Origin of the sequence: Cellulomonas uda, from assembly GCF_006538705.1 — a bacterium.
Classification (GTDB): domain Bacteria; phylum Actinomycetota; class Actinomycetes; order Actinomycetales; family Cellulomonadaceae; genus Cellulomonas; species Cellulomonas uda.
In genome coordinates this window covers 1-57,671 of sequence record NZ_BJLP01000007.1, presented here as the reverse complement: position 1 = coordinate 57,671, position 57,671 = coordinate 1, and the positions used below count along the sequence as shown (strand labels likewise).

Annotated in this window: 46 protein-coding genes and 1 pseudogene (1 of these 47 running past the window's edge); 20 read left to right on the top strand and 27 right to left on the bottom strand. The window is 75.0% G+C overall.

Features of this window, described 5'->3' with window-relative positions; translation table 11 throughout:
• A protein-coding gene (locus CUD01_RS03425; protein ID WP_141318717.1) for an MMPL family transporter crosses the window boundary here: on the bottom strand, nucleotides 1–2,244 show its 5' portion. 321 nt of this gene lie to the left of the window's left edge; the window shows 2,244 of its 2,565 coding nt (coding positions 1–2,244); its start codon is at nucleotides 2,242–2,244; the stop codon falls past the left edge of the window.
• Nucleotides 2,245–2,410: 166 nt separating this feature from the next.
• On the opposite strand from CUD01_RS03425, the gene CUD01_RS03420 reads away from it, so the two are divergent.
• From CUD01_RS03420 to CUD01_RS03410, 3 genes are all read left to right on the top strand, one after another.
• Nucleotides 2,411–3,127, top strand: a complete 717-nt coding sequence (locus CUD01_RS03420) for a TetR/AcrR family transcriptional regulator (RefSeq protein WP_166771958.1) — start codon at nucleotides 2,411–2,413, stop codon at nucleotides 3,125–3,127.
• Nucleotides 3,128–3,450: 323 nt separating this feature from the next.
• Nucleotides 3,451–4,998 (top strand): 3' terminal RNA ribose 2'-O-methyltransferase Hen1, encoded by a 1,548-nt coding sequence (locus CUD01_RS03415; RefSeq protein WP_141318713.1) that lies wholly within the window; start codon nucleotides 3,451–3,453, stop codon nucleotides 4,996–4,998.
• Nucleotides 4,998–7,601: a polynucleotide kinase-phosphatase gene (locus tag CUD01_RS03410; protein ID WP_141318711.1), complete on the top strand. Its 2,604-nt coding sequence runs from the start codon at nucleotides 4,998–5,000 to the stop codon at nucleotides 7,599–7,601. The genes CUD01_RS03415 and CUD01_RS03410 overlap by 1 nt, the downstream gene beginning before the upstream one ends.
• A 34-nt stretch (nucleotides 7,602–7,635) precedes the next feature.
• On the opposite strand, the gene CUD01_RS03405 is transcribed toward CUD01_RS03410, so the two are convergent.
• Nucleotides 7,636–8,607 (bottom strand): LacI family DNA-binding transcriptional regulator, encoded by a 972-nt coding sequence (locus CUD01_RS03405; RefSeq protein ID WP_244937638.1) that lies wholly within the window; start codon nucleotides 8,605–8,607, stop codon nucleotides 7,636–7,638.
• 200 nt (nucleotides 8,608–8,807) lie between these two features.
• Between CUD01_RS03405 and manD the strand changes: the two genes are divergently transcribed.
• Together manD and CUD01_RS03395 are read left to right on the top strand one after the other, a co-directional pair.
• Nucleotides 8,808–10,091: a D-mannonate dehydratase ManD gene (gene manD / locus CUD01_RS03400; protein ID WP_371860750.1), complete on the top strand. Its 1,284-nt coding sequence runs from the start codon at nucleotides 8,808–8,810 to the stop codon at nucleotides 10,089–10,091.
• Nucleotides 10,092–10,096: 5 nt separating this feature from the next.
• Entirely contained in the window at nucleotides 10,097–12,205 is a 2,109-nt protein-coding gene (locus CUD01_RS03395; RefSeq protein WP_174773812.1) for an alpha-glucuronidase, read from the top strand.
• A gap of 45 nt (nucleotides 12,206–12,250) precedes the next feature.
• Here CUD01_RS03395 and CUD01_RS03390 read toward each other — a convergent pair whose 3' ends face one another.
• The 6 genes from CUD01_RS03390 to CUD01_RS03365 all read right to left on the bottom strand — a co-directional run bounded on the left by CUD01_RS03390 (nucleotide 12,251) and on the right by CUD01_RS03365 (nucleotide 18,946).
• A complete protein-coding gene (locus CUD01_RS03390; protein WP_208404922.1) occupies nucleotides 12,251–12,961 on the bottom strand; it encodes a DUF624 domain-containing protein in 711 nt (236 codons plus the stop codon).
• A gap of 72 nt (nucleotides 12,962–13,033) precedes the next feature.
• The gene (locus tag CUD01_RS03385) at nucleotides 13,034–14,713 is read right to left on the bottom strand and encodes an ABC transporter substrate-binding protein (protein ID WP_141318707.1); all 1,680 of its coding nucleotides are present in this window, start codon (nucleotides 14,711–14,713) and stop codon (nucleotides 13,034–13,036) included.
• Nucleotides 14,714–14,820: 107 nt separating this feature from the next.
• Nucleotides 14,821–15,711, bottom strand: coding sequence for a carbohydrate ABC transporter permease (locus CUD01_RS03380; protein ID WP_232514770.1), 891 nt, complete (start codon nucleotides 15,709–15,711; stop codon nucleotides 14,821–14,823).
• 47 nt (nucleotides 15,712–15,758) lie between these two features.
• Nucleotides 15,759–16,763: an ABC transporter permease gene (locus tag CUD01_RS03375; protein WP_141318705.1), complete on the bottom strand. Its 1,005-nt coding sequence runs from the start codon at nucleotides 16,761–16,763 to the stop codon at nucleotides 15,759–15,761.
• A 159-nt stretch (nucleotides 16,764–16,922) separates the two neighbouring features.
• Nucleotides 16,923–18,362 (bottom strand): glucuronate isomerase, encoded by a 1,440-nt coding sequence (uxaC, locus tag CUD01_RS03370; RefSeq protein ID WP_244937637.1) that lies wholly within the window; start codon nucleotides 18,360–18,362, stop codon nucleotides 16,923–16,925.
• Nucleotides 18,363–18,499: 137 nt separating this feature from the next.
• A complete protein-coding gene (locus tag CUD01_RS03365) occupies nucleotides 18,500–18,946 on the bottom strand; it encodes a MarR family transcriptional regulator (protein WP_094180587.1) in 447 nt (148 codons plus the stop codon).
• A gap of 63 nt (nucleotides 18,947–19,009) precedes the next feature.
• On the opposite strand from CUD01_RS03365, the gene CUD01_RS03360 reads away from it, so the two are divergent.
• Nucleotides 19,010–19,237: a hypothetical protein gene (locus tag CUD01_RS03360; RefSeq protein ID WP_094180588.1), complete on the top strand. Its 228-nt coding sequence runs from the start codon at nucleotides 19,010–19,012 to the stop codon at nucleotides 19,235–19,237.
• A 65-nt stretch (nucleotides 19,238–19,302) separates the two neighbouring features.
• Nucleotides 19,303–19,491: a CsbD family protein gene (locus tag CUD01_RS03355; protein WP_141318701.1), complete on the top strand. Its 189-nt coding sequence runs from the start codon at nucleotides 19,303–19,305 to the stop codon at nucleotides 19,489–19,491.
• A gap of 111 nt (nucleotides 19,492–19,602) precedes the next feature.
• Here the strand turns inward: CUD01_RS03355 and CUD01_RS03350 are convergent, their stop codons facing one another.
• Both CUD01_RS03350 and CUD01_RS03345 read right to left on the bottom strand, forming a co-directional pair.
• Entirely contained in the window at nucleotides 19,603–20,418 is an 816-nt protein-coding gene (locus tag CUD01_RS03350) for an alpha/beta fold hydrolase (RefSeq protein WP_141318700.1), read from the bottom strand.
• Nucleotides 20,419–20,560: 142 nt separating this feature from the next.
• Entirely contained in the window at nucleotides 20,561–21,394 is an 834-nt protein-coding gene (locus CUD01_RS03345) for a hypothetical protein (RefSeq protein WP_141318698.1), read from the bottom strand.
• 148 nt (nucleotides 21,395–21,542) lie between these two features.
• Here CUD01_RS03345 and CUD01_RS03340 point away from each other — a divergent pair, with 148 nt between their 5' ends.
• Together CUD01_RS03340 and CUD01_RS03335 are read left to right on the top strand one after the other, a co-directional pair.
• Nucleotides 21,543–22,082 carry a type 1 glutamine amidotransferase domain-containing protein gene (locus tag CUD01_RS03340; RefSeq protein ID WP_141318696.1) on the top strand — a complete coding sequence of 180 codons (540 nt, stop codon included), beginning with the start codon at nucleotides 21,543–21,545 and terminating at the stop codon, nucleotides 22,080–22,082.
• A gap of 54 nt (nucleotides 22,083–22,136) precedes the next feature.
• Entirely contained in the window at nucleotides 22,137–22,541 is a 405-nt protein-coding gene (locus CUD01_RS03335) for a Fur family transcriptional regulator (RefSeq protein ID WP_280525798.1), read from the top strand.
• 25 nt (nucleotides 22,542–22,566) lie between these two features.
• On the opposite strand, the gene CUD01_RS03330 is transcribed toward CUD01_RS03335, so the two are convergent.
• The 4 genes from CUD01_RS03330 to CUD01_RS03315 all read right to left on the bottom strand — a co-directional run bounded on the left by CUD01_RS03330 (nucleotide 22,567) and on the right by CUD01_RS03315 (nucleotide 28,433).
• Nucleotides 22,567–23,502 carry a metal ABC transporter permease gene (locus CUD01_RS03330; protein WP_243860727.1) on the bottom strand — a complete coding sequence of 312 codons (936 nt, stop codon included), beginning with the start codon at nucleotides 23,500–23,502 and terminating at the stop codon, nucleotides 22,567–22,569.
• Nucleotides 23,499–24,296: a metal ABC transporter ATP-binding protein gene (locus CUD01_RS03325; RefSeq protein WP_094180593.1), complete on the bottom strand. Its 798-nt coding sequence runs from the start codon at nucleotides 24,294–24,296 to the stop codon at nucleotides 23,499–23,501. The genes CUD01_RS03330 and CUD01_RS03325 overlap by 4 nt, the downstream gene beginning before the upstream one ends.
• Nucleotides 24,293–25,246 (bottom strand): metal ABC transporter solute-binding protein, Zn/Mn family, encoded by a 954-nt coding sequence (locus CUD01_RS03320; protein ID WP_141318694.1) that lies wholly within the window; start codon nucleotides 25,244–25,246, stop codon nucleotides 24,293–24,295. Before CUD01_RS03320 ends, CUD01_RS03325 begins: the two co-directional genes overlap by 4 nt.
• Nucleotides 25,247–25,400: 154 nt before the next feature.
• Nucleotides 25,401–28,433: a UPF0182 family membrane protein gene (locus CUD01_RS03315; protein WP_141318692.1), complete on the bottom strand. Its 3,033-nt coding sequence runs from the start codon at nucleotides 28,431–28,433 to the stop codon at nucleotides 25,401–25,403.
• Nucleotides 28,434–28,566: 133 nt separating this feature from the next.
• Here CUD01_RS03315 and CUD01_RS03310 point away from each other — a divergent pair, with 133 nt between their 5' ends.
• Entirely contained in the window at nucleotides 28,567–29,154 is a 588-nt protein-coding gene (locus tag CUD01_RS03310; protein WP_141318690.1) for a PPA1309 family protein, read from the top strand.
• Nucleotides 29,155–29,188: 34 nt separating this feature from the next.
• Here CUD01_RS03310 and CUD01_RS03305 read toward each other — a convergent pair whose 3' ends face one another.
• The gene (locus CUD01_RS03305) at nucleotides 29,189–30,337 is read right to left on the bottom strand and encodes a YlbL family protein (RefSeq protein ID WP_244937636.1); all 1,149 of its coding nucleotides are present in this window, start codon (nucleotides 30,335–30,337) and stop codon (nucleotides 29,189–29,191) included.
• A gap of 43 nt (nucleotides 30,338–30,380) precedes the next feature.
• Nucleotides 30,381–31,412: a Rossmann-fold NAD(P)-binding domain-containing protein gene (locus tag CUD01_RS03300; protein WP_141318688.1), complete on the bottom strand. Its 1,032-nt coding sequence runs from the start codon at nucleotides 31,410–31,412 to the stop codon at nucleotides 30,381–30,383.
• 141 nt (nucleotides 31,413–31,553) lie between these two features.
• Between CUD01_RS03300 and CUD01_RS03295 the strand changes: the two genes are divergently transcribed.
• Nucleotides 31,554–33,008 carry a zinc-dependent metalloprotease gene (locus CUD01_RS03295; RefSeq protein ID WP_371860749.1) on the top strand — a complete coding sequence of 485 codons (1,455 nt, stop codon included), beginning with the start codon at nucleotides 31,554–31,556 and terminating at the stop codon, nucleotides 33,006–33,008.
• Nucleotides 33,009–33,216: 208 nt separating this feature from the next.
• Here CUD01_RS03295 and CUD01_RS03290 read toward each other — a convergent pair.
• Nucleotides 33,217–33,736 (bottom strand): annotated as a pseudogene (locus CUD01_RS03290) (YgjP-like metallopeptidase domain-containing protein); the annotation flags it as partial.
• Nucleotides 33,737–34,007: 271 nt separating this feature from the next.
• Between CUD01_RS03290 and CUD01_RS03285 the strand changes: the two are divergent.
• Both CUD01_RS03285 and CUD01_RS03280 read left to right on the top strand, forming a co-directional pair.
• On the top strand, nucleotides 34,008–34,166 hold the full coding sequence (locus CUD01_RS03285; protein ID WP_094180598.1) for a DUF5679 domain-containing protein: 159 nt from the start codon (nucleotides 34,008–34,010) through the stop codon (nucleotides 34,164–34,166).
• A gap of 120 nt (nucleotides 34,167–34,286) precedes the next feature.
• Nucleotides 34,287–35,603 carry a ThiF family adenylyltransferase gene (locus CUD01_RS03280; RefSeq protein WP_141318686.1) on the top strand — a complete coding sequence of 439 codons (1,317 nt, stop codon included), beginning with the start codon at nucleotides 34,287–34,289 and terminating at the stop codon, nucleotides 35,601–35,603.
• Here CUD01_RS03280 and CUD01_RS03275 read toward each other — a convergent pair.
• Nucleotides 35,536–35,868: a WhiB family transcriptional regulator gene (locus tag CUD01_RS03275; protein ID WP_141318684.1), complete on the bottom strand. Its 333-nt coding sequence runs from the start codon at nucleotides 35,866–35,868 to the stop codon at nucleotides 35,536–35,538. The two genes, CUD01_RS03280 and CUD01_RS03275, sit on opposite strands and share 68 nt — an antisense overlap.
• A 547-nt stretch (nucleotides 35,869–36,415) precedes the next feature.
• Nucleotides 36,416–38,434, bottom strand: a complete 2,019-nt coding sequence (locus CUD01_RS03270; RefSeq protein ID WP_141318682.1) for an ATP-dependent helicase — start codon at nucleotides 38,432–38,434, stop codon at nucleotides 36,416–36,418.
• Nucleotides 38,435–38,569: 135 nt separating this feature from the next.
• Here CUD01_RS03270 and CUD01_RS03265 point away from each other — a divergent pair, with 135 nt between their 5' ends.
• Nucleotides 38,570–38,830 (top strand): mycoredoxin, encoded by a 261-nt coding sequence (locus tag CUD01_RS03265; RefSeq protein ID WP_141318680.1) that lies wholly within the window; start codon nucleotides 38,570–38,572, stop codon nucleotides 38,828–38,830.
• 60 nt (nucleotides 38,831–38,890) lie between these two features.
• On the top strand, nucleotides 38,891–39,553 hold the full coding sequence (locus CUD01_RS03260) for a Type 1 glutamine amidotransferase-like domain-containing protein (RefSeq protein WP_141318678.1): 663 nt from the start codon (nucleotides 38,891–38,893) through the stop codon (nucleotides 39,551–39,553).
• A 48-nt stretch (nucleotides 39,554–39,601) separates the two neighbouring features.
• On the opposite strand, the gene nudC is transcribed toward CUD01_RS03260, so the two are convergent.
• Nucleotides 39,602–40,627, bottom strand: a complete 1,026-nt coding sequence (gene nudC, locus CUD01_RS03255; protein WP_141318676.1) for an NAD(+) diphosphatase — start codon at nucleotides 40,625–40,627, stop codon at nucleotides 39,602–39,604.
• 161 nt (nucleotides 40,628–40,788) lie between these two features.
• On the opposite strand from nudC, the gene CUD01_RS03250 reads away from it, so the two are divergent.
• The gene (locus CUD01_RS03250; protein ID WP_141318674.1) at nucleotides 40,789–41,772 is read left to right on the top strand and encodes a phosphotransferase; all 984 of its coding nucleotides are present in this window, start codon (nucleotides 40,789–40,791) and stop codon (nucleotides 41,770–41,772) included.
• A 31-nt stretch (nucleotides 41,773–41,803) separates the two neighbouring features.
• On the opposite strand, the gene CUD01_RS03245 is transcribed toward CUD01_RS03250, so the two are convergent.
• The 3 genes from CUD01_RS03245 to CUD01_RS03235 all read right to left on the bottom strand — a co-directional run bounded on the left by CUD01_RS03245 (nucleotide 41,804) and on the right by CUD01_RS03235 (nucleotide 49,434).
• Nucleotides 41,804–45,220 (bottom strand): ATP-dependent helicase, encoded by a 3,417-nt coding sequence (locus CUD01_RS03245; protein WP_141318672.1) that lies wholly within the window; start codon nucleotides 45,218–45,220, stop codon nucleotides 41,804–41,806.
• Nucleotides 45,217–48,459 (bottom strand): PD-(D/E)XK nuclease family protein, encoded by a 3,243-nt coding sequence (locus CUD01_RS03240; RefSeq protein ID WP_141318670.1) that lies wholly within the window; start codon nucleotides 48,457–48,459, stop codon nucleotides 45,217–45,219. Before CUD01_RS03240 ends, CUD01_RS03245 begins: the two co-directional genes overlap by 4 nt.
• A gap of 81 nt (nucleotides 48,460–48,540) precedes the next feature.
• Nucleotides 48,541–49,434: a DUF3152 domain-containing protein gene (locus tag CUD01_RS03235; RefSeq protein ID WP_244937633.1), complete on the bottom strand. Its 894-nt coding sequence runs from the start codon at nucleotides 49,432–49,434 to the stop codon at nucleotides 48,541–48,543.
• 126 nt (nucleotides 49,435–49,560) lie between these two features.
• Between CUD01_RS03235 and CUD01_RS03230 the strand changes: the two genes are divergently transcribed.
• Entirely contained in the window at nucleotides 49,561–50,235 is a 675-nt protein-coding gene (locus CUD01_RS03230; RefSeq protein WP_141318668.1) for a TetR/AcrR family transcriptional regulator, read from the top strand.
• A gap of 183 nt (nucleotides 50,236–50,418) precedes the next feature.
• On the top strand, nucleotides 50,419–50,643 hold the full coding sequence (locus tag CUD01_RS03225) for a DUF3107 domain-containing protein (protein ID WP_094180608.1): 225 nt from the start codon (nucleotides 50,419–50,421) through the stop codon (nucleotides 50,641–50,643).
• Nucleotides 50,644–50,764: 121 nt separating this feature from the next.
• Here CUD01_RS03225 and CUD01_RS03220 read toward each other — a convergent pair whose 3' ends face one another.
• Nucleotides 50,765–51,526, bottom strand: a complete 762-nt coding sequence (locus CUD01_RS03220; protein WP_141318666.1) for a ferritin-like fold-containing protein — start codon at nucleotides 51,524–51,526, stop codon at nucleotides 50,765–50,767.
• 300 nt (nucleotides 51,527–51,826) lie between these two features.
• Here CUD01_RS03220 and CUD01_RS03215 point away from each other — a divergent pair, with 300 nt between their 5' ends.
• Nucleotides 51,827–53,608 carry a DEAD/DEAH box helicase gene (locus tag CUD01_RS03215; protein ID WP_371860747.1) on the top strand — a complete coding sequence of 594 codons (1,782 nt, stop codon included), beginning with the start codon at nucleotides 51,827–51,829 and terminating at the stop codon, nucleotides 53,606–53,608.
• Between the two features lie 107 nt (nucleotides 53,609–53,715).
• On the opposite strand, the gene CUD01_RS03210 is transcribed toward CUD01_RS03215, so the two are convergent.
• Complete coding sequence (locus CUD01_RS03210; protein ID WP_094180610.1) at nucleotides 53,716–54,342, bottom strand: MarC family protein; 627 nt, start codon at nucleotides 54,340–54,342, stop codon at nucleotides 53,716–53,718.
• A 93-nt stretch (nucleotides 54,343–54,435) separates the two neighbouring features.
• On the bottom strand, nucleotides 54,436–55,275 hold the full coding sequence (locus CUD01_RS03205) for a PHP domain-containing protein (RefSeq protein WP_141318664.1): 840 nt from the start codon (nucleotides 55,273–55,275) through the stop codon (nucleotides 54,436–54,438).
• 75 nt (nucleotides 55,276–55,350) lie between these two features.
• Here CUD01_RS03205 and CUD01_RS03200 point away from each other — a divergent pair, with 75 nt between their 5' ends.
• The gene (locus CUD01_RS03200; protein WP_141318662.1) at nucleotides 55,351–56,940 is read left to right on the top strand and encodes an aminopeptidase P family protein; all 1,590 of its coding nucleotides are present in this window, start codon (nucleotides 55,351–55,353) and stop codon (nucleotides 56,938–56,940) included.
• 4 nt (nucleotides 56,941–56,944) lie between these two features.
• Here the strand turns inward: CUD01_RS03200 and CUD01_RS03195 are convergent, their stop codons facing one another.
• Nucleotides 56,945–57,583, bottom strand: a complete 639-nt coding sequence (locus CUD01_RS03195) for a general stress protein (protein WP_243860725.1) — start codon at nucleotides 57,581–57,583, stop codon at nucleotides 56,945–56,947.
• Between the last annotated feature and the right edge of the window lie 88 nt (nucleotides 57,584–57,671).

The following is a 57,671-nucleotide window of genomic DNA, read 5'->3' as shown; positions in this document are numbered from 1 at the left end:
GGCCCGGCCCGCGTGCAGGCCCTCCATGACCGCGCGCCGCGCGGGGACGCCGTGCGCGTACGCCTCGCGCATGCCCGAGGTGAGGAACAGCTGGTAGTCCATCGCGAGGCCGAACAGGATGCCGACCAGCAGGGTGGGCAGGAAGCTCAGCACCGGGCCGGGGTTGGACACGCCGAACAGGTCCGCCGCCCAGCCCCACTGGTAGACGGCGGTGACGCCGCCCATCGCGGCGAACAGCGACAGCACGAACCCGCCGGTCGCGACGACCGGGACGAGGAACGAGCGGAACACCGCGACGAGGATGAAGATCGACAGCCCGATGACCACCGCGAGGTACACGGGCAGCGCGTCGGCGAGCTTCTCGGAGATGTCGATGTTCGCGCTCGCGCTCCCGGCGACCTGGAACGTGCCGGTGCCGCCGTCCACCTCGAGCGCCCGCAGCGTGTGCACGAGCTCCTCGGTGGACTCGCTGTCCGGCCCCTCGGCAGGGACGACCTGGAAGACCAGGACCGTGCGCGCCTCGTTGGTGCCGACCGGCGCGACGGCGACCACGTCGTCGTCGGCCATGAGCTGCGCGCCCAGGCGCGCCTGGACGGACGTGAGCTCGTCCTGCGTGACGGCCTCGGGCAGGTCGGCGACGACGACGAGCGGGCCGTTGACGCCCGCGCCGAACGCGTCGGAGACCGCGGCGTACGCCTGGTACTGCGTCGACTCCGTGGGCTCGTTCGCGCCGGTCGGCAGGCCCAGGCGCATGGACAGCGCCGGCAGGGCCACGACGACGAGCACGCCCACCCCCGCGATGATCGACAGCCACGCCCGGCCGTTGCGCATGGGCTGCGCGACCTCGTGCGCGTCCGGCCGCACCTCGTCGCGGTGCTTCGCGGGCAGGATCCGGCGGCCGAGCAGCCCCAGCATCGCGGGCGTGAGGGTGACCGCGACGAGCACCGCGACGAGGATGCTCGCGGCCGCCACGGCGCCCATGAGGCCCAGGAAGTCGATGCCCGTGAGGTTGAGGCCCAGCAGCGCGATCAGCACCGTGGTGCCGGCGAACACGACCGCGTTGCCCGACGTGCCGTTCGCCAGCCCGATCGACTCGCGCACGTCCATCCCGAGCCGCAGCTGTCGCCGGTGCCGGTTGAGGATGAACAGCGTGTAGTCGATGCCGACCGCGAGGCCCAGCATCGCGCCCAGGACGGGCGTCACCGAGGTCATCTCGACCACGCCGGAGAACGCCATCGCCCCCGCGGCGGCGACGCCCACGCCCACGAGCGCGTTGAGCAGCGGCAGGCCTGCGGCGACGAGCGTGCCGAGCATGACGACGAGCACGATGCCCGCGACGAGCACACCGATCGCCTCGGCGGCGCCGCCGAGCTGGATCGAGCCCTGCGCGATCTCGGTCGAGAAGTCCGCGGTGACGCCGTCGGGCACGCCTGCCGTCACGGTGTCGACCACGGCCTGCTTGGTCTCGTCCGGGACCTCGTGCTGGGGCAGGGCGAACACGACCGTGCCGACCGCGGTGGAGCCGTCGCTCGAGACGAGGCGGATCTCGGACGCCATGTCGAGCAGCGCCTTCGCGTCGGTGAGCTGCGGCGCGCGGGCCTCGAGCTCCGCGCGCCCCGCGTCGAGCTCGGTCTGCTTGTCGTCGAGCGCCTTCTGCTGGGCGTCGAGCTGGGCGCGCTGCGCGTCCAGCTCGGCCTGCGCGGCCTGCGTCTGGGCGTTGTCGCCGACCTGCGCGACCGTCGCGTCGAGCTCGGCCTGTGCGCTCTCGAGCTGTGCGCGTCCCGCGTCGAGCTGCGCCTGGCCGTCGGCGAGCTGCTGCTGGCCCGCGTCGAGCTCCGCCTTGCCGGCGGTGAGCTGCTGCTCCCCCTCGCTGACCTGCCGGGCCTGCTCGGCGCGCTGCGCCTCGGTGGCGAACGGGTCGGCGACCTGCACGACGCCGTCGACGTCGGCGACCTTCGCGAGCTCGGCGCTGATGGCCTGCTGCTGCTCGTCGGTCAGGGCCGAGCCGTCGTCGGTGCTCCACACGACGCGCCCGGTCCCGCCGCTCGCGGACGGCAGCTCGCGCGCGAGCCGGTCGGTGACCTCGGCGGTCGGGGTGCCCGGGATCGAGATGGCCTCCGTCAGCGTGCCGCCGAACGTGAGGAACGCGCCGACCGCGAGCGCGAGGGCCGTGGCCCACGCGCCGACGACGAGCCAGGCGCGACGCGCCGCGAACATGCCGATCCGGTAGAGCAGCTCAGCCATGAGGGGGGTGTCCTCCCGCCGGCGCCGCCGGCTGGTCGTCGCGTGCGGCGGGTGCGCCGGCACGTCATTCCAGATCCGCATCGTAGGCACACAAGTTGATTCGGGTCATCCGCTTGCCCGGTGTGAAGTTGATCTCATGTATCCGCTTGCGGGTTACCCTGAGCGGATGGACAGGACTCCGGCGCGGACCCCCACCCCCGCGCACGGCACGACGCACGCAACGGCGCACCCGGCGCCGCTGCGCCGGGACGCGGAGCGCAACCGCGAGCGGATCATCCGCGCCGCGTGCGAGCTGTACGCGGAGCACGGCCTCGGCGTCGGCTTCAACGAGGTCGCGCACCGCGCGGGCGTCGGCGTCGGCACCGTGTACCGCCGGTTCGCAGACCGCCGCGAGCTCCTCGAGGCCGCCCTCGCCGCGCCGCTCCACGAGCTCTACGCGGTGGCGCGCGAGGCCGCCGCGACGCCACGCGCATGGGACGGGCTCGTGCTGCTCGTCGGCCGCGTGACCGACCTGCTGGTCGACAACATCGGCCTGCGCGACGCCGCCCTGGGCGGGTACGAGGACCTCGTCCCCGAGGTCACGGGCGGCATCGAGGAGCTCACGCGCGACCTGTTCCGCCGGGCACGCGAGCAGGGCGACCTGCGCGACGGAGCCACGGAGCAGGACGTGGTCGTCGTCCTCTGGATGGTCACCGAACTCGCCAAGCACGCCGTCGACACCCGCCCCGACGCCTACCGCCGCTACACCACCGCCCTGCTCGACGGACTGCGCGCCTCACCGGGCCGTCCCCCGCTGCCCGACCCGCTCCTCGAGCAGGATGTCGCCGCGATCTCCCGCCGCTGGGCCGACTCGTCGGCCCGCTCCCGCGCCCGCCCCGCCTGACGGCCGCACGCGCCACCTCCACGAGGCATCGGGTCCCGGCTGCCGCGCACCACAAGGTCTACAAGGGCGGCAAGGTCGAAGGCACGGTCAGCCGGCCGACCCTGCCGAGTGGCGAGCGCATCGACGACCACTCGGGCACGACCCGCGTTGCTGGACGGCCTACGGGTGAGGGGCGGCGCCGGGTGCCGGACGCACTGCCCGAGGCGGAGGTCGCGGAGATCTCGCGACTCCGGGCGGACGCCTCGGCCCGTTCCCGGACCGCCTGAGGCCGCGCCGGGGAAACCGACCGACGGGCGGGGTCGCGACCTGCGAGGATGCCCCGCGTGCTGCTGACCCTGACGACCACCCGGCCGGACGACGCCACACCGGCGTCCGACCTCGGCTACCTGCTGCACAAGCACCCCGCGCGCGTGCAGACGTTCGACAGCGGCACCGTGCACGTGCTCTACCCGGAGGCGGACGACGAGCGCTGCACGGTCGCCGTGCTGCTCGAGGTCGACCCCGTCGCGCTCGTGCGCGGCACCGGCAGGCGCGAGCCGTTCGTCCTCGCGCAGTACGTCAACGACCGGCCGTACACCGCGTCGTCGCAGCTCGTCGTCGCGATGGGACGCGTGTTCCGTTCGGCACTCACGGGCCGCTGCGACGCCCGCCCCGACCTCGTCGACCGGCGCTGGCCGCTCGAGGTGCACGTACCTGTCGTCGGCTGCACGGGCGGGCCCGAGGCCGCGCAGCGACTGCTCGCGCCCCTCGGCTGGGAGGTCGAGGCGACGCCGCTGCCGCTCGACCCGCAGGTGCCCGCCTGGGGCGACTCGCGGTACGTGGACCTGCGGTTGCGGGGCACGCACCGTGTCGCGGACGCGCTCAGCCACCTGTACGTCCTGCTGCCCGCGCTCGACGGGACCAAGCACTACTGGGTCGACGAGGGTGAGGTCGACAAGCTCCTGCGCGCGGGTGGCGACTGGCTCGCGGTGCACCCGGCCCGCGACGAGATCGCGCGCCGCTACCTGGCGCGCAGCCGGGCGCTCGCGACCTTCGCGCTGGACCGCCTTGCCGAGGTCGAGGGCGTCGCGCCGTTCGAGGCCACGGACGACGACGCGGCGTCCCCCTCCGGAGGGGCGGCGGCGCCCGAGCCTTCGGCGGACGTGCCGCTCGTGCGCCAGCGGCACGAGGCCGTGCTCGCCGCGCTGCGGGCGTCCGACGCGCGCACCGTCGTCGACCTCGGTTGCGGCGAGGGCGCCTTCGTCGGGCGGCTGCTCGACGAGGGGTATGCGCGCGTCGTCGGCACCGACGTGTCGGTGCGTGCGCTGACCACCGCCGCACGCCGCCTGCACCTCGACACGATGCCGGAGCGCGTGCGCGCCCGGGTCGATCTCGTGCAGTCGTCGGTCACGTACACCGATGCGCGCATCGCCGGGTTCGACGCGGCGGTGCTCATGGAGGTCGTCGAGCACCTCGACCCGCCGCGCCTCGCGGCCATGGAGCGTGTGGTGCTCGGCGTCGCTCGCCCGCGCACGCTCGTCGTGACCACGCCGAACGCCGAGCACAACGTGCGCTACCCGGCACTCGCCGCGGGCGGGGTGCGCCACGACGACCACCGGTTCGAGTGGACGCGCGCGCAGTTCCGCACATGGGCGCAGCGGTCGGCGGGCGCGCACGGGTACACGGTGTCGTTCGCACCCGTGGGTCCGGACGACCCGGACGTCGGGCCACCGACGCAGCTCGCGGTGTTCCGCCGCCAGGCCCAGCCGACCACCGGCGCAGGGCCGGAGGTCAGGAGTGACGGCACGACGAGCGACCCGACGACCCGCGCGACGAACGACGCGACGACCAGGACGACGAGCAACCCGACGAGCACGGAAGGAGACCGGTGATGGCCACACTCGACCTCCCCGCGCTCTCGCTCGTCGTGCTCGTCGGCGCCTCGGGCTCCGGCAAGTCGACCTTCGCCGCCCGGCTGTTCGGTCCGTTCGAGACGATCTCGTCGGACTGGTGCCGCGGTGTCGTCTCGAACGACCCCGAGGACCAGTCCGCGACGGACGCCGCGTTCGACCTGCTGCACCACGCGGCAGGCCTGCGCCTGGCCGCGGGCTTGCTCACGGTCGTCGACGCGACGAACGTCCAGCCGCACGCGCGCCGCGAGCTCGTCGCGCTCGCCCGCGAGCATGACGTGCTCCCCGTCGCGATCGTGCTCGACCCTCCGCAGGAGGTGTGCGTCGCACGCAACGCGGCCCGCACCGACCGGTCCGTCCCGTCGCGCGTCGTCACACGTCAGCGCGACCAGCTCCGCCGGTCGCTGCGCGGGCTGGGCCGCGAGGGCTTCCGCACCGTGCACGTGCTGCACGGGGTCGAGGAGATCGACGCCGCGACGATCGAGCGCCGCCCCCTGCGCAGCGACCGCCGCGACGAGGCCGGGCCGTTCGACGTGATCGGCGACGTGCACGGCTGCCGCGGCGAGCTCGAGACGCTCCTGGGGCGCCTCGGCTACGTGATCGTCCGCGACGACGCGGGGCGGCCGGTGGACGCCCGGCACCCCGAGGGTCGGCGTGCGCTGTTCGTCGGCGACCTGGTCGACCGCGGCCCGGACTCCGCCGGCGTCCTGCGGCTCGTCATGGGCATGGTCGGCGCAGGCCACGCGCTCGCCGTCCCGGGCAACCACGAGGCCAAGCTCGTCCGCGCGCTCGACGGCCGCCCCGTGCAGACCGCGCACGGGCTGGCGGGAACGCTCGCGCAGCTCGCCGCCGAGCCGGAGGAGTTCCGCCGGGAGGTGCGGGACTTCTGCGACGGGCTCGTCGCGCACCTCGTCCTCGACGAGGGCCGGCTCGTGGTCGCGCACGCCGGGCTCAAGGAGGAGTACCACAACCGGGCGTCGGGCCGGGTGCGCGCGTTCGCCCTGTACGGCGACACCACCGGGGAGAGCGACGAGGACGGCCTGCCGGTGCGCCTGCCGTGGGCCGACGACTACCGCGGCAAGGCGATGGTGCTGTACGGCCACACTCCGTCGGCGGACGCCGTGTGGGTCAACAACACGATGTGCCTCGACACCGGTTGCGTGTTCGGCGGGCGGCTCAGCGCTCTGCGCTACCCGGAGAAGGAGGTCGTGCAGGTCTCGGCCGAGCAGGTGTGGTGCGAGCCGCCGCGGCCGTTCCTCGTGTCCGGCCCCGCGGCGTCCGCGACGCGCGACCCGGACGTGCTCGACGTGACCGACGTGCTCGGCAAGCGCGTCGTCGAGACGACGCTCGCGGGTCGTGTGACCGTCGCGGAGGAGAACGCCGCGGGTGCGCTCGAGGTGATGAGCCGGTTCGCCACCGACCCACGCCACCTGCTGTACCTGCCGCCGACGATGTCGCCGTGCGCCACCGCGCCCGAGGGGGCCGACCTGCTGGAGCACCCGGCACAGGCGTTCGCGCAGTACGCGTCCGACGGCGTGGACCGCGTGGTCTGCGAGGAGAAGCACATGGGCTCGCGTGCCGTGGTGCTCGTGTGCCGGACGCGCGAGGTCGCCGCCGCACGCTTCGCCCTGCCGGCGGGCAGCACCGGCGTGGTCCACACCCGCACCGGCCGCCCGTTCTTCGACGACGCGCGCACCGAGGAGCTGCTCGCGGTCGTCCGGGACGCCGCCGACGCGGCGGACGTGTGGGCGTCCGTGGGCGCGTCTCTGCCCGGCGACGGCACTGGAGCACCCGTGGACTGGCTGCTGCTCGACGCCGAGCTGCTCCCCTGGTCGCTCAATTCCGGCGACCTGCTGCGCGAGCAGTACGCGGCGGTGGGCGCCGCGGCGCGCGCGTCCACCCGCGCGACGCTCGACACCCTGACCACCGCCGCCGCGCGCGGGCTCGACGTGGGCGACCTGCTGGAGAGCACGGCGCGGCGCGCGGCCGACGCCGACGCGTTCACCGCCGCGTACCGCCCGTACGTCTGGGCAACCGACGGGCTGCGCGGCGTGCGGCTCGCACCGTTCCAGCTCCTGGCGGCGGGTCGAGCGTCCGGCGGTGCGACGTTCGAGCAGCGCGACCACCTGTGGCACCTCGGGGTCGCAGACGCGCTCGTCGCCGCCGACCCCCACGACGTGCTGCTCACGACCCGCCGCCTCGTGGTCGACCCCGCGGACCCCGCCTCCGTCGAGGCCGGCACGCGGTGGTGGACCGACCTCACGGCGGCCGGCGGCGAGGGGATGGTCGTCAAGCCGCTCGCCAACCTCGTGCGCGGCCCGCGCGGCACCGTCCAGCCGGGCATCAAGGTCCGCGGCCGCGAGTACCTGCGGATCATCTACGGCCCGGAGTACACGACGCGCGCGAACCTGGAGCGCCTGCGCTCGCGCAACCTGGGCCGCAAGCGTGCCCTTGCGCTACGTGAGTACGCGCTCGGGATCGAGGCACTGCACCGCGTCGTCGCGGACGAGCCGCTCTGGCGCGTCCACGAGGCGGTCTTCGCGGTCCTCGCGCTCGAGTCCGAACCGGTCGACCCTCGCCTCTGAGGCGCCGACGCCCGCGTCGGCCCGGCCAGGACGGTCAGGACGGCGCGGGGCCCGAGGACTCGCGGACGACGAGGTGCGTGGGCAGCTCGACGGGCGCGCCGACACGGGGGTGCACCGGGTCGAGGGACGCGAGCAGGAGCTCGGCGGCGTGGTGACCCGCCTTCTCGAGCGGGGCGCGGACGGTGGTGAGCGAGGGGCGCACGAGGTCCGCGCCGAACACGTCGTCGCAGCCCACGACGCTCATCTCGTCGGGCACCCGCACGCCACGGTGCTCGAGCCGTTCGAGCATGCCGAACGCGAGCAGGTCGTTGAACGCCAGCACACCGGTCGCGCCGGACTGCACGACGGCGTCGGCGGCGGCGGGGCCGGCCTCGCGCTGCGGCGCGTAGGGCCCGAGGCCGGTCAGCTCGACGCCGAGCCGCCGCGCCGCCTCGGCGAGCGCGGTCCGCCGTCGCCCGTCGGACCACGAGGTGCGCGGCCCGCCCGCGTACGCGACGCGCCGGTGCCCCAGCGAGGCGAGGTGCTCGAGCGCCTGGACCGCGCCGCTGGGGGTGTCGATGACGACGCTCGGGCTGTCCAGCGCGGGGAACGTGCGGTTGAGCGTGACGAGGGGGACGTCGCCCGACCAGCGCACGAGGCTGTCGTCATCGAGGCGCGAGGCGGCGAGGATGACGCCGTCGACGGACCGGCGCAGTGACCGCAGCGCGCGCTCCTCGGCCTCGACGGACTCCTCGGTGTCGACGAGCACATGCGCATAGCCGCCCTCGCGCAGCCGCGACTGCGTCCCGCGGATGACGCCGAAGAAGAACGGGTTGGTGATGTCGGGGACGACGAGCGCCACGGTCCAGGTCCGCCCGGAGCTGAGCGCGCGGCCGGCCGCGGACGCGGAGTAGCCGAGCTCGCGCGCGGCGTCGAGGACGCGCTGCGCGGTCGCCTCGCTCACGCGCCCGGGCTTGGTGAGCGCGCGCGAGGCGGTCGACACGGCCACGCCGCTGCGCTCCGCCACGTCGCGGAGCGTCGCTGCTCGTTCTGCCACCTCGTGGGCCTCCGGACGACGGGGACGGGGTCTGCCGCGGCTCATCCTCGCAGCCGCGCGCCCTCTCGGGCAACTGTGCGCAAACGGTTGCCAAAAGGTGAAACGGCTGGCTATGGTCGCGGGGTCACGACACGTGCGGCACCGGCGCCGCCGACCGAGGAGACCCCGACGTGAGCACCACCCCGCTCGCCGAGCCCATCGCCTTCCCCGAGCCCGCCGAGCGCGACGTCATCGCCCGCGCCGAGGTGCTGGTCACCAGCCCCGACCGCAACTTCGTCACGCTGCGCGTCACGACGGCCGACGGGGTCGTCGGCCTCGGCGACGCGACGCTCAACGGCCGCGAGCTCGCGGTCGCCAGCTACCTCGGCGACCACGTGGTCCCCCTGCTGGTCGGGCGCGACGCGCAGCGCATCGAGGACACGTGGCAGTTCCTCTACCGCTCGGCGTACTGGCGCCGCGGGCCCGTGACGATGGCCGCGATCGCGGCGGTCGACACCGCACTGTGGGACATCAAGGCGCGTCGCGCCGGCATGCCGCTGTACCAGCTGCTCGGCGGCGCGAGCCGCGCAGGCCTGCTCGCGTACGGACACGCGTCGGGCCGTGACGTGCCCGCGCTGCTCGACTCGGTGCGCCGCCACCTCGACGAGGGGTTCCGCGCGATCCGCGTGCAGACCTCGGTGCCCGGCGTGCGCACGGTGTACGGCGTCGCGAGCCAGCCCACCACCACCGGGACGCGCTACGACTACGAACCCGCGCAGCGCGCGGTCGTCCCCGCCGAGGAGGACTGGGACACGCGCGCGTACCTGCGCCACATCCCGGGCGTGTTCGAGGCGGTGCGCGGCGAGTTCGGCCCCGCCCTCCCGCTGCTGCACGACGGGCACCACCGCATGCGCCCCGTCGAGGCGGCGCGGCTCGGCAAGGCCCTCGAGCCCTACGACCTGTTCTGGCTCGAGGACTGCACACCCGCCGAGAACCAGGAGGCGCTGCGTCTGGTGCGGCAGCACACCACCACGCCGCTCGCGATCGGCGAGGTGTTCAACACCGCGTGGGACTACCAGACGCTCCTGCGCGAGCAGCTCATCGACTACGTGCGCGGCTCGGTCACGCACACGGGCGGCGTGACCGCGCTGCGCAAGATCGCCGACCAGGCCGCGATGTACCAGGTCCGCACGGGCTTCCACGGGCCCACGGACATCTCCCCCGTCGGCATGGCCGCCGCCCTGCACCTCGGCCTGGCGATCCACAACTTCGGCATCCAGGAGCTCATGCCGCACTCCCCGCGCACGCGCGAGGTGTTCCGCACGTCGTACACGTTCACGGGCGGCTACCTGCACCCGGGCGACGAGCCCGGCTTGGGTGTCGGGTACGACGACGAGGCCGCCGCGGCGCACCCCTACGAGCCCGCCTACCTGCCGTTCACGCGCCTGCACGACGGCACCATCCACGACTGGTGAGGCCGGTGACGAAACGTCCGACGAGCCCGACGGGCCGGCCCTGGCACGCGGCCTGGCTGCCCGACGAGGCGCTCCGCCCGGCCGGGCGGCGGCGCGTGCGGTTGCTGGCCGACGGTGACGACCCCGTCCTGACCACCCTGCGCGACGAGCTCGTGCGGGCCACCGGGCTCCACGGCGGCGCCGTGGTGCACGACGAGCGCGCCCACCTGACCCTCGCGCTCGCGTCCGACGCGCGCGTCCTGCCCGCGCTGAGCGGCGCGGCAGGACGCGCGCTGGACCTCGTGCGACGGCCGGGCGTCGACGGCGAGCTCGGCCGCCAGGGCTTCGTCGTCGGACGGGACGGCGAGGCCCTCGTCGTCGTCGCCGCGACCCCGGTCGGGCTGCTGGCCGGGTGGCACCACGTCCTGCGCACCGGCGAGCCGCTGTTCGACGAGCAGGTGTTCGACGGGGTTTCCGGGCTCGTCGAGCACCTGCCCGCCGTCGCGATCCGCAAGCTCGACCACTGGGACAACATCGCCGCGGACTCCCCCATGGGCCCGGTCGAGCGCGGGTACGCCGGTGCGTCGCTGTGGTTCGCCGACGGTCGGCTGCGTGACGACCTCACGCGTGTGCACGACTACGCACGCCTGCTCGCGCACGTCGGCGTCAACGCGGTGTGCGTCAACAACGTCAACGTGCACGAGCGCGAGTCGGCGCTGCTGACGTCCGGGCTGGACCAGGTGGCACGGCTGGCCGAGGTGTTCCGCGCGCAGGGCATCCGCACGTACCTCGCGGTGGACTTCGCCGCGCCGATCACCTCGGGTGCGCTCACGACGAGCGACCCGCTGGACGACGACGTGCGCGCCTGGTGGGCGGACGCCGCGGCCGGGGTGCACGCGGCGGTCCCGGACTTCGGCGGGTTCGTCGTCAAGGCGGACTCCGAGGGACGGCCCGGGCCGTTCGCGTACGGCCGCTCGCACGCCGACGGCGCGAACCTGCTGGCGCGCGCGCTGGCCCCGTACGGCGGCACGGTGTTCTGGCGCGCGTTCGTGTACGACCACCGCCAGGACTGGCGGGACCGGAGCACCGACCGCGCCCGCGCCGCGTACGACCACTTCACCCCGCTCGACGGGCAGTTCGACGAGAACGTCGTCGTGCAGGTCAAGCTCGGGCCGGTCGACTTCCAGGTGCGCGAGCCCCTGTCCCCGCTCATCGCCGCGATGCCGCGCACCCGCCTGGCGATGGAGCTGCAGGTCACCCAGGAGTACACCGGCCAGCAGCGGCACGCGTGCTACCTCGCCCCGCTGTGGCGCGAGGCGCTCGACTTCCGGCCGTGGGGTCCGCTCGACCCCGCGCGGCCGGGCCGGACCGTCGCCGACGTCGTGCGCGGGGACGGGACGCTCGCCGGCGCGCTCGCCGCGGTGGCCAACGTCGGCGACGACCCGTTCTGGACCGGGCACCCCCTCGCGCAGGCCAACCTCTACGCGTACGGCCGGCTCGCGTGGGACCCGACCCTCGCCCCGTCGGCGCTGCTCGACGAGTGGCTCGCGCTGACGTTCCCCGGCTGCGACGAGCGCGTGCGCGCGACCGTGCACGCGGTCCTCGACGACTCGTGGCGCGTCTACGAGAGCTACACCGCGCCGCTCGGAGTCGGCTTCATGGTCAAGCCGAACGGCCACTACGGTCCCGACGTCGACGGCTACGAGTACTCCCCGTGGGGCACGTACCACTTCGCCGACCGTGACGGCATCGGCGTCGACCGCACGCGGGCCACCGGCACCGGCTTCACCGGCCAGTACCCGGCGCCCTGGTGCGACGTCTACGAGTCGCTCGACACGTGCCCCGACGAGCTCCTGCTGTTCTTCCACCACGTGCCCTACACGCACGTGCTGCACTCGGGCTCGACGGTGGTCCAGCACGTCTACGACACCCACGTCGCGGGCGCGCAGGCCACCGAGCGCATGCGCGAGACGTGGCGCGAGGTGCGGGGGCTGGTCCCCGACGCCGTGTACGCCCGCGTCGCGGAGCGGCTCGACGAGCAGGTCCGCTCCGCCGCCGAGTGGCGCGACCAGGTCAACACCTACTTCTGGCGCAAGTCCGGCATCCCCGACCCCGCCGGCCGCGTCATCCCCTGACCCGTCCCCGCCCCGGCCCGGTCCGCAGTCGGCGGAGGGGCGGGCTCAGTCGGTCGGGGACGTGAAGCGGGCGGTGACGTCGGCGACGACCGGCGTGGCGGTGCGGACCAGGGACGCCACGGCGAGGGTCGCGAGCGCCAGGACGAGGCGGTCCGTGGTGACCGTCGCCAGCGTCGCGCCCAGGACGACGAGCGTCAGGTTGCCGAGCGCGGCGACGGGGCGCGCCGCGAGGTAGTACGCCGCCAGCCGCACCACGTCCCGGGTCCGGAACGCGAACAGCGACGACAGCACGAGCGCGTTGCCCGCCCACACGAGCAGCGCGACGGCCACCACCAGCGACGCGACCGCCCAGCCCTGCCCGACGACGGCACCGGCGTGCAGGACGTCGACCGCCAACAGCGCGAGCACGACGAGCATGGGCACCCACCACGCGAGCACGTCCCGCCACGACAGGCGGTAGCCGCGCCAGAACCACGACGCGGGCGTGAGGTCACGCTGGTCGGGGGGCGAGACGAGGTAGGCGCGCCAGGCGTACGTCGCGGCGCCGAGCGCGGGTCCGAGCGGGACGAGGCACAGCGCGACGAGCGGCGCGTTGGAGACGCTGCGGTCGAGCAGCGCGAGGGCCAGGAGCCCGGGCAGGGACGTGAGCACGATCAGCAGCTCGATGACGAGCGCCCAGTACACCGCCGCCGACCAGCGCGACAGCGGTCCACGGCCGATCTCGGAGGCCGGGGTGCTGCGGTCCGCCACGGTCACGGTCCCTCCTCCTGACGCGCGGTGGCGGCCGGTGGCGGCCCGGGCACGCACCCGGACCGCCACCGGAGGCCGTCAGCCCTGCGCGCGCTCGAGCGCGGTGTTGAACGTGGCGACGTACTGGTCCATGTTCAGCGCCTTGAGCTCGCCGACGAACGCGTCCCACTCGGACAGGGGCCGCTTGCCGAGGATGAACGCGGCCGTGCCCTGCGTGACCGCGTCGTTGAGCGACGTCTGCCACAGGTTGACCTGCTCCTGCTCCATCTCCTCGAGCGGCGCGGCGGGTGCGAGCGGCAGCTCGGTCTTCGTCGACATCTCCTCGACGAACTCCTTGACCTCGTCGGAGGACGTGGACGCGACGAGCTCGTCGGACGACCCGTTGGTCAGCATGAACACGCCGTTGCTGAAGCCGAAGTCGGCGTTGAGCAGCTTCGGCGCACCCGGGTTCAGGCCGTTCCAGTCGACGTCGTCGGCGAGCGTGCGGGTGTCGCCGTCCTTGGTGTACGTGGTGCCCTCGACCCCCCACTTGGCGAACTCGATGCCCTCGTCGGAGTAGTACAGCCAGTCGACGAACTGCAGCAGCGCGAGGAAGTTCGGGTTCTCGGCCGCCTTGGCCGACAGCATGAAGCCCGGACCGGTGCGGCTGCCCGCCGAGACGTTGTCGCCCGCGGGGCCGGACGGCACGCGCAGCAGCCGCAGCGTCGCGTCGGTGCCGGCGTCCGTGAAGGACGTGCGGTACGTGGTGATCTCCTGCGTGTTCCCGGAGATGGTCAGCGACTCGCCGGACGTGAACTTCTGGATCGCGGTGTCGTCGTCCTGCGTGATCGACTCGGGGTCGAGCAGACCGTCCGCGACGAGGCCCGCGAAGTACTCGACGAGCTGCTTGTAGCCCTCGGTCGCGGGCGCGTACTGGTACTTGCCCGACTCCTCGTCGTACCAGAGCCCGTTGCCGAAGCCCCACCCGGCGACCGTGCCGAAGTTCGGCGAGGCGATCTGCAGCGTCGCGCCGAGCGGGACGTTGTTGGTGGTCGACCAGCGGTCGGACATGGGCCACGCGTCGGGGTTCTTCTGCTTCAGGGTCGCGAGGTCGGCCTTGAAGTCGTCCCAGGTCTCGGGCGCCTCGGTGATGCCCGCGGCGTCCCACTGGTCCTGGCGCGTGACGATCGAGTACTGCGGCTGCGGCGACTCGAACAGGCCCGGGAGCATGTAGTACTTGCCGTCCACCTGGCGCAGGTTGTCGATCGCCTGCTCCAGGCCCCAGTCGGCGACCTTCTGCTGGAAGTTCGGCATGTACTGCACGTAGTCGCTGATGGGCAGGAGCGCACCGCCCGCGACGAACTGCGTCTCCTGGCCCGGGTAGGTCACCGGGATCAGGTCCGGCGCGTCGCCGGCCGAGATGATGAGCGACTTCTTCGCGTCCCAGTCGGACAGCGGGGCGCTCGTGATGTCGAACGACACCTTGGTGTTGGCCTTGAGCTCGGAGAAGAAGAGCCAGTCCTTCTTGAGCGGGTAGTTCGGGTGGTCCCGGTACAGCAGCGAGAACGTCACGGGTTCGGTCGCGACGAACGGCGTGCCGGCGGCGAAGTCGGCCATGGCGCCGACGCTGTGCTCCTCGTCGATCGTGACGCCGCTCGCGGTCTCGTCGCCTCCCGTCGCCTGTGGCTCCGGGTCGTCCGACGAGCACGCCGCGGTGAGCGTCAGCACGAGCGCGGCCGCGGAACCGAACGCGACTACGCTCTTCTTCGTCGATCTCATGACCTTCTCCTTCTCCGGTGGAACTTCGTCGTCCTGCTCGGTGCTGGGAATGCGAACGGGGTCGATAGGGCGCACGCCGGGTTCACGGCCCGGCGTGCGCCCGCTCGTCATTGCTTGACCGCGCCGAGCATCACGCCCGACACGAAGTACCTCTGGATGAACGGGTAGAGGCACACGATCGGCAGGACCGTGAGCAGCATCGTCACGGACTGCACGTTGGAGGCGATCTGGGTCGTGTTGTCGAGGCTCCCGCCGGCCACCGTGGTCCCCGACGTCACGCCCGCCATGAGGTTGCGCAGGTACACCGTCACCGGGTAGTTGTGCGGGTCCGTCATGTACAGGTAGGCGGAGAACCAGCTGTTCCAGAACGCCACGGCGTAGAACAGCACCATCGTGGCGAGCACGGCCTTGGACAGCGGGATCACGATCCGGAAGAAGATGCCGTACGTCGACATGCCGTCGATCGCGGCGGCCTCCTCGAGCTCGTCGGGGAAGTTCTCGAAGAACGACTTCATGACGAGCAGGTTGAACACGCTGATCGCGTTCGGCAGCACGATCGCCCAGATGGTGTCCTTGAACCCGAGCGTGTTGATGAGCACGTAGTTCGGCACCAGGCCGCCGTTGAAGAACATCGTGAGCACCGCGACGCCGATGAAGAACGTGCGGCCCTTGAGGTGCTTCTTCGACAACGCGTACGCGTACGTGGTGGTGAGGGCCATCGCGATCGCGGTGCCGACGACCGTGTACACGACCGTGTTCTTGTAGTTGACCCAGAACATGTCGTCCGACATCACGACCTGGAACGTCGTGAGGTTGAACCCGCGCGGCACCAGGTTGACCTGGCCCGAGTTGATGTAGCCCTCGGAGCTGAACGCCTGCGCCACGATGTTGACGAACGGGTACAGCACGAGCGCGCACATCACGAGCAGCAGCGCCGCGTTCGCGACGCGGAACGCGGTGTAGCCCGCCCCGTCGCGCGGGCGTACCCCGCGCGGCACCCGCGCGCGCGGCCGGCCGAGGTCGACCTTCCTCGTCGTCACGTCGCTCACCACAGCGAGGCCCCCACCGTGCGCTTGGAGATCGCGTTGGCCGACAGGATCAGCGTCAGGCCGATCAGCGCCTCGAACAGCCCGATCGCGGTCGCGTAGGAGACGCTGTTCGAGACGATGCCGACGCGGTACAGGTAGGTCGAGATGACGTCGGCCGTCGAGTAGATCACCGGGTTCTGCAGCAGCAGGACCTTCTCGAAGCCGACCGCCATGAACGAGCCGATGTTGAGGATGAGCAGCACGATCATCGTCGGCCGGATGCCGGGCAGCGTGATGTGCCACGTCTGGCGCCACCGGTTGGCACCGTCGATCCGCGCGGCCTCGTAGAGCTGCTCGTCGATCGTCGTGAGCGCCGCGAGGTAGAGGATCGTCCCCCACCCGACGGTCTGCCACACCTCGGAGGTCAGGTAGATGGGGCGGAACCAGTCGGGGTCCTGGAAGAACGCGACAGCCGTCCCGCCGAGCGACGTGATGACCTGGTTGACCGTGCCCTTGGCGGCCGTGAGCTGGAAGACCATGCCGGCGACGATGACGACCGACATGAAGTGCGGGAGGTAGCTGATCGTCTGCACGGCGCGCTTGAACCGCCGCGAGCGCAGCTCGTTGAGCATGAGCGCGAGGACGACCGGCAGCGGGAAGACCACGACGAGCGTGAGGCCGCCGAGGACCACCGTGTTCCAGAACGCGGACCAGAACGCGGGGTCCTGGATGAACATCCGCACGTAGTACAGGCCGACCCACTCGTCGCCGAAGATGCTCGAGCCGGGCCGGAAGCGGCGGAACGCCACGACGTTGCCGAGGATCGGCAGGTACCGGAACACCGCGAAGAAGACCAGCGGGAGCACGAGGAACGAGTACAGCCGCCAGTCGCGGGCGAGCGCCTGGCGCCACGTGCGACGCGGTGGTCGGTCGAGGCGCGGGGGCCGCGAGCGTGCGCCCGGCCACCTCTGCGGCGCGCGCGGCTCCACGACGCTCGTCGCGCCTGCGGTGTCGCTGACCATGGGGCGAAGCTCCTCTCACCTCGTCGTGAGCCGGCAGGTCCTGATGTCGCCGTCCGGTGTGCCGCCGATGTCCCGTGACCGTGCGGGGCAAATCGGATGGCTAACGGTTGCCACGCATGTTGCCACAGGGGGTGCGGCGTGTACACCCTGCGAACCGCGTCAGATGGGTCGCTGGTACGACGCGAGCGGCAACCGGTACGCGAGGTCGACCGCCGTCTCGTGCGCCTCGTCCAGGTCCAGCCGGTGCTCCGCGACGAGCCGCGCGAGGAACCCCGCGTCCACCCGGCGCGCCAGGTCGTGCCGCGCCGGGATCGAGCAGAACGCGCGCGTGTCGTCCACGAAGCCCGTCGTGTTGTAGAAGCCCGCGGTGTCCGTCACGGCCTCGCGGAACCGCCGCATCGAGTCGGGGGTGTCGAGGAACCACCACGGCGCTCCGAGCCGCATCGCCGGGTACACGCCCGCGAGCGGTGCGAGCTCACGCGAGTAGGCGTCCTCGTCGACCGTGAACACGACCAGCCGGAACCGGGGATGGTGCCCGAACGCCTCGAGCAGCGGGCGCAGCCCGTGCACGAAGTCGGTCGCCACCGGGATGTCGTAGCCCACGTCCGGTCCGCGCAGCGCGTCGACCTGCGTGTCGTACCCCCGCAGGACCCCGGGATGCAGCTGCATGACGAGGCCGTCCTCGCACGACGTCCGCGCCATCTCGAACAGCAGGTGCCCCGCGAGCGCGTCGGCCTGCGGCGCGTCGAGCGCGCGCCCGGCCTCGGCGGCACGCAGCGCGGCGACGACGAGCGCGTCGGCCTCGTGGTCGTCGAGGCGCTCCGCCCGCAGCGTCCGCATGCCGTGGTCGGTCGCGAGCGCACCGCGCTCGACGAAGTGGCCGCGGCGGACCGCGAGCGCTTCGACGAGCGTGCGCGCGTCGCGCACGCGCACCCCGGTGAGCTCGTCGAGCCGCGCGACGCGCTGCCCCCACCCGGGCGCCGCGGCGTCGAGCAGCGCGTCCGGCCGGAACGTCGGCACGACCCGGCCCGGCAGCCCCGCGTGCTCGAGCGCGGCGTGCGCGTCGAGCGGGGCGGTCGCGTCGTCGGTCGTGGCGAGCAGCTCGAGCTGGAACCGCTCGAACAGGGCACGCGGCCGGGTCTGCGGCTTGGCCAGCGCCTCGGCCATCTGGTCGTAGGTCTCGTCGGCAGTCTGCGCCGACGGGCGCACCGTCACGCCGAGCACGTCCACGAGCTCGTGCTCGAGCCAGAACCGCGTCGGCGTGCCGCGCAGCACGTGCCAGCGCGAGGCGACCTGCCGCCAGATCTCGCGCGGGTCACGCTCGACGGCGCCGCCGTCACGGCGCGGGACACCGAGCGCGTCGAGGCTCACGCCCTGCGAGACGAGCAGTCGCAGCAGGTAGTGGTCGGGCACGACGAGGAGCTCGGCGGGGTCGCGGAACGGCTCGTCGGCCAGGAGCAGGTCCACGTCGACGTGGCCGTGCATCGAGACGAGCGGCAGGTCCTGGGTGCCGGCGAGCAGCTCGCGCGCGATGGCCCGGACGGTGGGCTCGGCCGGCAGCGCCCGGTCGGGGTCGAGGGTCAGGGCGGGGCGCGTCACCGCGGTTCCTTCCGGTCGCGGCCGGACCTCGTCGTCCGACTCTCTGCTGCAAACGTTTGCCATGCGAGTTTGTCACTTTCGCCGACATCGGCGCAACCAGGCACGTCACGCGACGGACGCACGCTCGGACGGCGCGCTCAGACCGCCCGCTCGCACGCGTCGAGCATGCGCAGCGCGGCGTCCCGCACCCGCGCGGCCTCGTCGACGTCGATCCCCAGCCGGTCGAGCATCGCGGCGGGCACGCCGACGGCCTGCGCGCGCATCGCGGCACCCGCGTCGGTGAGCTCGATGAGCAGCGCGCGCTCGTCCCGCTCGTCCGTCCGGCGCGCGACGAGCCCACGGTCCTCGAGCCGGCGCACGAGCGGCGACGCGGTGGCCGGCTCGAGGTGCAGACGCCCGGCGAGCCCCGCGAGCGACATCGGCCCGTGCTGCCACAGCGCGAGCATCGCGAGGTACTGCGGGTGCGTCAGGCCGAGCGGCTCGAGCAGCGTGCGGTAGGTCCCGACGAGCGCACGGGCGGCGGCGGACAGCGCGAGGCACACCTGCGCCTCGAGCGCGAGAGGGTCGTCGGTCACGCGCGTCATCCTAGGTCGATCGTGAGGGCACTTATAGTGAGGGCACTTATCACCGTCGCCAGGAGGCACCGCATGTCCCGCTCGCCGCGCACCGGTCGCGCGTTGACCGACTGGCTCGCGCGTCACCTCCTCGGCCCCGCGCAGGTCGGCGACAGCCGCGAGCCCGCACGCCCGACGACCGAGCAGGAGCACGCCCGCGAGCAGGAGCTGCGCAGCACCCTCGTGCGGGTGCAGGACGCCAACGGACGCACCTACCTCGTCGAGCGGTCCGCCACCGAGCCCGACGAGCGCGACGTCTGACGCTCGCCGCGCGCCCCACGCGGCGAGCGGTTACGTTCGAGACAACCACGAGGAAGGACGACGCGATGGGTCTCGACGACAAGATCAAGCACCAGGGCGAAGAGCTCGCGGGCAAGGCCAAGGAGGGCCTCGGCAAGGCCACGGGCGACGAGGACACCGAGCGTGAGGGCCGCGCCGAGCAGGCCGAGGCCGGCGTCAAGCAGGCCGGTGACCACCTGAAGGACGCCGCGAAGGACGTCAAGGACGCCTTCTGACGGCAGCCGAGCAGGCCTGGGCGCTCCCAGCGGGCGACCAGGACGCGACGAGGGCGGGACCACGCGGTCCCGCCCTCGTCGCGTCTCAGGCGAACGCGGCAGCCCCGCTCGTCACCCGTGGGCGAGCTCGGCGCGCAGGAGCGCTGCGGTGGCCTCGGCGGCGATCTCGTGCCCCGCACCGCCCGGGACCTCGACGTACCGGGCGGCCGCCAGCTCGCCCGCGAGCGCCGCGCCCGCCGCGCGCAGCGTCGGCCACGTCTGCGCACCGCAGACCACGAGGGTCGGGACCGCGAGCGCACGCATCGCGGGGGTCGGGACGTTCGGGGCGGCCGTGATCGTCGCGTCGTACACGCACGTCTGCGCGAGCTCCTCGAGGGCATGCCAGCCCGGTGACCGTCGCGCCTGCTCGACCATCGCCGACGGCAGGCCGATGACCTCGCGCTGCATGGTGGCGACGGCGTCGCCCAGGTGTCCCTCCGCGACGAGACCGGCGAGCCGGCGCGGCACGTCCGGCGCCGCGGCGGGCAGGCCCGCGAGCGAGAACGGCGCCTCGTACAGCACGAGAGCCGAGACGGGCAGGCCGGCCGCCGCCGCGTGCAGCGCGAGGTTCGCGCCCGACGAGAAGCCCAGCACCGCAGCGCGGCCGCCCTCGGCCGCGACCACCGCCTCGAGGTCCTCCACCTCGCGGTCGACCGTGTAGGAGAACGCCTCGTGCGGGACGATCGCGTCGCCGCTGTCCCCCCGGCCCCGCCGGTCCACGAGCACGGTCGTGAACACGTCCCCGAGGAGCTCGGCCAGCGGGCGGAACACCTCACGCGTGGTGAACGCGCCCCCGACCATCACGAGCGGCGGGCCGCCGCCCGAACGCTCGTACGCGATCGTCGTCCCGTCGCCCGACCGAGCCGTGCAGAGCTCACCCGCGGTCATGAGCCTTCCCTCCGCCCCCGGGACGCCGATGTCCCGGTCCCTGCGTCCACCGTAGGACGCACGCGACGGGACGACGAGGTCCCTGCACCCGGTTGTGGACGACGAGGCGTCAGCTCCGAGCCGACACCGGATCGGCGCCGGGTCAGTCCTGGAGCGCGGTGTCGAGCCCGAGCAGTCGCCGCCACGCGCGGTGGTGCTCCACGCACACGCAGCCCGGCGCGTCGAACGCCGACGCCACGAGCGCCGCCTCACGCTCGAGCACCGCCGCACCCTCGTCGACGAACGTGAACTGCGCTCCCCCGGCGACCTCGGGCGTGTCCGTCTCCACCCCCACGCTCCACGCGACGCCCGCCGCCTGTGCCGCGGCGACGGCCGGCCGCGCGAGCGCGACGATCCCGTCGGCGCCCTCCGCGTGGTCCGCGAACGCGACGACCACCACGCGCTCGACCCGCCGCAGGACCGCGTCGAGCAGCGTGCCCGGCTCGTCCGGAGCGGGCACGGTCGTGAGCCACCACGGCGCGTCCGCCCCGAGCGGGACGTCCACGGCCGCGCGCGTCGCGTCGAGCACGGCGAGCCACGCCCGCGCGCCCGGGGCCGGGTCCGTCCGCCACGCGGGCAGGGTCCACGGCTCGACGTCGAGCTGCACCGCGTCGAGCGCGCCGCCCGCCGAGCGCAGCGCGGCGTCGGCCCACGTCGCGGCGAGCGCGGGTTGGTCGAGCCAGCCCGGGTCGCCGCCGAGCGCACCCACGGCGACCCCCGCGGCGCGCAGCGCGCGCGCCGCGTCGCCGAACCACTCCCCGACGGGCCCCTCGTCGGCCGCCCACGGGGCCGCGAGGTGCACGCGCCCCAGCCCGCGCGTGGCCGCGAACGCCGCGAGCGGGGCCGGTGCGGCCGGCGTGTACCCACGCCCACGCGCGTCGTCCTGCTGCGGCACCGGGTTGTCCCACGCCCACATCGACCCCACCGCGCTCGTCATGGCGCCACCGTGGCACGGGGCGCGACGTCGCGCGCGGCGGGCGCACACCGCGCGCGACGGGTGCATGTGGCGCGCGGCGTCGCCTCTCGACGTGCCGACCCGGACGGGGCGTGCCTAGCCTGACCGGACCGACCACGAGGAGGACCCCATGTCGCTCGACGACCGCACCGTCGCCTTCCTGCTCACCGACGGCTTCGAGGACAGCGAGCTCACCCACCCGTGGGCGGCCCTGACGGACGCCGGAGCGCGCGCGTCGCTCGTGTCGCCCACGGACGTCACGGTCGTCGGGAAGAACGGGTACGAGCAGAACGTCGACCTCCCGGTCGCCACCGCCGACGCCGCCGACTTCGACGCGCTCGTGCTGCCGGGCGGCGTGGTCAACGCGGACGACCTGCGGATGTCGCAGGACGCCGTCCGGTTCGTGCGCGAGTTCGTCGACGCGGGCAAGCCCGTGGGCGTGATCTGCCACGGCGCGTGGGTCCTCGTCGAGGCGGACGCGGTCCGCGGGCGGCGCATGACGAGCTACCCGTCGCTGCGCACCGACCTGACGAACGCGGGCGCGCAGTGGGTGGACGAGCAGGTCGTCGTGGACGGGCCGCTCGTGTCCAGCCGGACGCCCGACGACCTGCCGGCGTTCGGCGAGGCGCTCGTCGAGGCGGTCGGCGCGGGTGGCACGTCGCGGGGCTGACGCCGTCCGGCACGGCCGCGCCACGTAGACTCGGGCGACCCCCGGGAGGTGCACGTGATCGGTCAGCGCACGACGCGCCAGCGACGCGCGATCGGCCAGCTCATGGACGAGCTCGCAGACTTCCGCAGCGCGCAGCAGATCCACCAGCTCCTCGCGCAGCGGGGCGAGGACATCGGCCTGGCGACGGTGTACCGCACGCTCGGGGCGATGGCCGCGAGCGGCGAGTTCGACGTGCTGCGCACCGCGACCGGCGAGACGCTGTACCGCCGGTGCGAGCGGCAGGGGCACCACCACCACCTCGTGTGCCGCAGCTGCGGGCGCACCGTCGAGGTGCAGGCCGCCGCGTTCGAGACGCTCGTCGCCTCGCTGTCCGACGAGACGGGCTTCGTGGACGTGTCGCACACGCTCGAGCTGTTCGGCACGTGCGCGACGTGCGCCGAGGAGCTCGCGACCTCCTGACGGGGCCGACGAGGGACGCGGCCGTTCAGGCCGCGACGGCCTGCGTCCTGCGCGCCCAGCCGCGCCGCGTGCGCGCGCGTCCGACGAGCCGGCACACGACGTAGATGACGAACGAGATCGTCGTGACGTACGGGCTGATCGGCACCGAGCCGCCGAGCGCGAGCAGGATCCCGCCGACCGCGCTGGTCATCGCGAACCCGACCGACAGCAGGGGCACCACCACGGGCGACGCCGACACGCGCGTCGCGGCCGCGGCGGGCGTGATCAGCAGGGACAGCACGAGCAGCGCGCCGACCACCTGCACCGCGAGCGCGACCGCCAGCCCGAGCAGGAGCATGAACGCCAGACCCAGGGCGCGCGTCGGCACACCGCGCGCGGCCGCCACGTCCGGGTCCACGCTGGCGAACGTCAGCGGGCGCCACATCGCGAGCAGGCCCGCGACGACGAGCGCGGCGACCACCAGGAACACCGACAGCCGGGTCGAGTCCACCGCCACGACCTGCCCCGTGAGCAGCCCGAACTTGTTCGCGGCACGGCCCGGGTAGAGCGCGAGGAAGAGCACGCCGAGGCCCAGCCCGAACGGCATGAGCACGCCGATGATCGAGTTCCGGTCGCGCGCACGCGTGCCCAGCAGACCGATCACGACCGCCGCGACGACCGAGCCGAGCACCGCGCCGAGCATGACGTCGATCGACAGCAGCAGCGCCGCGGCCGCGCCCGCGAACGACAGCTCGCTGATCCCGTGCACCGCGAACGCGAGGTCGCGCTGCATGACGAACACCCCGACGAGACCGCCGACGAGCCCGAGCACCGCGGCCGCGATCAACGAGTTGTGCACCAGGCCGAGCAGCGCGCCGTAGTCGCTGAAGTCGAACACCCGCCGCCACCAGTCGTCGGCGACCTCCGCCCGCACCCCGGCGGCCGCAGCGCTCGTCAGGGCGCTCGTCGCGAGCACGCTCATGCCTCGGCCTCCTCGACGTGGTGGTGCTCGTCGTCGCCGCCGACGATGACGACGCGCCCGTGCGAGCGCAGGACGTCGACGGGCGTGCCGTACAGCGCGGTGAGCCGGCTCGAGGTGAGGACCTCGTCGGGCGCGCCGATCGCGTGCCCGGCGGGTCCCAGGTACAGGACGCGGTCCGTGTACGGGAGCACGGGGTTGATCTCGTGGGTCACGAACACCACGGCCGTGCCCCGCTCGCGGCGCATGGCGTCGATCAGCGCGGTGACCTCGTGCTGGTGGCGCAGGTCCAGCGACAGGAGCGGCTCGTCGCACAGCAGCAGCCCGGGCTCCGTGCCGAGCGCCTGCGCGATGCGCACGCGTTGCTGCTCACCGCCCGAGAGCATGCCGAGCGGGACGTCCGCGTACGACGTCGCCCCGACCGCCGCGAGCAGCTCGTCCACCCGCGCACGCGTGCGGCGCCCGCCGACACCCCACCGGTCGCCGTCGAGGCCGAGCCGCACCAGGTCCCGCGCACGCACGGGCGTCGCCGGGTCGATCAGCCGCTGCTGCGGGATGTACCCGACCGCGCGGCTCCCGCGGCGCGGCGGGCGACCCAGGATGCTCAGGCGCCCACCGTCGAGCGGCGCGAGCCCCAGGATCGCGCGCAGCAGGCTCGTCTTGCCCGACCCGTTGGGGCCCAGCACGGTGAGGAACTCCCCCGGTCGCACGACGAGGTCGAGGTCCGACCACACGACGCGCGGCCCGTAGGCCAGCCGCGCCCCCGCGAGCTCGAGCGGCGCCGCCGGTGCGCTCACGCGAGCGCCTGGGCGAACGCGTCCAGGTTCCCCGCCATCCACGACACGTAGTCCTCGCCCTCCGGCAGCGTCTCGGTCACGTCCACGACGGGGAGCCCCGCGGCCTGCGCCGCCTCGAGCACCTGGTCCGTCTGCGGACCCGTCGTCTGCTCGTTGTACACGAGGAACGCCACCTGGGGCGACGACACGAGGTCGAGCATCTCGCTCATCGCGGCCGGCGGGACGTCGGTCTCCTCCTCGACCGCCGCCGAGAACGGCGGGGGCGTGCGGTCCACGAGCCCCGCCGCCTCGACGAGGAACAGCGGGACCGGCTCGGTCGCGAGCACCTCGGCACCGCCGTGCTCCTCGGCGAGCCGCGCGGCCCGCTGCTCGAGCTCGGCGAGCCGCCCGACGAAGGCGTCCGCGTTGGCCCGCAGCTGCGCCGCGTGCTCGGGTGCGAGCGCCGCTAGCTCGTCCGCGACGTCCAGGGCGACCGCCTCGACCGTCGGCGGGTCGTACCAGACGTGCTCGTTGCCCTCGCCGTGCGCGTGGCCGTCCTCGGCGTGCGTGTCCTCGGCGTGCGTGTCCTCGGCCGCGTGGGAGTCGACCGCGACGACGACCGGCGGCGCCTGGTCGAGCGCCTCCAGCAGCTGCGACGCGAAGTCGTCGTAGCCGCCGCCGTTGACGATGACCAGGTCGGCGCGCGACATCGCGAGCTCGACGCGCGCGTTCGCCTCGAACGAGTGCGGGTCGACGGACGGGTCGTCGACGACCGACGTGACCTCGACGAGGTCGCCGCCGACCTGACGCACGACGTCGCCCCAGACGTTGGTCGACGCGACGACCGACAGCGTGGCCTCGTCGGACCCGGCGCCGGGCCCGTCGTCCGACGAGCAGGCGGCGAGAGCGAGGGTGAGGACGAGGGCGCCCGCCCCCCGGCGGGCGAGCGAGGTGGCGGCGCGGGCACGCATCGAGGACCCCTTTCACGGTGCCGCACCGTGCGGCCAGCGATAACGATAGCAGTTCCCAATAAGGATCTGGACCGCGGCGCCCCGGTTCCTCGGAGACCGACGAGGGGGCCCGCGCCCACCCGGGCACGGACCCCCTCGTTCGTCGGGTCGGCCGTCAGCTGCCGGCCGTGGCCGTCGGCGCCGGCGTCGCCGACTGCGTCGGCGTCACCGCGGTGCCGCCCTCGAGCCTCGCCTCGGCGTCGAGCGCGTCCGCGATCGCCTGGTCGAGCGCGTCCTGCGACTCGCCGTACGCCGCGAAGTCGCCCTCGGCGAGAGCCGCCTGACCCTCCTGGATCGCGACCCGCGCCCGCTCGAGCGCGTCCGCCAGGTCCGCGCGCGCCTCGGCGTCGGCGTCGCCGGGCTCCTGCGGCGTGGTCGGCTCCTCGGGCGTCTCACCACCCGTCCCCGGGTTCTCGCCGGCCGGCGGGGCGCCGGGGTCGGTCTCGACCCCCGAGTCCCCGTCGAACACGTCGTTGAGCGCGCCGTCGAGCGTCTCGGAGATCGCCACCTCGTCGCCGAACGCGACGATCACGCGCTGCAGCAGCGGGAACGTCGTCCCCTTCTCGGCCTGGAGGTACACCGGCTGGACGTAGAGCATCCCGTCGCCCACCGGGAGCGCGAGCAGGTTGGCGCGCACGATGTTCGCGCCGCCACGACCCAGCAGCGTGAACTCCTCGGCGACCTTCGAGTCGGTCGTCATGTTGTTGTTCACCTGGCCGGGGCCCGGCACCGAGCCGTCCCGCGGCAGCTCCAGCAGCCGGATCTTGCCGTACCCGGGCGCCTTCGTGCCGTCCTGCGACCCCGCGTCCGCGTCGACCGCGATGTACCCGCGCATCACGTTGCGGGCCTGCTGACCGAACGGGATGAACGTGGACGTGAGCGAGAAGCTCGCGCTCTTCTCCTCGGGCATCCGCAGCGTCATGTAGTACGGCGGCTGCGCGACGTTGCCCGCGGTGTTCGGGTCGTCCGGGACGGCCCAGAAGTCCGTGCCGGTGAAGAACTGCTTCGGGTCGCTCACGTGGTAGCGGGCGAGCAGCTCACGCTGCACCTTGAACAGGTCCTCGGGGTAGCGCAGGTGCGCCATGAGCTCGCCCTCGATCTCGCTGAGCGGCTGCAGCGAGGTCGGGAAGATCTCCTGCCACGCCCGCAGGATCGGGTCCTCGTCGTCCCACGCGTACAGCGTCACCGTGCCGTCGTACGCGTCGACCGTCGCCTTGACCGAGTTGCGGATGTAGTTCGCGGTCTTCGGCTGCAGCGCCTGGACGGTCTGCGACGACTGCGTGAGCGAGTCGACCGTCGCGTCGTCGAGCGTGACCTGCGCGGCGTACGGGTACTGGCTGCTCGTCGTGTAGCCGTCGACGATCCACACCACACGCCCGTCGACCACGGCCGGGTACACGCGCCCGTCGAGCGTCAGGTACGGCGCGACCTTCTCGACCCGGTCACGCGGGCTGCGGTCGTACAGGATCTGCGACTGCTCGTTCACGCGGTCCGAGAACAGGATCTGCTCCGAGCCGAACTTCACGGCGTACAGCAGCTTGTTCCACGCGTTGCCGACGCTCGGCCCCGCCGAGACGTCCTGCGTCGGGAAGCGCGTGTTGACCGAGCCGCCGCCGTCGTTCGTCGGACGGTCGAGCTCCCAGTCCGAACCCTCGGGGCCGCCGACGATCGAGTACTGCGGCGAGCCCGGGCTGAAGTAGATGCGCGGCTCGTACTCGCCCAGCACGCCCTTCGACGGGATGCCGCTCTCGAGGAACGACGGGGCGCCGCGTGCCGCGGTCCGGTTGCCCGCCGCGGCGACCACGCCGTAGCCGTGCGTGTAGACCGTGACGTCGTTGGTCCAGTTGCGCTGCGACGCCTCGAGACCGCTGAGGTTGAGCTCGCGCGCGGCGATCACGGTGTCCTGGCTCTCGCCGTCGATCTCGTACCGGTCGACCGAGAGCGTGTCGGGGAAGCTGTAGAACGTCGTGACCTGCTGCAGCTGCTTGAACGACGGGCTGACGACCTGCGGGTCGAGCAGACGGATCGACGCCGCGGTCTCCGCGTCGTCGCGCAGCGCCTGCGGCTCCGCCGTGACCTTGGCGTCGTACTCCTTCACGTCGACGTCCTCGATGCCGTACGCGTCGCGCGTCGCCTCGATGTTGCGCTTGATGTACTCCGCCTCGGCGTCCTGCTGGTTCGGCTGCACCTGGAAGCGCTGCACGACGGCCGGGTAGATGCCGCCGACGGCGATCGCCGCGACCACCATCAGCCCCACGCCGATCAGCGGCATGCGCCAGTTGCCGCGCACCGCCGTCACGACGAACGTGACCGCGACGAACACCGCGATGCCCGCGAGGATCGCCTTGGACGGGATCACCGCGTGCACGTCCGTGTACGCGGCGCCGTCGAACTTCTCCGCGGTCTTGGTGAGGATCGAGTAGCGGTCCAGCCAGTAGTTGGCGGCGACGAGCAGCATGAGCACCGCGGCGATCACCGACAGCTGGATGCGCGCGGCCCGCGTGGTGCGCGGCATGTCGTTGCTGCCGCCGATGCGTAGGCCGCCGTACAGGTACTGGGTCGCGAGCGCCGCGACGCCCGAGAGCACCGTGACCGCGATGAGGAACGACACGACGAACCGGATGCCGGGCAGCACGAACAGGTAGAAGCCCAGGTCGATGCCGTACTGGGGGTCGGCCGTCCCGACGTGCTGCGCGTGCATCCAGAGCTGGACCGTGTCCCAGCGCTGCGACACGGCGGCACCGGCGAACAGTCCGAGCAGCGCGGGGGCCACGATCATGACGAGCCGGCGCAGCGGCTCGATGGCCTCGCGGTACTGGTCGAGGCTCGCCTGCTCGGGCGTCGACGGCGCGTACACGGGCCGGGAGCGGTACGCGTACCGCATCGTCAGCCCCACCGCGACGGCCATCGCCAGGAAGCCGACGACGAACAGCACGGCGCGCGTGCCCCACTCGGTGCGCAGCACCTCGATGAACCCGAGCTGGTCGAACCACAGCCACTCGGTCCACACCTGGGCGAGGATCAGGACGAGCACGACGATCGCGCCGAGCACGATCAGCGTCGGGACGAGCGCACCGCGCCGCCTCTCGCTCGGACGGCCGGCTGGTCGGCCGGCGCTCGGGTTGCGGGGTGTGCTGGCGAAGCTCACGTCGGTGCGGTCCTCGTCGTCTCGGTGTCGTGTACTCGCCCAGCCCAACGCGGGCGGACGGGCCCAGGTTCCCACACGCCCGGTCCGAGGTGTCAGGTCCCGCCGCGGCGGCGCACGGTGCGACGATGGCCCGGTGAACCCCAGCACGACGCCGCCCGCCGCCACGCCCGCCGCCACGCCCGCCTCAGACGCCGCGACGCGCGCGCTCGCCGACGCCGTGCGCGAGATCGAGCACCACGTCGCCGCCGCCGGCTGGGACGCCCCCGTGCGGGTGTTCGCCCTGGTCCGCACGCAGGCGGCGCTCGCCGCGGAGCCCTCGCTCGCCGCACAGCTCACGCCGCAGACGCTCGCCGCCGCGCAGGCCGAGCCGTGGCACCTGACGTCGATCGAGCAGGAGGGCCTGCCCGACGCACCGGACCTCGAGACGCTCCTCGCGGGGCTGTCGTGGCCGCAGACGGTCGACGGCGTCGCCGTGACCGCCGAGCGCGTCGTGCTGCCGCCCGCCGCCGAGGCGCAGATGCCCGCCGACCCCGACGAGGCGCTCGCGTGGCTGCTCGCCCACCCCGACCGCGAGGACGTGCGCCTCGCCGTGGGTGTGCTGCGCGAGGGCCCGACGTGGTGCGCCGTGCGGCAGCGCGCGCACGACAGCGACGACCAGGTGGGCCAGGGTGCCGACGTGGTCCCGGGTCTGCTGGAGGCGCTGCGCGCGACGCTCGCCTGAGCCTCGCCCCGCCGCCGGTCCCGCGTCCGCCCCGTCAGGACCCCTCGGGCTCCCCCGTGCACGTGGGCAGCGCGTCACCCTCGCCCTTGCCGATCGCGACGAGGTCCGTGTACGCCTCGTGCAGCGTCGCGACGCGCACCACGCGCAGCCCGTCGGGCACGTGCCCGACGACCTCTGCGCAGTTCGCCTCGGGCGCGAGGAACCACCGGGCACCGTCACGGTGCGCACCCGCGAGCTTCTGGCGGATGCCGCCGATCGCGCCGACCCGACCGACCACGTCGATCGTCCCCGTGCCCGCGACCACCTGGCCGTTCGCCTCGTCCTGCGGCGTGAGCAGGTCGATGATCCCGAGCGCGAACATGGTCCCCGCGCTCGGGCCGCCGATCCGGCCCGCGTCGATGGTCACGTCGACCGGCATGTCGAAGTCCGGGTCGATGTACACGCCCAACTGCGCGCGACCGTCGTCGCCCGCGGTGGTCTCGACCGTGAGGTCGACCTCCTCGCCCTGGCGGCGCACCGTGACCGTGACGTCCGCACCCGGCTTCACCGCGGCCATCGTCGTGACGAGGCTCTGGTAGTCCGGCAGCGGCGTGCCGTCGATCGCGGTGATGATGTCGCCGTCCTCGAACACGCCGTCCGCACCGGTGTCCTCGACGGTGTCCGCGACGACGAGCGTCGCGGGCACCGGGCGGCCGAGTTCGGAGAGCGCCGCCACGGCCGCGTTCTCCTGCGAGGACACCATCTGCGCGGTGTTCTCGCGGTCGATGTCCTCCTGCGACTCGTCCGCGTCGGGGAACTGGATCTCGCGCGGCTGCACGACCGACCACGGCGAGAACCACCCGCGCAGCACGCGCAGCGTGCTCGACGGGTACCCGGGCCCTCCGGTCGCGGACACCGTCGTGAGGCGCAGCTCGCCCGTCGAGTCGTACGTCGGCGCTCCCTCGATCGTGATCAGCGGCTTGTCGTCGACCTTGCCCAGCACGTCCTCGGTCGGGCCCGGGCTGGTCACCGAGTACGGCGCGGGCAGCACGGCGACCGCCGCGAGCAGCACCGCGGTGGCGAGCATCGACACCGACAGCGTGATCGCGCGGCGGCTGGGCCGTTCGGCGACGACGGGCGCGGGCGCGCCGAGCGCGTCGTCGGCCGACGCGGGTGCGGGCGGGGTGACGTTCTCGTCGGGCACGTCGGCATCATGCCGCACGCGGGTGTGTGCGACACGCGGGCGGTCAGCCGCGACGCCGCGCCTGCCGCCAGATGGCCGCGGTGCCCAGCAGCGCGACCGCGGCGCCCGCCGCGCCGAGCGCGGCCGCGTCGCGCCGCTCGACGCGGCGCCCGCCGAGCGCGAGGCGCCCGCGCACGCCCTCGAGCAGCACGTCGAGGGCCTCGGCGCTCGAGTACCGCGGCGTGAACCCCGCCGCCGTGAGCCGGTCCGCCGCCACCGTCCACGGGTAGACCACGTACGCGAGCTCGGCCGCCGGCGCCGGCAGGACGCCCACGCGGTGCAGCCGCTCGGCCGTGCCGAACGCCGTCGCGGGCGCGAGCGCGACCGTCCGCATCCCGGCCGCGGCGCTGACCTGCTCGGGCGTCAGCATGTCCGGCGGCCCGACGGTCAGCGCACCGGTCAGCGCGTGCTCGACCGCGAACACCGTCGCGGCGCCCACGTCGTCGACGTGCACGAGCTGCCACGGCCGCTCCACGCCCCGCACGACGAGCAGGCGCGGCGCCTCGAAGTGCCGCGTCACGAACGTGTCGGTGCCGCGTCCGACCATCGCGGCGGGCCGCAGCACCGTCACGCGCGGCGAGCGGCGGCGGGCCGCGCGCGCGACGACCGCCTCGACCGCGAGCAGGTGACCGACCAGCCCGTCCGGGACGGCGCGCGCACCGGTGAGCACGGGCTCGTCGTCGTGCAGGACCGGCCGGTCGGGGTGGGCGCCGTGCACGAGCGCCGACGTCACGACGACGACGTGCTCGGCCCGCACCTCGCGCGCCGCCGCGAACGTGCGCTGCGCGTGCGCGACCGCGGGGGCGTGCCCCTGCGGCCCCCGGCGCCCGGCCACGGACGCGAGGTCGCCCGGGTGCGCGACGAGCACGACGACACGCGCGCCCGTGAGTGCCGACGCGGGCGCGGCCGTCGGCACCTCGTCGACCGCGCGGGCCCGCGCTCCCCACGCGGCGAGCACGCCGGCCGCGACGGGTCCCGTGCCCACGACGACGACGTCCGGCGCGCTGCGCCCTGAGCGAACCTCTCGACCCGCCATCGACGAACTCCTCGGTCACGTGGTTACCGTGGGGCCAGCCCGGCCAGACCGCGACCGAATCGTCCCGACCCGGCCCGCCCGACCCCGCCGTCCCGGTGCCCGTCGGCGGTGTCCCCGCAGTCATCCTCCCAGGAGGCGCACGTGAGCCCGGACCACAGCGACCCGACGCCCGAACCGACGCCCGAACCGACGCAGCCGCCGTGGGAGCAGATGCTGCGCGCGCTCCTGGGCGACCGGGCCGACGAGGCGATCGCCGAGATGCGGGCGCGCGGGATCGACCCGGAGGCGCTCGGCGCGGCGGGCACGCTGCCCACCGACCCCGCCGCGATGCAGCAGGTCCTCGCGCAGGTGCAGAGCCTGTTCGCGAGCGGCGGCGACGAGCCGGTCAACTGGCAGATGGCTCACGACCTGGCGCGGCAGCAGGCGTCCGTGGGCGGTGACCCGTCGCTCACGCCCGCTCGCACGCGTCAGGTGCTCGACGCGCTGACGGTCGCCGAGCTGTGGCTCGACGCCGCGACCGACCTGCCCCCCGCGACCACGCCCGGCCGTGCCTGGAGCCGCGCCGAGTGGGTCGAGGCGACGCTCCCCACGTGGCGCACGCTCACCGAGCCCGTCGCGTCGTCGCTGTCGACCGCGCTCGTCGACGCTCTCGGCGGGGAGCTGCCCGAGCTCGGGGCGGGCGACGACCTCGACGAGCAGATGCGCGCGCTCGGGCTGCCCGGCGGTGCGCTGCCCGGCGGCCTCGCGCCCGGTCAGCTCCTGCGGCGGCTCGGCTCCGCGGTGTTCGGGCTGCAGGTCGGCCAGGCCGCCGGCACGCTCGCACGCGACGTGTTCGGCACGACCGACATCGGCCTCCCACTGCTCGAGGTGCCCGCACCGGTGCTGGTGGCGTCCAACGTCGACGCGTTCGCCGAGGGCCTCGATGCGCCCGTCGACGAGGTGCGGCTGTTCCTGGCGCTCCGCGAGGCCGCCGCGACGCGGCTGTTCACGCACGTGCCGTGGCTGCGCGCGCACCTGCTCGCGCTCGTCGAGACGTACGCGCGCGAGATCACGATCGACGTCGAGCAGCTCGAGCAGGCGGTCGGCTCGATCGACCCGACCGACGCCGAGGCCCTGCAGAGCGCGCTGTCGAGCGGCGTGTTCGCGCCGCAGACGACCCCCGCGCAGCGGGCCGCGCTCGAGCGGCTGGAGACCGCGCTCGCGCTCGTCGAGGGCTGGGTCGACGAGGTGAGCGCGGCCGCCGCGCTCGCCCACCTGCCGCACTCGGTCGCGCTGCGCGAGATGATCCGCCGTCGCCGCGCCGCGGGCGGACCCGCCGAGCAGACGTTCGCCACGCTCGTCGGGCTCGAGCTGCGGCCCCGCCGGCTGCGCGAGGCCGCGGCCCTGTGGGCGCACATCGAGCGCACCGAGGGCGACCCCGCGGCGCGCGACGCCGTGTGGGACCACCCGGACCTCATGCCGACCGCCGAGGACCTCGACGACCCCGCCGGCTACGCCCGCCGCCGCAGCGCCGCGGCCGACGAGTCCGCCGACCTCGACAAGGCGCTGGCCGAGATCCTCGGCGAGGAGCCCCCGCAGGACCCCTCGACCCCCTGACCCGGTCAGTCCGTACCGTCTCGGTCCGTACCGTCGGCCGGGGGCGGGCGGTCCGCAGCCGCGCCCTCGAGCGCGCCCACGTGCGCCTCGACCCGCTCGGCGTCCTCGGTGTCCTCGACGTCCTCGACGTCCTCGGCGTCCTCGGTGTCCTCGGTGTCCTCGACGTCGTCGTCGTCGGGCGCCGGGTCCTGCGGGCCGCGCTCCTCGCGGTAGGAGTAGCCCTCGAGGAAGCCCCGCGCACGCTGGGTGCGGGGGTAGGCGTCGAGCTCGGCCCAGAACTCCGGTCCGTGCCCCGGGTGCAGCAGGTGCGTCAGCTCGTGCAGCAGCACGTAGTCGAGCACCCAGCGGGGCATCCCGCGCACCCGGTCGGAGATCCGGATCGAGCCGTCCGACGGCGTGCAGGACCCCCAACGGCGCCCCTGGTTCGACGACCACCGCACGCTCGTCGGCACCGCCCTGCCCTGCAGGTACCGTGCGGACAGCTCCGCGGCGCGCGAGACGAGCTCGTCGTCCGACGGCCGGCGGCGTCGCTCCTGCGTCGCGAGGCGCAGGAGCATCCGACGCACCCACTCCGCCTCCTGGGCGCGCGTGAACCGCGCGGGGATGGCCACGACCGTCCGGCCGTCCTCACGCCAGGCCGTCACGGTCCGCACGCGCCTGCGCGAGCGACGGACCTCGACCTCGTGGTCGACCCCGTCGATCGTCGACAGGTCGTACGTCGGGTGCACAGCCGCACGCTAGCGTGCCACGCCCACACGGACAGCCCCCGCGCGCCGCGGTACCGCACGCGGCCACCGCACGGCCCCGGCGGGCCGCCCGCCGTCACCCGCTCGGAGGAACCGGGACGTGCGAGATCGCCGACACCGACCCGCGACACGCGCACATCGGCGGGACGACGCGGATCGGCCACTACTGTGGAAGGCGCTCGGGCAGGTCACCGCTCTGCCCGGCCATCGCCGCGGGACGTCGGCGGTGCACCGGACACCGCGAGGAGGACCAATGGCCGAGACCTATGCAGGCGAGTTCTACTGTGTGAAGTGCAAGGAGAAGCGCGAGGCCGAGGGTGACGTCGTCGTCTCCGAGTCGGGTCGCAAGATGGCCAAGGCCGTCTGCCCCGTCTGCGGCACCAAGCTGAACCGCATCCTCGGCAAGGCCTGAGCACCGCTCGACCGCCGAGAAGCTGCGAGGGGCGTCGTCCGACGGACGGCGCCCCTTGTCGTACCCGCCCCCTGTGGATGACCGGTCCGCGGCCGAGCCCTCCGGTGGCAGCCTGGCGCCATGCTGCGGACCGGGTTGCGCGTCGTGCGTCGGGCGCCGGGTGAGGTGCAGGTCGGCACGGACCCCCGGTGGGCGGTACGGGTCGACGACCTGACCCCCGACGAGGAGCGCGCGCTCGTCGCGCTCGGCCAGGGACTCCCGCTCGCGCTGGCCGCCGCCGAGCTCGATCCGCAGCGCCTCGCCGACCTCACGGACCAGCTCCGTCAGGCGGGGCTGACCGCGCCCGGCGGGGCGCGAGCGCTGCCGGGGGCCGCGGGCGACGACGCGTGCGTGCTCTCGCTGCTCGACCCCGACTCCGCGGGCGCCGCCCGGGTGCTGCGCCGGGCGCACCGCACCGTCGGCGTGGTGGGGCTCGGCGCGACCGGCCTGGGCATCGCGGTCACGCTCGCCGCGGCGGGCGTCGGCCGGGTGCTGCTCGACGACGACCGCCCGGTGCGCTCGGGCGACGTCGGTCCGGGCGGCTACCGGTTCCAGGACGTCGGGCACGGGCGGGTCGCCGCCGCGGTCGGTGTCCTCGCGGCGGTCGCACCCGCGACGACCGCCGTGGCGACCGCTGCGGGCGTGGCACCCGGCGAGGAGTCGGGAGGACCGTCCGCCGGTGCCGACCTGGTGGTCGTCGTGAGCGACGACGTCGTCGCTCCCAGCCTCGGTGCGCTGCTGCTGAACCGCGCGACGCCGCACCTCAGCGTCGTGCTGCGCGAGGCGGACACCGTCGTGGGCCCGCTCGTCGCTCCCGGCACCGGCCCGTGCCTGCGCTGCCTCGACCTGCACCGGACCGACGCCGACCCCGCCTGGCCGGTCGTCGCGGACGCGCTCGGCACGCACGCCCGGGGCGTCGCGACGGGTCACGGTCCGGGTCTCGCTGCTGGTCTCGCTGCGGGTCTCGCTGCGGGTCTCACGGTCGGTCGTGCGGCGGGCCCCGCGACTAGCGCGGCCGCGACCGGTCGGCCCGGGACGCGACCGTCACCGCCCGAGCCCCCGGCGGTCGTGGGCGTCGCGGTCGGGATCGCCGCCGCCGCGGTCCTCGCGTTCCTCGACACGGGCACCTGCGCGCTGGGCGGCACGACCGTCGAGATCGGCCTGCCCGACGCGCTGCCCCGCAGACGCCGATGGGCGGTGCACCCGGCCTGCGGGTGCACCGCCCATCGGGGCGTCACGGTCACCGACGACGCGCCGGGGACCGCCCGGCCGGAGCACGACGTCGACCTGTCGGTCGACACCCCGGAGGGCGGCCCCGCGGACGCCGACGTCAGGCCGCGGGGTTCTTGCGCGGACGGCCTCGCCCACGCTTCGTCGGGACGACCACGCCGCCGATGAACACCTCGCCACCCCACACGCCCCAGGGCTCCTCGCGCTCGAGCGCCCCGGCGAGGCAGCCCGCCATGATCGGGCACTCGCGGCAGAGCGCCTTCGCCTGCTCCACGCGAGCGGTCTGCTCCGCGAACCAGAGCTCGGGGTCGTTGTTGCGGCACGGGATGAGCCCTGCGACCAGCTGGTCGAAGGTGGTGTCGTCGGTGGTCGCGGTGCTGCTGGTGGGCCAGGGGCCTGATCCGCTGGTGTCGAGCAGCGTCGTGAGCCGCACGATGTCCTCCTGGTGTCCTGCGGGTGAGCGGTGGTGGTTCGGCGTCCACGTCCCGACTCGCCCGCCGGGATCACCGGGGGAAAGACGAAGGCCGCGGAGCCTGTCGGACTCCGCGGCCTTGATGACCAACCTGGTCTAGACCAACGAAGCCCTGAGAGGGTCGAGTGCCGTCCCGTCGACGGTCACGCCGTGACGCGCGATGAGCGCGTCATCGGACGCACGCCACGCAGCGGGCACAGCACGCCCCTGGAAGCCGCCGAAGGTGGGCGCGATCAGGAGCGTCGGGAGCTGCATGCTCGACCGGACGACCGGGGTGAACTGGATCTTCTTCACCGCTGCCCACCTCCTCTCTCGGATCTTCCCGCGCTGTCACGACGCAGGTCTGCTACCAGGACGGGCTCCACCCTAGGCGCGCTCGCGCGGGGCGGACAACAGAATTAACGAAAGAAGTTCGACGAGTTCTCGAGACCGTCCGAAATGCCGTGACGAGGTGCCCCGCAGCGGTGCCGTGGCCGTCGCCGGTCCCGGCGCTCGCGCCCGCGAGGGCTCAGGCGCGGACCGACCGCGCGAGCACCGCGAGCACGTCGTCACCGACCGTCGCGAGGGTCTGCGCACCGATGCCCGGCACGAGCGCGAGCTCCTCACGCGACGCGGGCCGCCGCACCGCGAGCGTGTGCAGCGCATGGGTCGCGAGCACCCGTCCGGGGCTGACCCCGAGGTCCCGCGCCCGCTCGTCGCGCCACCGCGTGAGCGCGGCGAGCACCGCGGACGCCCGCGGGTCCTCGTCCGCGGCGGGCGGACCGCCGGAGCCGGCCCGGGGCCTCGCCGCCGACGACCCGGGCCACAGCGCGTCGAGGAACCGGGACGGCCGCCGCGAGGCACGGCCACCCGGCAGACGCGAGCGGGCGTACGACAGCTGCAGGTGCTCGCGGGCGCGCGTCACGCCGACGTACAGCAACCGACGCTCCTCCTCGACCGCCTCGGGCGTCTCCGCAAGCGACGTCGGCAGGAGCCCTTCGCTCAGGCCCGCGAGGAACACCGCGTCCCACTCGAGGCCCTTCGCGGCGTGCAGCGACGCGAGCGTCACGCCCTCGACCGTGGGGGCGTGCTGCGCGGCCGCACGCTCGTCGAGCTCCGCGACGAGGTCCGCGACGCTCGCGCGCCGACCCTCGCTCGTCGCGCGCGACTCGACCTCGTCCGCGAGCCGCGCGAGCGCGTCCAGCGCCTCCCACCGGTCCCGCGCCGCACCGCGGGTGGTCGGCGCCTGCTCCGTCCAGCCCGCGTTGCGCAGCAGGTCCCGGGCCGCCTCGCCGAGAGCGACCTGCGGGTCGGCCGCGCGCGCACCGCCCCGCAGGAACACCAGCGCCTCGCGCACGTCCCGCCGCGCGAAGAACCGCTCCCCGCCGCGCACCTGGTACGCGACGCCCGCGGTCCCGAGCGCCTCCTCGAACGCCTCGGCCTGCGCGTTCGTCCGGTACAGCACCGCGATCTGCGACGCGGGGACACCGTCCGCGACGAGCCGCGCCGCGGCCGCCGCGATGCCCGCCGCCTCCGCCTCGTCGTCGGCGTACGCCGCCCACCGCACCGCCGGGCCGTCCGGCCGCTGCGCCCGCAGCTCCAGCGGGGCGGGCGTCGACGCGCCCGTGCCCCGGCCCGCGTGCGCGATGACCCGGTTCGCGAGCTCGACCACCTGGGGCGTCGAGCGGTAGTCCCGCACCAGCCGGACGACCTGCGCGCCCGGGTGCGTGCGCGCGAACGTCAGCAGGTGGTGCGGTGTCGCACCCGCGAACGAGTAGATGGTCTGCGACGGGTCGCCCACCACGCACAGCTCCTCACGACCGCCGAGCCACTGGTCGAGCAGGTACTGCTGCAGCGGGCTGACGTCCTGGTACTCGTCGACGACGAAGTGCCGGTACTGGCCGCGCACCTCACGCCCCACGTCGGGCCGCTCCGCCAGCATCGCCGCGAGCAGCAGCAGCACGTCCTCGAAGTCGATGACCCCTCGCTCGTCCTTCACCTGCTCGTACGCCGTCATCAGCCGCGCGACCGCCGCGGCGTCGTGCCCGCCCGGCACCACGCGGTCGACCGCGGCGACCGCGACCGCGTACTCGTCGGGCACCACCAGGCTGACCTTCGCCCACTCGACCTCGGCCGCGAGGTCGCGCACACCCGTACGGTCGGCGGGCAGCCCGACCCGGCGCGCGGCCTCCGCGACGAGCTGCGCCTTCGCCTCGGCGATGCGCGGCGGCGCGCCCCCGACGACCTTCGGCCAGAAGTACGTGAGCTGACGCAGCGCCGCGGCGTGGAACGTGCGCGCCTGCACACCGGCCGCGCCGAGCTCACGCAGCCGCGTGCGCATCTCCCCCGCCGCGCGCGCCGTGAACGTCACCGCGAGCACGTGGTCCGCACGGAAGACGCCCGTGCGGATCCCGTACGCGATGCGGTGGGTGATCGCGCGCGTCTTGCCGGTCCCCGCGCCCGCGAGCACGCACACCGGGCCGCGCAGCGCGGTCGCGACGGCGCGCTGCTCGGGGTCGAGCGCGGCCAGCAGGTCGTCGGGGGACATCGCCGGACAGTCTCTCAGGCACCGCGGACACCGCGGGGCGGGCATGCACAGGCACGCCCCGCGGACCGGGCGGAATCACCCAGGGCTCGTCGTGGTTGGCTCTCGCTGCAGACACCCACGAGAACGCGAGGACCGATGAGCACGCAGACCCTCCCCGAGCCCGGCACCATCACGATGTACTCCACGACGTGGTGCGGGTACTGCCGCCGCCTCAAGACGCAGCTGGACTCGGTCGGGATCGGCTACACCGAGGTCGACATCGAGGACCACCCGGACGCCGCCGCGCTCGTCGCGTCGCTCAACGGGGGCAACCAGACGGTCCCGACGGTCGTCTTCCCCGACGGCTCCGCGGCGACCAACCCGTCGCTCGTCGAGGTGCGCGCGCGCCTGTCCTGAGCGTCCGCGGGGGCGCACCGGCAGGATCGTGCTGACCACGACGAGATCGGCGGAGGCACCGTGAAGCTGCTCCTGACGTCCGGCGGCGTGACGAACGCCCGCATCCGCGCCGCGCTCGAGCAGCTGCTCGGCCGACCCGTCGCCGAGAGCTCCGCGCTCGTCGTGCCCACCGCGCAGTGGGGCCATCCCCTGTGCGGGCCCGCGTCGGTGCAGCGCCTGGCGGCCGGCGCGGACGGGTCCCCGCACCTCAGCGGCCTGGGCTGGGCCTCGCTCGGCGTGCTCGAGCTCACCGCGCTGCCGACGATCGGCGCCGAGCGGTGGGTGCCGTGGGTCCGGGACGCCGACGCGCTGCTCGTCGACGGTGGCGACGCCACCTACCTGTGCCACTGGCTGCGCGAGTCCGGTCTCGCGGACCTGCTGCCATCGCTGCCGGACACGGTCTGGGTCGGGGTGAGCGCCGGGAGCATGGTGCTGACCCCGGGCATCGGGACCTCGTTCGTCGAGTGGGCCGGCGCACCCGACGACCGCACGCTGGGCGTCGTCGACTTCTCGGTCTTCCCGCACCTGGACGCCTTCCCGACGAACACCGCCGAGCACGCACGGGCCTGGGCGGCCGAGATCGACGGTCCCGCCTACGCGATCGACGAGCAGACCGCGCTCGTCGTGGCCGACGGCCGTGTCGAGGTGGTCTCCGAGGGTCGCTGGACCCGGTTCGACGGGTAGGCAGCGCAGGACCGCGCAGCACGGCGCAGGGCCGCAGGCGTCGGCAGGTCAGCCGGCGGCGGGCTCCGGGAGCGGACCGCCGAACCAGTCCTCGACGAGCGCGCGCGCGATCGACGAGCGCGACGGCGGCACCACCGTGCCCGCGACGACCGCGCTCGCGAGCTCGTCGCGCGTGAACCACGCCGCGTGCTCCACCTCGACCCCGTCGACCCGGACGTCCGTGGCCACCGCCCGGGCCACGAACGCGACCATGAGCGACGCCGGGAACGGCCACGGCTGGCTGCCCGCGTAGGTGACCTCACCGACGACGACGCGCGTCTCCTCGGCGACCTCGCGCCGCACCGCGTGCTCGAGCGACTCCCCCGGCTCGACGAAGCCCGCGAGCGTCGAGTACCGGCCCGGCGCCCACGCGACCGCGTGCGCCAGCAGCAGCCGGTCCGCGTCGTCGACGACCGCCATGATCACCGCCGGGTCGGTGCGCGGGTAGTGCTCCGAGCCGTCGACCGTGCACGCACGCACCCAGCCGGCCTGCGTGACGCGCGTCGCCGCACCGCAGCGCGGGCAGCGCGGGTGCCGCTCGTGCCACGCGTCGAGGGCGACCGCGGTGGCGACGAGGCCCGCGTCGCGCGCGTCGAGGTGCGACCCGACCTCACGCAGCGACGCCCAGCGGACCGCGTCACCGTCCGCCACGGCGCGCGACGCGGGCGGGTCGGCGGGCGGCGAGGCCGGGGCGTGCACGTCCCGGTCGGACGGTGCGCCGCGCCGCGGGAGGTCGGCGACGTCGTCGGCGTCGCCGGGTGCGCGGCGCGCGACGTACGCGCGCTCGTCGTCGGCCCCGAGCAGGAGCCACGGGTGCTCGCCGTCGGCGCGGTCACCGGCGGCCGCCGCCCGCTGCGCCTGCGCGACCGTCGTCAGGACCAGACCGCCGCGCGCGTCGACCGGCACGCGGCCGTCGCGCAGCAGCACGACGCGCGTCGCGGGGTCCGCCAGGGCACGCTCCTGCGCGGCATCGGTGCGCAGGAGCGCGGCACGGTCGACGACCGCGCGGGACAGGGGCAGCTCGTCGGACCTCACGGGCGTCACCGTACGCGGCGCCGACGAGGTCCCCCACCGGTCCGGCGCGCGCGGCCGCAGGCTCGCCGGGCACGGGCCCGACCAGGCCGGACGGGACGAATGGGACGGACACGCCGCGGCGGCTGGCGGCCGCCGGGCGCGTGCGCGCCTACTCTGGGCCCGTGCCCCGCTCCCCGCTCGCCCTCGCCGCACTGGCCACCGTGGCCGTGCCGGGTCTGGACGCCTACGACGTGCGGCGGCCCGCGCACCCCGGCACCGACTACGACATCGCGGTCGTCGTGGACGCCGCCCGCCGACGCTGGGTCGTGCGCGCACCCGTGCACGCCGCCGCCGGCGCAGCCCTCGAGGCCGAGGTCGAGCTGCTCGCCGGGCTCGACGCGTTCGCGACCGACGGCACCCTGCCGTTCGCCGTCCCCGCCCCGGTCGGGTTCGCGCACCTGCCCGAGGGCGGTCGCGCCGCGGTGCACGAGGAGATCCCCGGCCGCGCCCTCGACGTCGCCGAGCTCGAGCCCGGACCGGGGCTGTGCGCGTCGCTCGGACGCGCCATCGCCGCGGTCCACGAGCTGCCGACGAGCGTCGTCGAGAACGCCGGGCTGCCCGTCTACGACGCGGGTGCGTACCGGGCCCGCCGCCAGGCCGAGGTCGACGAGGCCGCCGCCACCGGCAAGGTGCCGCCCACGCTCCTGCGGCGCTGGGAGGAGCGGCTCGAGGACGTCGCGCTGTGGCGGTTCGTGCCGACCGTCGTGCACGGCGACCTGACGAACGAACGCGTCCTCGTCGGCGACGGCACCGTGAGCGGGATCCTGCACTGGGGCGACGCGAGCGTCGCCGACCCGGCCGACGACCTGTCGTGGCTGCTCGTCGCGGCGCCGCCGGACGCGGCCGACTCGATCATGGAGGCGTACCAGCTGCGCCGCACCGAGCTGATCGACCCGCACCTGACCGACCGGGCGCTGCTCGCGGGCGAGCTCGCGCTCGCGCGCTGGCTCCTGTACGGCGTGCGGTCCGGCAACGAGGACGTCGTGGCCGACGCGGTCGCGATGCTCGAGGACCTCGACGAGCACACCCGGACGTCGCCGTCCGGCGTCGCGTGGGGCTCCGACGCACCCACCGCCCCCGTCGCCGCGGTCTCCTCGTACGCCTGAGCCGACCGGCCGAGCGGCGCGCCCGTCGCCGTCACCTGCGCCGTGACCCCGGCACGCCGACCGGCTCGTCGTCGGTGACGCGCTCCAGCAGCGCGGCGATCTCGTCCTCGCCGAGCAGCCGCTGCGGCCACACGGTCTGACCACCCGCGACGTAGTGGAACGCCGCGGCCACCCGCTCGAGCGGCACGCCCGAGTACCGCGACCACGCCAGCCGGTACACCGCGAGCTGGATCTCCCGCGCCTCGCGCGTCGCCGCGTCCCGCGGGGCGGAGCCCGTCTTCCAGTCGACGACGACCACCCCCTCACCCACCGGGACGGGGTCGCCCGGCGCGGCCGGGAACACCGCGTCGATCCGGGAGCGCAGCACGTACCCGGCGACGTGCGTCTCGACGTCCGCCTCGACCTGGAGCGGCCGACGGTCCGCCCACCCGGACGCGAGGAACGCCGCGCGCAGCCGGGCCTCGTCGACGTCCACCTGGTCCGGCCCGGTGAGGTCCTCGTCCTCGGCGCCGGGCAGCGCGTCGAGGTCGACGAGCGTCGCGGCGCCGTAGTAGCCCTCGACCCACGCGTGGAACCGCGTGCCGAGCCGCGCCCGCCCCGACGGCTCCGCGGGGACCGGCCGGCGCAGGCCACGCGCGAACTCGGCCGCGTCCGCGCCGAGGCGCACGAGCGCGGACGCCGACAGGTGCGACGGCAGGTCGACCGCCCCTGTCGACGCGCGCGCGGCGTGCTGCTCCTCCAGCAGCGTGCGCGCGAGCACCTCCCAGCGGCTCTCGCCCGCGCGGGGACGCCCCGCCGCCGCTCGTACCCACGCCGCGGCCTGCTCGACCGCGGGCCGCCGCCCCGGGCCGTCCTCGACCGCGAACGGGTCCGCGGGCCACACCGTCGTCGCGGCCTCGCCCGTGGCCGGGTTCGCGTCGTCGGGCGCCGGCTCGTCCGCCCACCCGCGCACGTCGACGAGGCCGGCCTCCGCGAGCTCCAGCAGGAACGTCGACGGCGGGCGCGGCTTCTTGCCGTCCCCCCACCACGAGCCCGTGAGCAGCAGGCGGTGCCGGGCGCGCGTGAGCGCCACGTACGCGAGCCGGCGCTCCTCGGCGACCTCGTGCTCGCCCGCGTCGAGCCGCAGCGCGTGCACGCGGTCACGCAGCTCCTTGGGGTCCTGCGCCCCCGCGTACTCGAGCCGGGGCAGGTCGTCCGCGTCGCCGCGCAGCGGGTACGGCAGCTCGCCGAGCCCGGTGAGCCACGCCGAGTCCTTGGGCCCGTCCTTGCCCTGCGTCGCGGTCGTCGGGAACACGCCGTCGACCAGCCCGGCCACCGCGACGACGTCCCACTCGAGGCCCTTCGCCGCGTGCACGGTGATGAGCTGGACCGCGTCCGGGTCCGGGTCCGTGACGGGCAGCTCGAGGCCGTTCTCGCGCGCGTCGGCGGCCTCGAGCCACGACAGGAACCCGCCGAGCGTCGGGGTGTCGACCGACCGCGCGAAGTCCACCGCGACGTCGCGGAACGCGTCGAGCTGTGCCCGCGCGCGGCCCGCGCCGACGCCCGCACGCGCGGCGACCTCGATGTCGAGGCCGAGCAGCCGCTCCGCCTCCGCGACCAGGTCCGGGACCGAGAGGTAGGAGTGCGCACGCAGCGTGCGCAGCAACCCCGCCAGGTCGACGAGCCGCGCGCGACCCTCGTCGCTGAGCGTGCGCCCGCCCGGGCTGCGCCACCCCGGCCGCGGCAGCTCGTCGAGCGCGTCGACGATGCTGCGCTCGTCGATGACGTCGAGCTCGACGCCCGCGTCGCGTCCCGTGCGCTGCCCGACGAGCTCGCCCGCCCACGCGGCGAGCGCGTGCAGGTCCGCCGCCCCCAACCGGGTGCGGGCGCCCGTCATGAGCCGCACGAGCGCGTCGCCGCGCAGCGGGTCGTACGCGGCCTGCAACGCGGCGACGACGTCGACGACCTCGGGCGTCGCGAGCAGACCGCCGAGCCCGACGACCTCCACCGGCAGCCCTCGCGCGCGCAGCGCGCGGCGCAGCGCCGCGAACTGCGACCGCTTGCGGCACAGCACCGCGGCGCTCACACGACCGCCGTCCGGCCCCTGGCCCGCCGGCCGCCAGTGCGCCGCGACGAGCTCGGCGACGGCGTCCGCCTCCTCGAGCACGGTCGCCGCCATGAGCGCCTCGACCCGGCCCGGACCCGCGACGGGGCTCGCGGCGAGCTGCGGGACCGGCACGCGCGCCGTGCGCGCACGCAGCGGGGCCGCGACGTGGTTCGCCGCGTCGAGCACCGCGACGTCGTTGCGCCACGACGTGGTCAGTGCGAGCACCTCGGCCGGTCCCCCGCCTTCGGCGGCCGAGCGGCGGAACGTCGTCGGGAACCGCTCGAGGCCGCCGGCGCTCGCGCCGCGCCACCCGTAGATCGACTGGTGCGGGTCGCCCACCGCGATCACCGGGTGACCGTCCCCGAACAGTGCCGCGAGCAACGTGAGCTGCGCGAACGACGTGTCCTGGTACTCGTCGAGCAGGACCACCGCGAACCGCTCGCGCTCGCCCGCACCGACCTCGGGCACCTCCCGCGCGAGCCGCGCCGCGAGCGCGACCTGGTCCCCGAAGTCGATCGCGTCGCTCGCCCGCTTCCGGGCCCGGTACGCCGCGACGACGTCGAGCAGCCGCTCGCGCTCGCGCAGCGACCGCAGCAGGGCGACCACCTCCGCGTAGTGCGCGCGCGTGGGCGTGGGGGTCGCCTCGATGTCCGCGCAGATGGCCTCGACCGCGGACCGCGCCGCGGCCGGGTCCAGCAGGTGCTCGTCGAGCGCCCCGGACAGCGACAGGACCGCCTCGACGACGGTCGACACCGCCGCGTCGACGCCCAGGTCCTCCTGCCACGCCTCGACGACCTCGCTCGCGAGCTGCCACTGCGCCGCCTCGCCGAGCAGGCGTGCGCTCGGGTCGATGCCCAGGCGCAGCGCGTGGTCGCGCACGAGGGACGCGGCGTAGGAGTTGTACGTCGCGATGGTCGGGCGGCCGCCGAGCACGTCGTCCTCGAGGTGTGCGCGGCCGGGCAGCGCCACACCCTGCTCGGCCGCGGCCCGGGCGAGGCGGCGCAGCCGTAGGCGCACGCGCTCGGCGAGCTCACCCGCCGCCTTGCGCGTGAACGTGAGGCCGAGCACCTGCTGCGGCTCGACGAGCCCGTTCGCGACGAGCCACACGACCCGGCCCGCCATCGTCTCGGTCTTGCCCGAGCCCGCACCGGCGACGACGAGCGCGGGGCCCAGCGGCGCCTCGATGATCCGGCGCTGCTCCCGGGTCGGCAGGTCGCGCCCCAGCAGCCGCGCGATGTCCTCCGCGCTCACGGGCTCGACGACGCCGCCCGGCCGGGCCCCGTCCGCGGACCGACCCTGCGAGGGCACCTCGGTCGTCGTGCTCACCGGCCCGCCGCCGGGTGCCACCGTGCGCTCGCTCATGCGACCACCTGCCCGCCCTCGGGTCGCACGGGGCACGAGCGACGCACGGGGCAGCGGTCGCAGAGGTCGTTCGCCGACGCCGTGAACGCCGACGCCGCCATCTTCTGCGCCACCTCGTCGACGAGCACGCGCGCCCAGGACGGCCCGTCGTCCTCGGGACCGAGGGCGGGCTGGTCGCGCACCGTCCCCGCCCTGCCGGTGCCGAGGTACACGAGCTGCGCGCCGGCGCTCGTCGCACCCTCGGGCAGCGGGAACGCGCCCGCGTCGACCGCGAGCTGGTACGCGCCGAGCTGGGGGTTGACCAGTGCCTCGTCCCGCGCGGGCGGACGCGCGCCGGTCTTGAGGTCGACGACGCGCACCTGCTCGGGATGCTCGAGGTCACGCTCGATGCGGTCGGCCGAGCCGCGCAGGAGCGCACGGTCGGTGCGCACCGCGAAGTCGGCCTCGACGAGCAACGCCTCACCGGCGCCCGCGAGGTACGCCGCGAGCCGCTCGACCATCGCGTCGGCCTTGGCGCGCATCGCGCGCGCGGGCCAGCCCGTGCCCAGCCCGAGCGAGTCCCAGCGCTCGTCGAGCGCGGCCATGAGCTCGGCCCGCGTGCCGTGCGGGTGCTCCTGCGCGACCGCGTGCACGAGCGTGCCGAGCGACTGCCCGCTGCTCGTGGCGGCGGTCCCACCCGCGGCCTCGAGCGCCCAGCGCAGCGCGCACCGGTGCGCGGTCTCGAGCTTCGACGGCGAGACACGCACGAGCTCGTCGGGCCCGTACAGCGGCGCGTCGGTGCTCGGTGCCGCGAGCCCGTGCCACTCCCGCGGGTCGGCGCCGGGCACGCCGCGCGCGGCGAGGTCCGCGAGCGCGGCCACCGCACCCGGGTCGGCGGGCTCGCCCGCGGCCGCCGCGGCCTCGAGCGTCGCGCGCAGCTGCGCGACGAGCCCGCGCAGGTCCAGCGCGGGCTCGACCTGCGTGCGCCGGTGGTCCCGCTCCCCCTCGGCCGGCTCGACGAGGTCGACGAACGGCGAGGGCTGGTGGTCGGCGTCGGCGACCGCCGTCACCACGAGCACCCGCCGCGCGCGTGAGACGGCGACGGCGAACGAGCGCAGCTCGTCGGCGAGCACCGCGGCGCGCGCGTCCTGCGCCGCCGCGGCGGCGTCCTGCGCGGTCGTCGTGCGCCCCGAGACCACGTCGGCGAGTGCCTGGGCGCCCAGCAGCGAGTCGCGCAGCCGCAGGTCGGGCCACACCCCCTCCTGCACGCCGGTGACCGCGACGACGTCCCACTCCCCGCCGGCCGCGCCCGCCGGCGTCAGCACGGGCACCGCGGCCCGCCGGGCGCGCGGCGCGAGCGAGTCGGACGGCAGGTCCTGGGCTCGCAGCCAGTCGACGAACGCCGCGGGCGGTGTGCGCGGCATGCGCTCGACGAACGTCTCCGCCGCGCGGAACAGCGCGACCACCGCGTCGAGGTCGCGGTCCGCACGCTCGCCCGCGGCGCCGCCCGCGAGCGCGGCGCGCCGCCACGGCTCGGCGAGCCCCGCGGCGTCCCACAGCGCCCACAGCACGCCCTGCGCGTCGGCACCGGGCGCGGCGGCCGCCGCTCGGCCCGCGTCCACGACGCGCGCGAGCCGCTCGACCGGGGCCGCGACCGTGGGCGGCAGCGTCCCGGCCCGGCCCGGCGCGTCCAGCACCTCGACGAGGAGCGCGTCGCTCGACCGCCCGCCGCCGCCCGCGAGCTCCTCGGCCCGCAGCGCGCGGCGCACGCGGCGCAGCCCCACCGGGTCGAGCCCGCCGAGGGGGGAGCACGCGAGGCGCGCCGCGAGGACCGCGTCGAGCTCGGCGGTGCCGCACGCGACCGCCATCGCGTCCAGCAGCGGCCGTACCGCGGGCTCGTCGCGCAGCGGCACGTCGCTGCCCAGCACGGCGACCGGCACCGACGCCCCCGCGAGCGCGCGGCGCAGCGCGGTGACCTGCGAACCGGCGCGCGCCACCACGGCCATCCGCTCCCACGGGACACCGTCCTCGAGGTGCGCGCGGCGCAGCTCGCGCGCGACGAACGCGGCCTCCTGCGCCCCGCTCGGCAGGATCGCGACGCGCGCGCTCGCCGCAGGGGCCCGCGCCGCGGACGCCGCCCGCCGGTGCACCGCGACACCGAGCGTGCCGACCCGCTGCGTGACCCGCTCGACGACGTCGCGCACGTGCGTCCCGTGGCGCCACACCGTCGGCAGCACGACGCGCGCCGCGCCGAGCGCGCCCGCCGCGTCGTCCGCCCGACCGCCCGCGGCGCGCGGCGCGCTCGCGCGCGCGACCAGCGCCGGCTCGGCGCCGCGGAACGTCTGGACGGCCGCGTCCGGGTCGGCCGTGAGGAGGACGCGCGCGCCGCGGGCCGCGACCACGCCCAGCAGGGACGCGGTCGCGGGCGTGCTCTCCTGGTGGTCGTCGACGACCACCAGGCGCCACGCGGGCGGCCGTGCCCCGGGCGCCTCGCGCTCCCACGACGCGAGCACCCGCGACGCCTCGGCGACGACGACGGCCGGGTCGAGCCGGAGCCCCGCGTCGGGCGTCGCCGCGCGCAGGTCGAGGACGTCGAGGTACTCGCTGTACACGCGGGCGGCCGCGCACCACTCGGGGCGTGCGTGCGCACGACCGAGCGCGTCGAGGTCCGCCGGGCCCAGGCCGCGCTCCGCGGCGCGCATGAGCACGTCGCGCAGCTCGTCGCGGAACGCGCGGACGCCGAGCGCCTCACCCCGCACGCGCTCGGGCCAGTCGACCGCTCGGCCTTCGCCCGCGGCGTGCCCCACGAGCAGCTCCGCGAGCACCAGGTCCTGCTCGGGGCCCGACACGAGCGTCGGCGGGACCTCGCCTCGCGCGACGGCGTGCGCGCGCAGCACGGCGAACGCCGCCGCCGCGGGGGTCTGGACCAGGGGGCGGCTCGAGGTGACGGGCAGCCGCGCGGCGAGCCGGTCGCGCAGGTCGGCCGCGCCGCGTCGCGTCGCCGACAGCACGAGCAGGTGCTCGGGGGCGAGCCCGGCACGCACGGCCGCGACCGCCGCCTCGAGCGCGACCGTCGTCTTGCCGGTCCCGGGGGCACCCAGGACGAGCAGCGCGCGCTCGTCGGACCCCGCACCCGCGGCCCACGCGACGGCCGCCGCCTGCGCGTCGTCGAGCGTCACCGGCGACCCCGGTCCCCGCACGGGTGCGTCGGCGAGAGCGGGCCGGCGCAGCACGGGGGCGGGGGTCGTCACGGCGTGCATCCCATCACGGCCCACCCACATCCGGGCCGACATCCGGGCCGACATCCGGGCCGACAACCGGGCAGAGTGCGCCGGGCGCGGTCAGTCCTGCGGGAACGGCCAGGCGTTCGGCAGGCACGGCTTGACCGCGTACGACTGCTGCTGCATCACGTCGGCGACCGCCCCCGCGGCGGTGCAGGGCCGGTGCGGCCGGCCCAGGAGGTGGCCGACCTCGTGGTTGACCAGGTACTGCCGGTACGAGGTGCGGTCGTCGCCGTAGTCCTGGACGGCCTCGACCCAGCGCCGGAAGTTCAGCGCCGCGTGCCCGTTGCGGCCGCACGAGACCTGACCCGCCGTGCGCAGCGGCGCGCACATCTCGTCGACGAGGTCCGGCGACGCGAGCACGACACGCACGTCCGGCTCCGCGTCCGTGACCTCGAAGGCCACCGACCCGTCACCGCCCCAGCCGCGACCGTCGGTGAGCGTGGTCATGACGAAGTCGGCGAACACCGCCGGGTCGACCGGCAGACCCTCCTCGACCTCGACGCGGACGCGCAGCACCCGGTCGGTGCCGCCGGCCGCGTTCGCACGCGCTCGCTGCGCGGCCGGGACGACGACGAGCTCGCCCGACGCGTGCTCCGGCACGTCCGCCGCGAGCAGACCCGCCGCGACGTCCGCCGCCGTCAGCCCCGGCGGCAGGGTGGGGTCCGGGCTCGCGGCCGGGGTGGTCGCGGTGCTCGGGACGCCCGGGGAGGTGGGGCTCGGCTCGGCGGGGCGCGACGGGCCGACGAGCGGTCGGTCCCCGGCCGCGCCGCGAGCGGCGGCACCGCCCTCGCGCACGGCGACGTCGGGCGCGTCGAGCGTCGCGGTGGACGGCCGGGCGACCGGCTCGGCCGCGCTCGTCGTCGGCGGTCCGGCGACCACCCACCCGGTCCCCGCGCCCGCGAGCAGGGCCCCCACGACGACGGTCGCGGCGCGTGCCCGAGCGCGGCGCACGACCGCCCCCCGGACGCCCGCGGACGCGCGTCGGGGCGCGCTCGCGTCACTCGTCCGGTGCACTCGCGGCGGCCTCACCCCGACATCGTCGCATCCCGGAAACGTTCGGTGGCTAGCATTCGCGGCATGGCCGAGCCCCCGAGCGAGCTGACGCCGCGACCCCGCACCGTCCGGATGTCGGGGGGCGAGCGGCGCGCGCAGGTGCTCGAGATCGCCCAGGAGCTCTTCGCGAGCGAGGGCTTCCACCACGTCTCGATGGACGACATCGCGGACCGGGCGATGGTGAGCAAGCCCGTGCTGTACCGCCACTTCCCGTCGAAGCTCGACCTGTACCTGGCGGTCGTGGACCGCTGCGGGGCGGACCTCATCGCGGCGGTCGAGCAGGCCGTGGCGCCCATCGAGCAGGGGCCCGTGCGCCGCGGCGACGGGCAGGCGGTGATCGCGGCGATCGTCCGCGCGTACATGACGTTCGTCGAGGTCGCGGGCGAGTCGTCGGGCCTGCTGTTCGAGTCGGACGTGACGCGCGACGCCGACGTGCGCAAGCGCGTCGAGCACGCGTCGTCGGTCGCGGCGCAGCGGTGCGCGGCCGTGCTCGAGCCCGTCACCGGCCTGCCGCCCGCGGACTGCGACGTGATCGCGGTGTCCCTGATCTCGCTCGCCCAGGGCGCCGCGACGCACCGGCTGCGGGGCGCGCAGGTCGCCGACCCGCGCGCGTCCGAGCACGCGGCCGACCTCGTGACGCGGCTCGCGTGGGCGGGCGTCCAGGGCCTCGTGCGGTCGGACTTCTCGTACGACGAGTAGCGCCCCGGGTCCGGTGCGGGACGGCCGCGCGGGCGCCACGGGGCGCGGGGTTTCGCTGGTCGCGGACACGGCGTGACCGTGCGCGGCAGCCGCCTAGGATCGTCGCGAGACCAGCAGGCCGGGTCCGGGCGACCGGGTCACGGCGACGTGTCGCGCACGTGGTGGCGACGGAGGGAGACGGGCGTGGAGATCACGATCGGCGTGCAGAACGCGGCGCGGGAGATCGTCCTGGAGAGCGACCAGACCTCCGACGAGGTGTCGGCCGCCGTCGCGGCGGCGCTCGCCGGCAAGCCCGCGCTCGAGCTCACCGACAGCAAGGGCCGCCGGGTGATCGTGCCCACGGCGTCGCTCGCGTACGTCGAGGTCGGCGTCGAGGCCAAGCCGCGCGTGGGCTTCGGCTCGATCTGACGGGCCCGCGCCCGGACTGACGCGACCACCCGGCATCGGGCGCCGCCAGGCATCGGGCGCCGCCAGGCATCGGGCGCCGCCAGGCATCGGGCCCGGCGGCGTCGTGGCGACCGTCAGGCCGTCAGGCCGTCAGGCCCAGGCGGCTCATGCGCCGCGTGTGCTGCGCGGTGAGCTCGCCGAACACCTTGGCGGGTGCGTTGGGCGTCGTCGTGCCGGCGGCCGACGCGTTGCCGCCGTCGCTCGGCGCGCCGTCGGGCTCGGCGGCTGCGGCCGCCACGAGCCGCTCCAGGGCCGGGCGCTGCGTGATGAGCCGCTGGACGGTACCGAGCGCCTCACCGACGAGCCGGCGGCCCCACAGGGCGAGCCGCGACGACAGCACGCCGTCGCCCGATCCCGCGGCGTCGAGCTCTGCCACCGCGAGCTCGGCGTGCGACGCGTCGTCGAGCACCTCGAGCACGACCGCGCGCGAGCGCTCGTCGAGCCCCTGGGCGGCGATGCGGCAGAAGTCGTCCGCGACGCCGTAGCCGACGTACGCCTTGAGCAGCCGCTCCCACCAGGAGCTCGGCTGCGTGCGCTCGTCGAACTCGGTGAGCACGTCGTCGAACTGGCGCATGCTGGCCGCCGGGTCGGCCCCGAGCTCCGCGACGCGAGCGAGGACGCGGTCGCGCCGCTCCACCGCCGCCGCGGCGAACCGCGACAGCGCGAGCCGCTGCTCGACGTCGGGGGCGAGCGCGCAGTCCCCCGCGAGCCGGACGAACGCGGTGTGCTCGAGCTGGGCGACCAGGCCCAGGAGCTCCACGGCGTCCGCCGTGGAGGCCGGCGCCGAGGACCTGGCCGAGGACGAGGACGGACCTGCGGGCGGGGTCGGCGCGGCGTTGCTCATCCGAGGATCGTAGAACGCCCGGACGCCCCGCGGCTGAGACGCTGGTCACGCGACCGGGCGACGCCCGCCCGGTGGGGGGTGCTCGTCGGCTACCCTGGACGGGTACATCGGTTGCCCGGTCGACCACGACCCCCTCGCACGCCCCTGTCGCCCCGCGACGAGGCGGAGACCGCGAGCTCGACAATCCGCGATCGGCTGCCGGCCACCCGTGGCGCCCCGCTGCGCCCGGCGCGCGCGACCCGTCCCCACGGCGCGCCCGACCGGACGGCGCGCGGCCGCCACCCGCACCGAAGAGCACACGTGACCCAGACGCAGACGAACCTGCCCGCCGACGACCTCGGCGCCCCCGACGAGACCACCAGCGAGCACGCCTCGGCCCTCGCAGCCCCCTCGACCCGCCCCCTGGTGAGCACGGCCTCGTCCGTGCAGGCCGTGGACGCCTCGTTCGCCGACTTCGACGTCCGGCCCGAGATCGTCCAGGCGCTCGCCGACGCGGGCATCACCCGCCCCTTCCCCATCCAGGCGATGACGCTGCCGGTCGCGCTGTCCGGCCACGACATCATCGGCCAGGCCAAGACCGGCACGGGCAAGACGCTGGGCTTCGGCGTCCCGCTCCTGCACCGCATCGTCGCGCCGGGCGAGGAGGGCTACGACGCGCTGCGCGCGCCGGGCAAGCCCCAGGCGCTCGTCGTCGTCCCGACGCGTGAGCTCGCCGTCCAGGTCGCGGGCGACCTCGCGACCGCGTCCGCACGCCGGGACGTGCGCGTCGTGCAGGTCTACGGCGGGCGCGCGTACGAGCCGCAGATCGACGCGCTGAACAAGGGCGTCGACGTGGTCGTCGGCACGCCCGGCCGCATGATCGACATGCTCAAGCAGCGCCACCTCGACCTGTCCCACGTGCGCACGGTCGTGCTCGACGAGGCCGACGAGATGCTCGACCTGGGCTTCCTGCCGGACGTCGAGACGCTGCTCGCGGCCACGCCCGCGACGCGCCACACGATGCTGTTCTCGGCGACCATGCCCGGCCCGGTCGTCGCGATGGCCCGCCGCTACATGTCGCAGCCGACGCACATCCGCGCGCAGGACCCCGACGACGACGGCAGCCAGACCGTCAAGAACATCAAGCAGGTCGCGTACCGCGCCCACGCGCTGGACAAGGTCGAGCTGCTCGCCCGCATCCTGCAGGCGCGCGGTCGCGGCCTGACGATCGTGTTCGCGCGCACCAAGCGCACGGCCGCGAAGGTCGCCGACGAGCTCGTCGAGCGCGGGTTCGCCGCGGGCGCGCTGCACGGCGACCTGGGCCAGGGCGCGCGTGAGCAGGCGCTGCGCGCGTTCCGTCACGGCAAGGTGGACGTGCTCGTCGCGACCGACGTCGCGGCGCGCGGCATCGACGTCGAGGACGTCACGCACGTCATCAACTACCAGTGCCCCGAGGACGAGAAGACGTACCTGCACCGCACGGGCCGCACGGGCCGCGCGGGCAACAAGGGCACGGCCGTCACGTTCGTCGACTGGGACGACATGCCGCGCTGGGGCCTGATCGACAAGGCGCTCGGCCTCGGCAAGCCCGAGCCCGTCGAGACGTACTCGAGCTCGCCGCACGTGTACACCGACCTCGACATCCCCGAGGGCGTCAAGGGTCGCCTGCCGAAGGACAAGCAGACGCGCGAGGGTCTCGCCGCCGAGGCGATCGAGGACCTGGGCGAGACCGGCAAGCGCACGCGCCAGGGCGCGTCCGGTGGGCGCGACGCGCGCGGCGGGCAGGACGGCTCGCGCGGCCGGTCCGACGCGCGTCCGGCCCGCGACACCGCCGACGAGGGTGACGGCGCCCGCCGTCGTCGTCGCGGCGGCCGCGGCCGGGGCGCCGGCGAGGCCGGCGCGAACGAGAACCGTGCGGGCGGCCGTGCGGGCGAGGCCGGTGGCACCGCTGCCGCACCCGCCGGCACCCCCCGGTCCGACGAGGGCGGCGAGCCGCGCGCACGTCGCTCGCGCAACCGTCGTCGTACGCGCGGCGGCCGCCCCGCGGGCGAGTCGGGCGCGGACGCCGGCGCGAGCGGCGCAGGCGAGCCCGCGGACGCCTGACCGCGCACCGCCGGCCGACCGGCCGCGCAGACGAACGGAGGCCCCCGCGCTCCACGGCGCGGGGGCCTTCGCGCGTCGTCAGGTGGTGCGCGGCGGGCCGGGACGGGTCAGGACGCGTCCTGCACGAACGCGACCACCGCGTCGGCGATGAGCTGGACCGCGATCGCGGCGAGCAGCAGACCCGCGATGCGGGTGACGAGGATGGTGCCCGAGTCCTTGAGCACGCGGTGGATCACGTTGGCGAACCGCATCGCGAGGTAGAGGGACACGTGCACCGCGACGACCGCGAGCGCGATCGCCGTCCAGTCTCCCACGGTGCCGTCGGCCTGCTTGACGAAGACCATCGTCGCGACGATCGCGCCGGGACCCGCGAGCAGCGGTGTGCCGAGCGGCACGAGCGCGACGTTGACCTTGGCGTTCGGTGACGCCTGCTGCTCCTCCATCTTGCCGGTGAGCAGCTCCATCGCGATGAGCAGGAGCAGGAGCCCGCCGGACGCCTGCAGCGCCGCGAGCGAGATGTGCATGTACGACAGGATCGACTGGCCGAAGATCGCGAACGACACGATCACGCCGAGCGCGACGGCGACGGCCTGCCACGCGGCCCTGTTGCGCTGCTTGCGCGTCATGGCGCCCGTGAGGCCGAGGAAGATCGGCACGGTCCCGGGCGGGTCCATGATGACGAACAGCGTGATGAAGACCGACGCGAACAGGCGCGGGTCGAAGACCTCGGTCACGGGCGCACCCCGCTCACGCCGTCGCTGGTGCGCGCGTGCGCGCGTGCGCTCATGTCGGCCGCCGGGCCGCTCGTACCGGTCGCTGCGCCGGGGTCACCGGACCACCTCACTCGTGCCTCGTTCCTCGATCACGGCCAGGATCTCCGGCCGGGTGAGATTCTCCCCCAGCTCGTTGACCTTCCCCGCACCGTGGTAGTCGCTGCCGCCGGTGACGAGCAGACCGAGACGGTCGGCGATCGCGCGCAGCCGCTCGCGCTGCGCCGGAGAGTGGTCGCGGTGGTCGACCTCGAGGCCGGCGAGGCCGGCGGCGGCCAGCTCGTCGAACGTCTCGTCCGGCACGATGCGGCCGCGCGCGTCGGCGCCCGGGTGCGCGAAGACCGCGACGCCGCCGGCGGCGACGATCGCGCGGACCGCGTCCGCGGCGGCGGGCGCGTAGTGGGGCACGTGGTACGGCCCGTCGGCGCGCAGCAGGTGGGCGAACGCCGCGTCCCGGTCCGGGACGACCCCGTTGGCGACGAGCGCGTCCGCCACGTGCGGGCGCCCGACGGTCACGGCGTCACCGGCCTGCGCGAGCACGTCCGCCCAGGTGATCGGCACGTCCACCGCGAGGAGCTCGACCATGCGCTCGGCGCGTGTGACGCGCGCGTGCCGCGTGGCCTCGAGCTCGGCGACGAGCGCGGGGTGGTCCGGGTCCTGCAGGTAGGACAGCAGGTGGACGCTCACGCCGCGCCACCGGGCGGACACCTCGGTGCCGCGCACGAGGGTGATGCCGTGCTCGCGCGCGGCGCGCGCGGCGGGTGCCCAGCCGACGGTCGTGTCGTGGTCGGTGAGCGCGAGCACGTCGAGCCCGGCGCGCGCGGCCGCGGCGACGAGCTCGGCCGGGCTCTGCGTGCCGTCGGACGCCGACGAGTGGGCGTGCAGGTCGATGCGCACCCCGGAACCGTATCGAGCCCGGTCGGCGCCTCGCGCGCCGGACGGGTCCCGGGCACGCGGTGGGAAGATGGTCGGATGAGCGACGACACCGCAGCCACCGACGCGACGACGACGGCTCCCGCGGGCGCGGGTCCGGGCGACCCGGGCTGGCAGGAGGGCCAGCCGGTCGAGGAGCGCGGCGCGAACCGTTCGCAGCGGCCGGGGTCGGCGGCGTTCCTGGAGTTCGTGACGTCCGGCTGGGCACCGCGCCCCGCGTCCGGGGTGACCCGCGGTCCCGCGGCGGACTTCACGTCCGCGCGACGCAGCGCGCTGTCCGGCAAGTTCCCGGGCCGCCGGCTCGTCGTGCCCGCCGGCACGTTCAAGGTGCGCTCGAACGACACGGACTACCGGTTCCGCCCGCACTCCGCGTTCGCGCACCTCACCGGGCTCGGTGTCGAGCAGGAGCCCGACGCGGTGCTCGTCCTGCACCCCGTGGCCGACGGCACGGGCGACGACGGCAGCGGTCACCACGCGGTGCTGTACCTGCGCCCGCTCGCGGGCCGGGACACCACCGAGTTCTTCTCGGACTCGCGCTACGGCGAGTTCTGGGTGGGCGCGCGTCCCACGCTCGAGGACGTGGAGACGCTCACGGGCATCAGCACCCGGCACCTCGACGACCTGCGCGACGCGCTCGCCAAGGACGTCGGGTCCGGTGGCGTGCAGCTGCTCGTCGTCCCCGAGGTGGACCCGGCCGTCGAGGCTGTCGTCGAGGAGATCCGTCGGCAGGAGGCCGAGCGGGCGGCCGAGCAGGAGGACCGCGACGAGCACCTGGTCGAGGCGCTGTCCGAGCTGCGGCTCGTCAAGGACGCCCACGAGGTCGAGCAGATGCGCCTCGCGGTCGCGACCACGATCGAGGGGTTCGAGAAGGTCGTGCGCGCGCTGCCCGCGGCGCAGGCCCACGCGCGCGGCGAGCGCGTGGTGGAGGGCACGTTCGTCGGGCACGCGCGCCAGGAGGGCAACGCGGTCGGCTACGAGACGATCGCCGCCGCCGGCGAGCACGCGACCACGCTGCACTGGATCGACAACGACGGGCAGGTCCGCGCGGGCGAGCTGCTGCTGCTCGACGCGGGCGTCGAGGTCGACTCGCTCTACACCGCGGACCTCACGCGCACGCTCCCGGTCGACGGCGTGTTCACCGAGGTCCAGCGCCGCGTCTACCAGGCGGTCCTCGACGCTGCGGACGCCGCGTTCGCCGCGGCCGTGCCGGGCGCCCGGTTCCGCGACGTGCACGCGGCGGCGATGGAGGTCATCGCCGCACGGCTCGACGAGTGGGGCCTGCTGCCGGTGCCCGCCGCGCAGTCGCTGCACCCCGACAACCAGCACCATCGCCGCTGGATGGTGCACGGCACCAGCCACCACCTGGGCCTCGACGTGCACGACTGCGCGCAGGCGCGCGCCGAGCTCTACCTCGACGGGGTGCTCGAGCCCGGCATGGTGTTCACGATCGAGCCGGGCCTGTACTTCAAGTCCGACGACCTGCTGATCCCGGAGGAGTACCGGGGCATCGGCGTGCGCATCGAGGACGACGTGCTGATCACCGCGGACGGCAACGAGAACCTCTCGGCGGCGCTGCCGCGCGACCCCGACGCGGTCGAGGCGTGGATGGCGGGGCTGCTCGGGCGCTGACGCGCTACGCGGCGGGGCCGGTCGTCGTCGGACCGGCCTCGCCGGACGCGGCAGGCGGCTGCTCGGCGGGCGCCGGCCGGTCGACGGGCGCGGGCTGGTCAGCCGGCACGGGCTGGTCGACGGGCGCGGGCTGGACCGGGCGCGGGGGCCAGCCGGACACGACGCCGCCCACCTCGCTGAGGAGCTGACGCGCCTGGTTCGCCTTCTCCGCGTGGCACAGCACCGCGTAGGACGCGGCGACGATCTGGCTCGCGGACGTGAAGTCGCGCCGCCCGCGCGTGAGCGAGTAGGTCAGCACGGAGAACATCAGGCCGAACGCCCCACCGATGAGGATCGCGGGCAGGAACGGGCTCGTGCCGCCGGGCTCGGAGAACAGCGACAGCAGGATGCCCACGAACAGGCCGAACCACGCCCCGGAGACGAACCCGCCGGACGCGGCACGCGGGTAGGACAGCCGCCCGGTGACGCGCTCGACCATCTGCAGGTCGGCGCCGACGATCGTGACCATCTGCACGGGGAACGCCTTGTCGGCGAGCAGGTCGACGGCCTTCTGGGCCTGCGCGTACGTGTCGTACCGCGCGACGGTCTCGCCCTGCGGAGGGGTCGGGGTGCGCGGGATGCGGGACTGACCGGTGAACGCCATGGCCCGATCCTCCCCCGCCGACCTGGCAGTGCGCCAGGCGCGCCCGTCGGCCCGGCACGCGACGCGCGTGCGCGTGCGCGTGCCGGGC

Bases quoted from the DNA above. Each gene is read 5' to 3' on its own strand.
- CUD01_RS03420 (WP_166771958.1), top strand. From the start codon at position 2,411: ATGGACAGGACTCCGGCGCGGACCCCCACCCCCGCGCACGGCACGACG.
- CUD01_RS03410 (WP_141318711.1), top strand. From the start codon at position 4,998: ATGGCCACACTCGACCTCCCCGCGCTCTCGCTCGTCGTGCTCGTCGGC.
- CUD01_RS03385 (WP_141318707.1), bottom strand. From the start codon at position 14,713: ATGAGATCGACGAAGAAGAGCGTAGTCGCGTTCGGTTCCGCGGCCGCG.
- CUD01_RS03375 (WP_141318705.1), bottom strand. From the start codon at position 16,763: ATGGTCAGCGACACCGCAGGCGCGACGAGCGTCGTGGAGCCGCGCGCG.
- CUD01_RS03365 (WP_094180587.1), bottom strand. From the start codon at position 18,946: ATGACGCGCGTGACCGACGACCCTCTCGCGCTCGAGGCGCAGGTGTGC.
- CUD01_RS03360 (WP_094180588.1), top strand. From the start codon at position 19,010: ATGTCCCGCTCGCCGCGCACCGGTCGCGCGTTGACCGACTGGCTCGCG.
- CUD01_RS03355 (WP_141318701.1), top strand. From the start codon at position 19,303: ATGGGTCTCGACGACAAGATCAAGCACCAGGGCGAAGAGCTCGCGGGC.
- CUD01_RS03350 (WP_141318700.1), bottom strand. From the start codon at position 20,418: ATGACCGCGGGTGAGCTCTGCACGGCTCGGTCGGGCGACGGGACGACG.
- CUD01_RS03345 (WP_141318698.1), bottom strand. From the start codon at position 21,394: ATGACGAGCGCGGTGGGGTCGATGTGGGCGTGGGACAACCCGGTGCCG.
- CUD01_RS03340 (WP_141318696.1), top strand. From the start codon at position 21,543: ATGTCGCTCGACGACCGCACCGTCGCCTTCCTGCTCACCGACGGCTTC.
- CUD01_RS03330 (WP_243860727.1), bottom strand. From the start codon at position 23,502: ATGAGCGTGCTCGCGACGAGCGCCCTGACGAGCGCTGCGGCCGCCGGG.
- CUD01_RS03320 (WP_141318694.1), bottom strand. From the start codon at position 25,246: ATGCGTGCCCGCGCCGCCACCTCGCTCGCCCGCCGGGGGGCGGGCGCC.
- CUD01_RS03300 (WP_141318688.1), bottom strand. From the start codon at position 31,412: ATGGCGGGTCGAGAGGTTCGCTCAGGGCGCAGCGCGCCGGACGTCGTC.
- CUD01_RS03285 (WP_094180598.1), top strand. From the start codon at position 34,008: ATGGCCGAGACCTATGCAGGCGAGTTCTACTGTGTGAAGTGCAAGGAG.
- CUD01_RS03280 (WP_141318686.1), top strand. From the start codon at position 34,287: ATGCTGCGGACCGGGTTGCGCGTCGTGCGTCGGGCGCCGGGTGAGGTG.
- CUD01_RS03270 (WP_141318682.1), bottom strand. From the start codon at position 38,434: ATGTCCCCCGACGACCTGCTGGCCGCGCTCGACCCCGAGCAGCGCGCC.
- CUD01_RS03265 (WP_141318680.1), top strand. From the start codon at position 38,570: ATGAGCACGCAGACCCTCCCCGAGCCCGGCACCATCACGATGTACTCC.
- CUD01_RS03245 (WP_141318672.1), bottom strand. From the start codon at position 45,220: ATGAGCGAGCGCACGGTGGCACCCGGCGGCGGGCCGGTGAGCACGACG.
- CUD01_RS03240 (WP_141318670.1), bottom strand. From the start codon at position 48,459: ATGCACGCCGTGACGACCCCCGCCCCCGTGCTGCGCCGGCCCGCTCTC.
- CUD01_RS03230 (WP_141318668.1), top strand. From the start codon at position 49,561: ATGGCCGAGCCCCCGAGCGAGCTGACGCCGCGACCCCGCACCGTCCGG.
- CUD01_RS03220 (WP_141318666.1), bottom strand. From the start codon at position 51,526: ATGAGCAACGCCGCGCCGACCCCGCCCGCAGGTCCGTCCTCGTCCTCG.
- CUD01_RS03200 (WP_141318662.1), top strand. From the start codon at position 55,351: ATGAGCGACGACACCGCAGCCACCGACGCGACGACGACGGCTCCCGCG.
- CUD01_RS03195 (WP_243860725.1), bottom strand. From the start codon at position 57,583: ATGGCGTTCACCGGTCAGTCCCGCATCCCGCGCACCCCGACCCCTCCG.